Source organism: Coprococcus sp. AM11-30B, from assembly GCF_027674365.1.
In the GTDB taxonomy this organism is placed as follows: Bacteria; Bacillota; Clostridia; order Lachnospirales; family Lachnospiraceae; genus Allocoprococcus; species Allocoprococcus comes.
In genome coordinates, this window is sequence record NZ_JAQDVB010000029.1 from 1 (window position 1) to 44551 (window position 44551).

Here is a 44551-nt window from a genome sequence, read left to right on the forward strand (position 1 = left end):
AATATTAAATTTTCAAGGTTCTATTTTGGGGCTTTTGACCCTGGCATCATGACATTGGGTAAAATGGGGGCATTTTTTTGCAAAAAAACGGTAAAAAATAAAGTAGTTTTAAAATTGAAAATATTATAAATTGTAAAATTTACACACTTAAAATTATGTAAAAATAGCAAATAAATAAACTAAAAAAGGAGGAAAAATGAGAAAATTAGCTTTAGATGATGATGTTTTACTGAATATAGAGAAGCCTGCCCGCTACATCGGACACGAAGTCAACTCAGTCATGAAAGACAAGGATGCCGTGGAAATTCGATTTGCAATGTGTTTCCCGGAGGTGTATACTTTTTGATTTCTCTGATATATTACCAGATACCATATAATACCTTTAAATCCCATGTTTTCAAGGATTTTAGGACGTTATGGTATTACGTGGTATAAAATGGTATTGTTGTAAAACGGCAATTTTATGATTATTTTCTGTCAAATTTGTTGTAAAAAAATGGAACACCCTTTTTAAAATTCATAAACTATTCTCCGTGTATATTTATACATTTTAAATAAATTTCCGTTTTTATGATAAACAGGTTACTGACTAGATTTTATTTCGAAAAAAGCAATGTATACGCATCACCAGTTCTTTTTGGCATCCTATATTCTTTCAGGTACTTTTGTGCCACTTCTTCAAATCTACTTAATCATTTGGCTATTTCAGAAAATGCGATTCCACGTTTCGCTAGGAAAGATACTCCACTTTTTGGGGTATGGTTTCATCTTTTTCTCTACCTTCTACCATAATGCTTGATTTAAAACCAGTCATATGTTCAAATTTTTCAAAATTCAGAGCACTTAATCTTAATAAATTTTTTGTTTGAAAGAGAAAAAGATAAAAAGGTAATGTTTATGGGTGATTTAAACATTTATTAAAAAGAAATTAAGTGATCATCGAATGCTTGTTGTAGATATTGAGGAGAACGATATAAGAGAAAACGATTACAAGGATAGAGAAAGAAGAATGTTGTACAGTGTGAGGAGAAGTATGTTTCCTGATGGAGGAGAAACCTATACCATTGAAGAAGTTAAAAGATTATTTGAAGAGGAAGGTGTGTATCCGAAAAATTTTGAAGATGCATTGAGCAAATGTATAGAAAAAGGATGGATTATAGATTGTGGAAATGGTAATTATACTAGGTAGATTATAATGATATCAAATATATTTTCAGAGAGCCAAACGGCTCTCTTTTTTTCGAAAATCAAAAGTTGTAACGGTTTATACACAATCTAATTATGTATAAATATAACATAGCAGACGGGAATCGCCAAATTCAAGAGGTTGATATTCTTCCATTTGCCCCTCCGCTGAAAGCTTACAAGTAGAATATAATAGAATCAGGATCAAGAAAGAAAGGATAAGGAAATGGTAGTTTTTGACAGTTGGAAATTCAGAGAAATATTGAAAAGCATAGTAGAGAAAAAGGAACTTAATGGAGATAGGATATCTTCTAAACAACAGTTATATGTGCAGATAGGTGAAGAACTGCATGTATCACCGGAAACGGTTAAATATTGGCAGAGAGATAAATCCAGTGGACCGGATTCTAGAACACCAGAACTTTTGGATGAATTGGAGAGTTATTTGGGATATCCGAAAGGTGCTTTGCAAAAGGAGATAAAGATAGAGGAAGAAAAAACGGAGGATAAGAGAATGGATAAAGTAAGTGAATTTCAGAAAAATCAGATCATGGAGATTTACGAGGCTTTAAAAAGTTTTGTAAGCGAGATGGCTATAGAGAATGAAGATGAATACTACAGGATCCGAGCTGTCATAGAAAGAAAGCAACTGGTTCTTCCGGATACAATATTTAATACGATACTGCAGTTTATGGACAATATCGTTGAGGAATATGTTTTTAAAGCGGAGTATCCAGCTTTTACCGAGGAAGAAGCAGAATATAAGAATGGTGTGATGAACATAAAAACAGATGCAGCGTTTAATAAGCTGATGAGTCATTTCTTAGAAAGACTCCAGGAGTTGGATGAAAAAATAGACCAATTCGCGGAACAAGAACTGCGAGCGTATCTTTTAGGATAATATTTTTGAAAGGATCGATTTATGCGGATTAAAAGCAGAGCCATATTATACAATCTCACCATAAAAGGCAGAAAGAGTCATTGGTGATGTATTTCAGACATCGGATAATGGGCTTTAATCCGCAAGGGATAGGAGAGTAGTAAATCAGAATCAATAAGGAGACAACATGGGATTTAAACATTATAAATTTCAACCAAATGAGTATGTGTTTGTGATGAAGAACGGGAAAGTTATAAGGCAGGGAATTGAATTATCATTTTTTTGTAACACACTTAACACAGGAATGTCAGTGGTTCCTACAGTGTCATTTGACACATTCTTTGCTTTCAATGATGTGTTGACATCGGATTTTCAGAAAATCAATATACAGGGTGATATTTCTTACATTATTCATGATTACGAAAAGGTAGCTGGAATGATTGATTTTTCGTACACAAGTGAATCAGGGTATGAAGGGAAAAAAGTTGAAGCAAAGCAGGTGATGGGAAAGCGAATAACAAACTTAGCAAAGACATCTGTTTCTAAGTTTGTTAATGCAAGAGATGTGAAGGCGGTAATTCATGCACAGGAGAAATTAGCAGCATTTTTGTCTGAAGAAATGACCTCCAACGAAGCCATTAAAGAGTTAGGATTGGAAGTTGTAACCGTATCCATTTTGGCTGTATCTCCTTCATTGGAAACTCAAAAAGCTCTGGAGTCAGCTACAAGAGAACAAATCCTTCAACAACAGGATAATGCGATTTATAAGAGAAGAAATGCGGCGATAGAACAGGAACGAATTGTTAAGGAAAATGAGTTGAATACAGAAATAAAAGTTGCGGAGAAAGAGCATGAAAATCAAATGCTAAGGCAAAAAAATGCTTTGGAAGAGGTTGAGCTTGAAAGTAAGTTAAGAAAAGAGCAAGCGGACACTAAAGCATACGCCAATGAAGTTGTACTTAAAGCATTGGAATCAGTGGATAAGGAAGTTCTTCTTGCCATTCTTTTATCCGGTATGGACAGTAAAACACTGATTGCAAAGGCATTTAACAGTCTTGCGGAAAACACGGATAAAATCGGAAATTTGAATATTTCGCCGGATCTTCTGGAGACACTGACATCTTCGGGTGTTGCTACAAGTAAATAAGTATATAATCCGGGTGGTCCAATCTGGAAATTGCCCGGCAATGGAGAGCAGATGGATAGAAATGCAAATAAAATTGTGATTGTGACGCAGAAGAGCCACCTTCAAGAGCTTTTGTACAAGTATAATACAAAGGCTCAGGCAAAGTTTTATATAGAGCATATGGGAGCAGACTTTTCCGATTATATATTGGAAGATGAAACGTATCAAAAGGCACTCGCTAATGTGAAACAGATTGCTGATAAGCTTGTTGTGAATGATTTTTTTATCGGTCCCAAATCTCATACATCAGCACGATATGACTTAACCACACGCCATACTTTGGGGCGTGTCATAACAGAAACACAGTCTTCATCCGGTATAATAGTTTCTACAGGAATTGGGCAGACCGGATGGTACAAGTCAGTAATGGCACAGGCAAAGGCTGCATGTGGATTGTTTGGTTATGATGGTAGTGGTGATTATGAAAAGATTGGATGGGATGAGAAAAAGTTAAGTTTTGTTGTTAGAGAGCCATTTCCTTCAAATACAACAGATTCCACTGTTGTATTTGGAACGATTGGTGAAGGAGATCCGTTCCGGGTATTATCTAAAATGCCTGAAAATGGAGTAATCTTCTCTGACGGAATGGAGGAAGACGCGATTGAGTTTAATTCTGGAGTAGAAGTAAATATTGGAATGTCGGAATGGAAAGGGTGTCTGGTGAGATAGATGGCAGAAGTATATGATGTAACGAGGGATGTTTTAGTAGAAGATTTAGTTTTTATAGCCATAAATAAGGAAAACGGGATAACAATAGAAGTTCCTTTTTGCTATTTATATCTCTATGACGGGGAAGTCGTGGATATTTGTCTTGATTGTTTTGCATATCGTCGAGATGACAGGAACAATTTGCCTGTGGGAATTTATGATAATGATTTTATTTGGAGATTAAAAAGAATAGACGAAGAACCTTCGGACATAAAACCAATCAAGTTCATTTCGGCTTATCATACGAAGGAATACTGTTTGGTAATAGAAACGACAGCAGATACGAGAGAATATGATTTTCATAGATTACATAAGTATTACTCAGAGTGCAGTTTTGAAAGTTTTACGATTAAAGAATATTTTATTATATTCGAACATGGACCAGAGATCAGATATTCGGATTTGCATAGGTATACCTAGTTATATGGATGAAGATGTGTAATTGAACCGTTTATTAACTATTCAGGAAATCGGAGATTCTTAACATTGTCAGTGTAAAATTAAAAATAGGGTAGTGATTTTTGCGTAAAATGCAGATGGCCATGGATTCTAAAGGTTATCTGCATTTTTTTGTGTCATAGCTTATTGCGATCAAGATATCTTATCTGTAGATTGAAAATTTAATTAAGATGCTTTGTCTAATAAATTTTTGCAGTAAATTTACGGTTCTGAGATTAAAGAATGGATTACGACTGGAAAGTATAGTATAATTTGTATTAGAAATTTTGGCATATATACTGAGCTAGACAGAAAATGCAATATCATTATAGTATAGCACCATAATCCGAGAAATGTGAAATATATAAGAATATCAAAAAGAGAGAGGTTGATAAAATGACGTTAGAACAATATATGAGAGAACTATGGCTAATGGATAAACAGTATGGACAAGAGGAAGAATTATATCCACTAATTAATATGCTTTTGAGAGATGGTCCGAACACGGAAAAACTTTCGATACGTGATGTTCATAAGGGTCAAAGGATCAAGACGGAGAATAAGAATGTTGAGCAAAGAAAATATATAGATGGGTTTGGAAGTTTTCCAGATCTTGCGATTTTTGATGAAAGTTTTCCAGAGGGACAGGAACCTAAAAATGGTGAAGAGGGAGAAAATACAATTTTGAAAAATATATATGGTTGTGTGGAAGCAAAGTGCATTGGCTCAGACCTCATAGAATGCCTAGACTCAAACACAATTGATATAAGTTGTGATAAGAAGAAAAAATATTATGTAAATAAAAAAAATACAAGTTCTTTGAATGAATCGAATGGGAAAGCAAATGATGCAGGACAATTATTGGGAGAGTTATTATGGTATGGAAAAGTTCTATATACAAATGGAGTGATATGGAAATATTATAAACTTTCTCAAAAATCAGGGAAAGAGATTAATGCTTTACGGAAAACATGGTTTAATGCTGATAGAAATAATGGTGATATTTTCAAAAACGGAATGAACCCGCATGAAAATCGGAATGAAGATCGAAATGAAGATCGTAAAACATGGATTTTTGAACAGTGTGAAGAGAAAAAAATGGAGATTACAATTAAATCAGAGGAAATCGGTGATTTAACAGAAATATATGAAAAAATAAAGGATAATAAGATAAAAGATAAAACAAGTATACCAACATTTGATTCCCAAGATTACGATAAATGGAAAAAATTTAAAACAAACCTTGCATCAATTGATTGGACGGAAGTTATTTTTTAGTGTAACAAGAGCCAATAGACTTACTAACCAAAGAGGAGTAATATCATGCCAGACATTAAACAAAAAATTATAACGATTGATGTCCAGGCTTTTTTCAACTTTTGTCCAAAGAAGCCAGGTGAAGAAAAAGAACGGTTCAAGCTTTCTCTTGGGGATTATTCGTTGCGAAGATATGTCGTAAAACAGGAAGACGAACGAGAAGACTGTGCGCTATTTTATCAATTCTGCAAAGAAATAGAATCTGCATGGTATGATAAAGAGAAACAACCTTTTAAACTTACAGATAAAATATTATATGACAAGTTAGTGATTGTAGATTTTGGTAAAATATTTCAGCCACTTGATAAAGAGAATGCTGGAGCATGGAAGAGAGAGAACCAAAAAGCTTTGCTGAACGATTCAAAAGATCTTGTAGAAAATGGATTTGATATGTATTTTGAAGGTTTTGAAAATCCGGTCCATATGGTTGCTTTTGATAAGAGCGGAAGCATGAGTCGGAATAGTCGTATTTCGTTTATTGATGAGGATTTTTATGAGGGATTGAATACACGTCTTAACTTAGGAATGGATTTTTCAAAGATATCGGTAATTGAAAGTAAATATTACGCATACAGAGGTTTATATCTTTCTTCTTCTAAAAGAGTCAAACATCCAAAGTTTGTGATAAATCCGGATACTATTATAATAATAAAGGATGTACGAACAAAGAAAGACAAACCGGAAAAGCCGGTTACAAGTTATAATTATGAAAAAGAAGTTCCATTGGCAACTACAGAAATTAAAGTGGTAAAAGATGCAGATTTTAGAGAAGTGTTGCAATGTAATTTTCAGAAACCTCAAATAAAAGAGTTTGAGTATGTGAATATTCCGTTCGATGGCTCTGGTTTTATTACGCCGGAATATGCTTCTTACATTAATAAAGCATTGAACATAAAAGGAGCCACTTCCTTTCAGATTAGGTTACCGTTCATGAAGGGAATGCTTCATGAAGTGGATGTGCATGAGTTTTTAGAGACTTATAACGGAAAAAAAGGTGAACAGTTGTATGAAGATGCTTTTGGTATAAAGAGAGATTTGAGCAAGGCTCATATTTTTATCACAGAAAGTATGTTTAAAGGTATGAAATGGATTCAACAGTATTTGGATAGTGCACCTGATAAAACTGCTAATATGGATCCGATGGTATTCTATTGTGATGCAATGGAAAAATATGATCATGCATTGTATATTTCAGGGACAAATTTACCTTACGGGAACTCCAAATATACACATCTGAGCTATCAGATGATCAATACACTGCATTTTACGGAAGAGCAATTTAAAAGGATTGTAGAAAGACATTGTTTTTTTATAGAAAATCCTATCGAGTATCTGAAAGATTGCGAAGAAATGACAGTGGATGATGATAACAATATCCAAGAGGAGGATAGTGATACACAGGAGAATGATGAGGAAACGATAGTTGTAAGACAGATACCTAACTGGAAACGGGCGTTATTTAAGAATTCTGCTTTAAAAAGCAACGGATATATAAAATCACAATTAAAAAATGTACAGAAAGGACTTTTAACAAAGCTGGCAACAGGAAAATTAGTTGTGGAAGGACAGAATCGATATCTGTGCAGAGATTTATTGCCATTGCTTGCGAGTTTACTGGAGGATGAGAACGTTATATCTAAATTCTGGCAAAAATATGTATATTTGCGTTTTTACCTGCCTGTAGGTACACAGAGTGATTGTTGGGAAGATTTGAAGTTAAATTATGATTCTTATTATGCATTCTTTCGGAGTCCGCATTTGTCAAGAAATGAACAAGTAATAATGAAGCGTTTTGAAATGACTACAGAGGATTTATATGCAGGTAGGGTCAACTATAACTCTTTCAAAGGACATGTTGAATTATATGATAAGTATTTTAAAAAGCTGACTGGTATTGTCATGGTTCCGAGGGGATCATCGGCTCCGCAATGTCTGGGAGGTGCCGATTTTGACGGGGATCTGGTCAATGTGGTGGCGAATCAGGATGTAGTAGAAGCGGTTGCATCTGGAGCATATGAGGCTGGAAATTATCTGGATGATACAACGAATAGATTAGTACCGTATTTTAAGCGAACACTTCCGGTTATTAAAATACCTACTTCTAAAGGAAATCCAGTCAAAATTCAGAATCCTGTTCCGTTTTCTCATATCCAAAATACATTTTCTAATCGGATTGGACAAATATCCGATGCTGCAATTACTATCGGGCAGATAGAATATGAGAGGAATCAGAAATTACCAAGCAAAGACGAATCTGGTTTGGTATTTACTTCAAATAGTCCCACATGTGCAAAATGTACGATATTAACAGGATTGGAGATTGATGCGGCTAAAAACGGTCAACATCCTGATTTAGACATTGTACTTAAAGCAGGGATCGACAAGAGTGCTTATATTTTATTTTTGAGAGACTTAGAAAAGTTGCGGGGAGAAGAAGGGTATAATCTTGATAATCTGTCAACAACTCGGAAAAATATTGAGGGAAAAAGATGTCTTTGTGTGTCTGCAAAAAGTTGTAAAACAAAAGCTACGTTTGAAATTCAGGATGGTGGTACATATATCAACGAATTACCATTATATTTTGAAGAAGGACTAAAACAATATAAAAAGAAGAAAGAAACGAAAAGTGCACAGTTTTTTGAATATTCCAAAGAAATCTCAGACAGAGACAAGGAAAATAATGAAAGATTTAAACTAAAATGTCAAGGGATTTTAAATTCGTATGTGTTCTATGTAAACACGTTTTTGCGAGTCTTAAAGAATGAAAAGAAAGGTACTTTTTATGCACTGAAAAATCTGCAAACAAACTTATTTGAAATATATGATGAAGAAAATGTTATAGATATTCAAAGGAAAGTGCTTCCACGTATACAGGAAAAAATAGAAGCATGTTTAAATCAAGATAATACGATTAAAAAAATGAAAGATCGCTTGAATCAGATGCAATGGTTATTACAACCAATGCAAAATAGAGGAAAAGCATTAGAACAGATTATAGGTAATGGATTTGATGCTCAAAGTTTGGAAAAAGAAGAACAGGAAGTTCTGTTTCATTTTGAACAACAGGGATATAAAACTTTATGGAATGTACTTACTTTAATAGAAGGTCCAAAAGTAACCCCGTTTGAGATTTTAAAAAAGAGAGTTGTAAAAGAGACAACCGAAATGGCAGAGTTGGATAAATCATTAGAAAAAGATCTGGAAAGTATTGTTCAAGGATTTTATGAAAAAAATGAGACAGATCCGAAAAACAAATTATATGGAGTATGTCTTCAGAAACTTAAACAAATAGTGACGGAAACCAAGGAGTTACCTTTGGAATTAAAGATTGAAACATTATATGAAATCACAAAGAAGTCAGAAGATTATGGCAGATTCTTTTGGGAAGTATTTGAATGGAAAGAGCTGGAACCATATATAGAAGAGGAAAAAGAAGATGTTAAATGAAATTTTAGAATTTGAAGCATATGTGAAGGCTCCAGAATCTGCTGACCCCAGAATTCAGCCTAAAATGTTAACTGAAAATTATGAAAGTGATGATTTGAATGGAATTGGAGGAATTCTTGTAATTCTTGCAAGAGGTTTTATTTTTGGATTTGAAACAGAAAAAAAGATTTATAACGAAGATGGACTTGTTAATGAGAACATCTTAAATGATACGAAGTATATTTTACTTCAATGGTGTGGATTTGATCTTAATGCTTCAGAATCCAAAGAAAAAGCAATCAATGATGATTTGGAAAATCATAGACAGTGTATTTTAGAATGGCAAGAAACATATCCGGAAGCGAATGGATGGTTAAAAAAATATTGGCTGTACCATTGTCCGGAAAATAAGAAAGAACAGTGGAAAAAAGTCGAAAGCAAGTTAAACGATAAGTTATGCGGTGAGAATGAGGAATATAGCCAAAATCGAATCACGTTAGCTTCAGTAATAGCAGTTGCGTTGGCGCATGGCCCATTGCGGAAAAGATATATGACATTAAGAAAGGATACATCAAAAAAGCCGGAAAAAGATCCAAAGAAGCGTTTTGCGTATTTATATAGTAGGGTAAAGCCACATAAAGATGGATCAGGAAAAACTGTGCATGAACAAACACGGGAAAAGATATTAAAGAATATTGCAGCATATCTTATAAGTAAAGAATATCATCCGAAAAATCAAAAGTTTATTCGATTAGACAGAGGACGACTTATGGGGTGGTATGGGCTTGATGATTATAGATATGCCCGTGAAGCATGGTATAGGCCAAGGTTTATCTGGGAAGAAAAACAGATTATGGAGGCTCATAGTGGGGATAGAGGATGGAGCTTCATCAAATTATCTATAAACCAGGAGTTTCTGGAATATTTTGAATTTCAATTAATCAGCGAAGAACAGATTGATGATATAGACAAATCTAGATACTGGATTTTGGAAGATACAGGACATGGAACCAAGAGCTTAGAGTGTCTGGAATAGTATTAAATAATACCCCAAAGAAAATAATTACAGAGAAAGATCAGATATACTTAACAGCTATCTGGTCTTTTTTATTGTCCTACATTCAGTGAAAGTTACTGATAATGGAGTAGGTTCTGTAGGTGGGAGCATTATTTTTAAACATAAAAGAAAAGAGGTGGCAAGAGATGTATAATGAAAATGAAGAAATTGAGAAAGAGTTGACATTATCGCAGTATATCGATGAACTTGATATTCCAGAAGAAGTCTTAGAAGATAATGTATTTGGATTGTAAAGAAAAAAACCAAAAGGACGATTTATGCATTTTTATAAATAGATTGCGGTGGATATTCTGGAGAATATAGAGATGTGCTTCTGATATCAGATAACGGAGCTTTGAATCGTCGGGTATAGGAAAGTAGTAAGTTAGAAGAAATAAGATGCAGCCACCTTTATGGTGGCTGTATTTTATTGGTTGCAAATGGAGAAAAAAGATGGAGGGACGTTTTTATGGCACGAGTAGAAAAAAGATTTGGTGAACGTAATAATGATGATATTATCAGAGACATATTGAGAGAGTATTCAAGCAGGGAGAATCCGATAAGTGCAAAGAGCATCATTGATAAAGCAAAAAAAAGGGGAACCGAGATAGGTAGGACAGTAATAAAAGGTTTTGCAAATAGAATGGAAGCAGAAGAGTATCAGACAGAGGAAGAATGCGACGAAATTATAAAGAAGTGTCGGGGAGATGAACGAGAAATTATTTTTATTAAGAAAGGTCAAAATGGTAGGACGATAGGATACTGGATGATGGAAATGCTATCTGAAAGCGAATGGATGTTTTTGATGGATTCAGTGATTAATAGTAAGATTTTGACTCAGAAAGAAGCAGATAATCTCGCGAAAAGGATTACATTTCTGGCAGGTAAGAGATTTTCTGAATTAACTCAATATCGCCATCGCATGGAAAATCAGCCATACTTTGTTGGAGATGATGACATAGATGGAAAGGCTGGCTATATAGAAAGTCGTGTCTTAAAGCAGGTTTATTTGATAAGACAGGCAATCAAACAGGGGAAGAAGATAAAATTTAATCTCTGCGTGTATGATTATGGAAAGCAAACTATCAGGTTGGTCCCATGCGGGCGCCATGGAAAGGTACTTCCAGAAACGCCAGAGAAATATAAAGAAGATGTCCATAGAATTTGTTCACCATTTGATATCATATTCTCGAATGGGCGGTACTATATGGTGGGTGCAGATTTGGAAACGGAAAGACGCACAGATTTGCAATACAAATTATATAGAGTAGATTTAATGTCTGACGTTACTATTAATCGAGCAAAAGCTGTTACAAAAGAGGAGGCAGGTCTTTCGCAATTAAATGACCTCTTTGGATATAGAATGGAAACCCCCTATATGTTCGCGGGAAAAGTGGAGAGAGTAAGAATACGTGTGGATGCGGATCAGCTTACACAGATTGTGGATTGGTTCTCTGATTGCTTTAAGGTAGTGGGATATGATGCGGATGAAAGCAAGTATTATGATATAGAAATCAAAGTAAATCTTAACAGTTTCACTTTTTGGGTGTTGCAATATAGCGGATGCGTAGAGGTCCTTGACATTGGTAGGAAGGGCAAGAATTCCTATAGAAATAGAATCAAAGAAACACTGAGGAAAGCATTGGAAAAGTATGAGGAGAATTAGAGTCAAGCACATGTTGGCCCTCCATTGCTCCTCTTGGTGGGAATCTGCAAATAGAGTATACTGGAATCAGGATAAGTCCAAAAGGGAGGAATAATTATGATTTATGCAGCTTATGCAGGAACAGGAAAAAGCTATTTTTGTCAAGAGAATCCAGAAGCAATTGACTTGATCTGTATGCTTTTCAAAATTATTATTGGGCGATAAAATATTTGCTTTATTATTGCCCGGAAATACCTCTTGTAATACCGACTATCGATTTGATATTGGATTTTCTGGAAGCAGATCAAATACCATATACGCTTATATATCCGGATAAAAATTTAAAAGATGAGTATGAAAAGAGATATAAAAATCGTGGGAACACGGAGGAATTTCTGGACATATTTATTGGTCAATGGGAATTTAGAATAGAGGAATTAGAACAGAGAAATAGTCCTTTGACAAAGCATATAGTACTACAGGAAGGACAATACTTGTCGGATGTGATAAGTTGTGTGGATGGATGCGATGTATACAAGAATCAACAGATTGAAAAATTCAAGCAAAAGTTATATCAATTGCAAAATAACACATTAAAAGGAATCATAATAAAAGAGGAAGAAGTAAATCCTTTGAGTGATGATATGATTAGCGCAGTGCTTTATTTGAAGCCCATCTGTGATGATGATATCGTTACAGATTTCGTTTGGATTTCTTCGAAAAGACAAATGCATAAATTATTAGAACAATATAAGCATGATGATTTTCGTACAGTTCCAGAATTGATATTGTTAAAAATGTGTTATACAGAATCGGGTATCAGATGTAAAACAAGAATTGAAAGAAACGATTTGTGTAGATTTATAAACCAATCGATATAGTAAAATTTCAACATAAAAAGTAGAAAGGGGCACATGTTATGGAAAGCAGCATTATGGGATGCAAAAAGAAAAAGAAAACCAGTATCAGGATGATGTCAGAAATCACTTCGTATTTAAAACAGCATAATTTGTATTTCAAAACAGATCAGTTGGAAGGGACGCCAAGGATAACGATGGTTTTTCAAAATTGTGACAGATGTCCAGATAATATTACAGAGGGATGTATCTGGTTCTATGAAGATTCAATGGAGGTTCGAGTTTACTATTCAAAATCAGGTGCAGAAATTTGTAAAAAATCAACGAAGATATACGAAGTGTGCAGACTATTAAATTTTATGAATGCAAGGATATGGATAGCTGTTTCGGACGGCATGGAAGGTGCACTATATAAATCGCAATGTTTAATATTACCAAGATTTTATATTACTGAAGATGAAATGCAAGATATTACATCGACAATGCTTATTCCATATACATATTTTGAGTTGGACATGTTGCAGATAGAAGATTTTATTACGGGAGCACTTCCAAGCCTGCTAGATTGTTTAAGCACACCGGTGTTCCTTTTGCTTGAAGGTAAGATAACCATAGATGAAGCTATTGATATGGTAAAATTAGAAGTCGTTGGAAAAGAGGTAGAATGTGGAATATATTAAAAATAAAAATATACAAATAACATTTACAATAAAAGAGGATTTGTATTTCCAGTTTAAGACATTTTGTAAGGCAGAAAAGAAAAATCCAGCAGCTGTTTTAAAAGAATTTATAAAAAAATATGTAGAGGAAAGAGAGAATGAAAATAATGAACAAGAAGAAAAGAATTATGTCGATTAATATGAATGATTTTGGCGGTAAGAACGAACATTTGATGAATCACCGGTATTTTAATAATCGAGATAGAAAATATCAGATTGATTGGAAGTATTGGGCGAAGCAAGTGAAGAAAGATGAGACATGGAACAGCCTGAAAGAATATATCTTGGATAAGCAACCGGATTTATTGGTTATTGAAGAAATGTTAATTAGCTGTTATGAAAGTATAGATTTTATAGGAGAATTGGAAGAAATAGGATATTCATATATTGAAGATTGTTTACCAGAGAGAGGAAACTATTCGTTAACTATGATTTTCTTTCGAGATGGAAACCCTAAATATATTCATTCACCTGGGAAATATCGGGAGAATAGGAGTGTGGTTTGTAAAGAGGATGATTTGCTGATATGTGGAAGCCACTTTCCATGTGAATCCGATGAGATATTTTTGAATCATATGGAAAATTTTGTGGTAGACAATCTGAATGATGATTTTTTACTTGTGGGAGATTTAAACGCAAATGATCAAACCCGGGGAAATAAGAAAATGATAAATAGATTACTTGATAAAGGAGCAGTGGATCTATGGATGATGTTCGGGAATGATGAAAATACACCAACAGAGGCACAATATCAGGGGAGATTGGATTATGCCATTGCATCTCCGTCTCTTGCAAAAAAGGTAAAGAATATTGAGATTGATCCGTTTTTGATGAATGCGGGTGTTACTGATCATGCAGCGATTATTGTAGATATAAATGAATAGTCTGGTGTCAGATAACTTGCGAACATTTATAATAGGGAGATGCATGAAGATATGGATAAAAAACAGATTATTGCGGTAGATTTTGATGGAACATTGTGTTTTTCTACTTGGCCAGATACAGGAGAACCAAATCAGCCTCTCATTGATTATTTGAAAATACATAAAAAGGCGGGGGATAAACTTATTCTTTGGACGTGTCGATCGGGAGTGATTTTGGATAAGGCACTTTCATGGTGTAGAGAAGTAGCAAAGCTTGAATTTGATGCAGTGAATGATAATGTGCCGGAAGTGATTGATTATTATGGAAATAATTCACGTAAGATTTTCTGTGATATTTATATTGACGATAAAGCCTGTGTACCGGATGAATTTTGTGGAAAGTGTAGAAAAATCCAATAATAAACTCTGGTAGGAGCATAAAATAAATTTGAAAAGCATTAGATGTGCTGATTTATAGAATGTTCAAAACGGTATAATCAGTCACAGATAAAAAGCTGATGCTATTTATAAAATCATGAAGGGAGCATTAGGTTGGAGAGATAACAAAAAAATGATTGAACTTTCAAATATGCCACGCCCATCACAACTCTATCGCCAGTAGAGATTGGGCGCATGGTCGTAAGAGGAATGAATGAGCAAATACAGAGGTTATTTCAAGAGGAGAACCTGTTAGAGTTCATCCGAACGGAGACGCAAGGATGGTGTTAGTTGACACCAAGAGTTTTTTATTCGGTCATGGCACTTTGAAAATATCGTTGCAGACTGAAAATCATCTTAACGGATGGTTGAGTGTAGTCATACATTTGTGAACGATTTGTTGATGTTTCGATAGGCAGCCTCGATGCAGAGGAAGAACGGTTGATGCCTCACCCGAAAGGTGATGATTTTACACAGCCGAAACCGATAACACATCAAGCCGCATGGGCGCTGCTGCATGAACGCCCGGATATATGTGAAAAGCATATATGGAATCAAATCACAAGTGAGTAGCTAAAGGCAAGATATCGCAACGGCGACCAGGCTTGTGGCTGGTGAAAGCTAGACAGGTCTACATCAGTAAGGATTCTGCCTGCAGTAGAGAAATCTATATGCAGGGTCCACAGAGTATAAGGCTTATCGACGGATAAGACAAGAGGGATACCTCGACAAGATATTCTGTGCTGACATTTGTAGCTGCAAAGGTATTTTTGAGGTCCTCGGGTAAGCGAGGGTATATTTGAGAGTTCAATTTTAAAAGACGTTTCTGTTTTTTATTTTAGTTGGATTGGTGGCAGAGGAAGGTGAAAAGAATTGGAGCGAAAATTTAGTTCAGACTTAGAAATACCCAAATATCTCAAATGGAAAGAAAATGATATATCTAAAGCTAATAAGAAGTCAAAACACAAGCATCAATATGAAGAATGTCTAATTAGATATAAATGGAATTGGGAAGAAAACAAAATTCATACATCACTTAACAGCTATTGTACTATCTGTGGGAAGATCAATAATAAAATGAAAAATTCTATTGTAATAGATTATATGCAAAAAGTAGATACACCAGTAGGAAAACGTTATTTACAGATTTCAGAGGATATATTATATGACACATATCATGACAGATTACCGGTATTCTTTGTAGAAGATATATGCAAAGATAAATATGTGAATTTAGGATAAGCGGGGATTATTTATGAATACAGGAAGAAAAATTGAAACAAAAAGATTAAACTTATTGCCAGGTGGAGCAGGTAATAAATGAAACGTATCAATCCTAAGATACTCTATTTTGACTGTGCATTTGATCTGATGGAGGAATGTCCTGAAAGTTATAAAGAAATCAGCAGAGGACTGACAGATATGAAATTCGCTTGTTATCCGGACAAGGAGATTATAGAAAACAGGAAAAAATATTTTGCGGAGATTAACCAGAAAAATGAAGAGAGCAACTTGAAATATAGTGAAACAAGAATTTTTTAAAATGAACTTTTGAATACGCTGACACTAGTTTTTCAAAATGATTTTAAAAAGTATCTTTAAGTGAAATATGTTTACTAATATTTGGAGGACAAAATGGTAAATAATTTTATTGATGAATTTATTCCATCAAAAGACACAAGAACTTATTTGCATAGCATTCATCATGAATTTACGGACTTGGAGAAAGCTACGATTGTAGCAAATCACATTATGATTTCTTACGAGAAAAAAGTAAAGTGGTTAAATAGTTTTAAGGAAGAAATATCTGATGACACATTGAAAGACAGAATATCAAAGGCGTTAGTTCAGATAAAAAAAGATAAGAAGTATTATAGAAAGTGTAATACTTCATTAGGAGCGTTGCCTTATAATGAATCGCTTTTTGATTTTGTATTTATTCCGCATGATTTCAGGCATGGTGACATTGTAAGAAGTCTCTATGGTGGCTGGAATACAACCGTGTTTTTCGAGAAAGTAGGAATCATCCTCAGTTATTTTGATAAGGATTATGAGTTTTATAAAAATCTACGAGGAGATTATTCAGATGTTCAGGTTTGTGTAGATATAAAATTTGACGTGATAGCTTATCAGGGAGAGTTTGAACATGAACACATCAACCCAATATATATTGAGCGTATGACATTGAATGAAAAAGATGAAAGAATGGCGTATCTTAACTATCTAACAAATCTTTACAGTAAAAAGAATATTAGGATTGATGCTGAAAATAAGCCTGAATATGCAGGTGGTTCAGATGGCTTATTAGAACAGAAATATCTTGGCGAATATGTTCCGGTTCAAGATGATACTTCCGGTATTTGGTGTGTGCAGACAGGACACGGATTTGAAAGTGGAGATATTAATTATATTGCATCCGAGTTCTCAGGAACAGGTTTAATCTATCACTTTATGCATAATGGTGAGATGGATCATGTTCATGGATTCGAAAGTGTGTTGTATGAGATTTTGAAAGACCCGGAACACGTAGACATCGTGACAGATTATGGTGAATACTCAGATCAGGAAGCTCAAATGGTGAAAGGGATAAAACGAGCAGCGAAATTTGTACAAGCACATCACAGACCTATGACCAATGATGCCTACGGTAAATAAGGTTATATGACCGCTTTTAGAAGTTCCAGAAGAAAAGGTGATTCGGATTGTGTATGCCGAAACAGTACTTTGTATAGACGTAATGAAAATGGAAGTATCACAGGATCTATTTGGAGTATATTATATCAGCAGGACGGACAGTTATCTTTTGATGAAGAATCCGGAAAGCGGGGAACAGGAATAGAAGTATATAATATTTTCTATAACCAGTATAGTAATCTAAGTGAACCTCTATCGTATCCACCTCCGGATGGAGGCGATGAGCCAGTAACATTTTTTGATCCGGGTAGATTTTTCTGTTCATGCCAGGCTCTGGAAGAGGCAAAGAAACGTATAGCCGATAGGAATAATTTTAATTTAAAATTGGAGAAATATATGACTTTTGAATTATTAGAAGCAATTATTGTGAAGAATAAGATCCCGAAGAACGTTTGTTTAGTAAATGACAGCGAAAACGATCTTTGTACAACAGATATGAATGGTATTCAATATTGTGAAAAGAGAAATGAAATCTGTTTTATGGAAGGAGAATGCATACATAAACCAGATCATGCGGAAAATGAGAATTGGAAAGTATTGTGGCCTATTTGTGATGAATGAAAGACAAAAGACTGTTAGAGGATTTGAAAAATGTATTTTTATGAAGTGTTTGGGAAATGTAATTTGGAAGTGGTTGTTCATGAGTTCTTGAAATGGGCTGTTGACTCACCGGATATAAATGTTACAGAAGAAGTGTGGATGAAGATAAGGAAATTAATATATGTCCCGTTATTAAGATGATCTATGAAGAAATATAAAATTTGTTTTTGAGATAATTCGTTGAATCTGATTTGAACTATATTAAATGATGGAGAAATAATTATGGGTACAAATGAAGTATTTGCTATATCAAATAAGCCGAGAGAAGTAACGTTGAAAGGATTTAATTATATAAAAGACAGGCTTCCTAATAATTTTGAGGTCTGCTTGATTGTTGAAAAAGATGGTCATCTAAGTGCTGGTTGTTGGGATGCAGGGTTAAGGAGTACTGATTACGGGAAAATACCTGGAAGTTTCAGACAAAGTCGAGGAGGAGTTTTAGAATTTGATAGTGTGTTGGCATGGTTACCGATAGAGAAAACTGAGATAGATATAAAAGAATTATGGTGGAATCCGGAATATCGTCTCATATCTATTATTTATGACAGTATTATGGTATTTGCAAAGGATACAGATGACTATTTAACAATGGAGTATTATGGTGGAAATGAAGGAAAAATCATTTTTTACATGGATGTACAAACTGGCAATATTTTAGAAAACGATAAAAATAGAAAAGAAGAAATATATTATCTCCAATCAACGTTGAGAGCCTGGTACAGCGATATGAGAGAAAAACTGTTGGAAGGCTATCAAAATGGTAGATTCACAATTTTGCCGGAATGGGATGAGTAGGGATAAAAAGGAAGAAAAGCAAAGATATTTTGCAAAAAACTGCCGTGACTAGTATCGGTGAATTGATGATTAAATGAAAGAAGGTTGAATTAGATGAAATATTATATCAGTGATTTGCATTTGTTTCATGAAAATGCAATTAAATTTGATCATCGTCCATTTGAATCTGTACAGGAAATGCATGAAGTGGTCCTGAAAAATTGGAATGATCGGGTGACGAATGGTGATTTTGTATATCTATTAGGTGATATGAGTTTGCGAGGAAAAAACGAAGATCTGATTGCTTTTGTGGCGCGTCTAAAAGGAAGAAAGGTGCTGATTAGAGGTAACCATGATGATGTGTCTGATTACAGGTATCAACAGCTATTTACAGAAATTTGTGATTATAAAGAAATTTATGATTCGGTTGGAAAAGAAAAATATGGATTGGTATTATCTCATTATCCGATTTTTTCTTGGAAAAACATGGGACGTGGAAAAATTTTGCTGTATGGACATACACATGAAAGTGCAGAAGACCAGTTTTATCAAAGCTGTCTGAAGCAGATGCGGGAGAATGATTGCAGACACGTGTATGACAAAAAGTTATTGGCATGTAATGTGGGATGTATGCTTCCATATATGAATTATACACCGCGAACTTTAGAAGAAATTTTGGAAGGAGTAGAAGTGGAAACGAAATAGAAAATATTTGGCAGCTAATCGGATTTACTTCTTTGGGAGTTTGTTGTCGTGGGTTCGAATCCCACCAGAACTTTAAAAGTTCTGTAGCTCAGTTGGTAGAGCACAGATTTAATCCGATAATATCGCCAAAAGGATGCCGACAGCTATTGTTACTTACTTCAAACTAGGTGTATTTGAGTGGCAAGATCAGTCGGCATTGTTTAAAGTATAGTAGAAAGAGGTGCGGGCATGAAAGAAATATACAAGGACTATTTGTTCGAAAAGCATATTCTTATCAGTGAAGGAATGACAGAAGAAAAACATGTATTTGAAACATTGTTTGCAATAGCACATTTCTTTGGTGTAAAAATCACAAAAGGCAGGGAGCTTGTGCGTTGCGAGATGGTAAAAGAACTTTCAAAAAGGTTTGGAGAAAATGTTCCAGAACCATTTTATAGGGGATTCCCACAAAGTGTCCGAGATCTTTCTGCAGAAGAACTATTGTTTGATCAGCTTATACATTATTTTAATACATACGGACTTGGAAATTTCGATGAGCCGGGACATTCTGTATTTGAAAAAGATTTTGAACGTGCGGCTTTTCAGGAAGATACAGAAGTACAGGAATTTGTGATACAAACGGAAGAAGAAGCAAAAGATGCAGTACGAACGATTGTGAATGATTTATTGTCAGGTTCACGACCACTTAATGAGAGGCAGTATACGCTTGTACTTACATTTATTCGTGACCATATTGAAAGTATTCCGGATATTGTCTCAAAGAACACCTGTGTAAGACTTCTAATTGACACGAAAAATCTTTCGCTGGCAGACAGTTTGAATCTGTCAGATGTTATGAAAATAGTAGATGAATTAAACTACCGGTATTATCACAATGAAAATCCGAAAAAATTAAACTTTAAAAATCAGGACAGAAAATTCTTAACAGCACTTTTAGACAGAATATTCAGAAGTGAAAAGTGTGATATCCGTACTTGTTATGAAAAGAAGCAGCTATGGAATGGATTTTTACATCACATTCATTATCAACCAAAAAATGAAGAGGCGGAAATATTTGTACATGCCATGAGAACGAAAGGTAATGAGTCTGTATACAGTGAGTTTGAAAAGTTGATGCAGGAAAGCAGATGTCAGCAAGCAGCAGAATTATTGCGGGAAAAGAAAGGAACATCTGCATTGCTTCGAAATATGGACTATATTATCAGTCGTATGAACAAAGAAGAAGGGCAAAGATTCTGTATGGAATTTCCAGAGGATTGCAGTACGCTGATATTGTTACAACTATTGTTCAGATATGAAGGAAAGCAGAGAAAGGACGGACGTATTTTCAAATTTACACAGCACAATCTCATGAAAGTTCATTATGAAACACCAGAGGAGAGTGAGAAAGGTCAAAGCAGGCTTACAGAAAAGCAGGTAAAAGAAGTTGGGAAAATGATTCGTTCAAAACTTTCTGAGAAACTTAGAAATCGACTTGGAAAGGTATATATTGAACCTTCGATGAAAAATTATGCACTTCCATTAGCAGAAAATACTTCGCAAGGTGGATTCGGCGTTCTTTCCAAAGGATCCAGAATTCCGATAGAGGAAGGGAAAAAGCTTCGAGCGTTTACTTATTGGGAGAAAGTGAACGATATTGATCTCTCGGTATTTGCACTTACAGAATATGGTAATCGAAGGGAATTTTCCTGGAGAACTATGTCAAGACATCAGTCAGGGGCAATTACTTATTCCGGTGATGAAACAAGCGGTTATCTGGGAGGTTCTGAGTACTTTGATATCAATCTTCCGGAATTCAAGGCACGGTATTCTGAATATCGATATTTGATTTTTTGCGATAACGTTTATTCTGGGAAAAACTTTAATGAATGCTTTTGCAAGGCGGGATATATGCTGAGAGATTGGGAAGATAGTGGACAAGTGTATGAACCTAAGACAGTAAAGTCAGCATATCGTATAAATTGTGAGAGCACATTTGCATATTTATTCGGAATTGATCTTTTGACAAATGAATTTATCTGGTTGAATATAGCAAAGGACGGCAATTCACGGGTGGCTGGTGATACTACACTTTCCTTTTTGACTGATTATTTTCATCTTACTGAGATTATGAATATGTATGATTTCTTTTCCATGATGGCAGAAAAAATCGTTGACGATCCTATGGAAGCAGATGTAATTGTGACAGATCATGAAATTGAGGGTGCAGTTGAAGCTGAAATAATCAGAGAGTATGATTTTGAAAAAATCAGAGCACTCATGGAAACTGTAAAATAATTGTGGAGAGCAAGTATGAAATTTGAGGATAGAATACAACTGAAATTATCAGATCTGACAGAAGAATTATTTGAAAATATTGTTGCCTATGGATTTTGTGCACCATCCGGAATGGGTGGTTCGGGGTGTGTGATTATGATCGATGAAGATGGCAAAGCCTATCAGTTTTACGGACCTGAACTAAATAAATTTAACTATCATACAGAATGGTCTTCATTATTCCCGGTGTTGAATCAGAGCGATACAAACCGGTGGAAATTAGAGAAGAATACGTTTTGCACAAAGTTATTCGTGCGAAATGATATATATGATTTGTATATGAATAATTTATCAACTCCTGATATGGGTAGATATTATCGGTGGGATGATTCCTGTATAAAAGCTACGTTGCTTTTACATGCCAAAACGGAGCATGAAGTAGAAGAAATCAACTGGAAATATGAACTGCGCACACCTCTTTTTGAAAAAGATGATTTGGTGGAGTTTGATTTTAATAACGGAACTGAGAAAATTAGATGCAAAGGGATTATTGCAGGAACAGATATTTACAGGGCACATGGAAAAATTGAAGAAATTGAATATGATATTTATGGGAAAGATTATAAAACCTTTAAAGAAAAATGCTTATATAAGCACATTGCTGAGAAACACATAAAAGAAACGCCGGAAAAACTAATAATTATTTCTGGCGTTTCGGGAGTTGGCAAAGGAACGGTTATACATCAACTATTAATAGAACATCCTGAAAAGTATGTCGTGTCGGTATCGGCGACAACAAGAAAACCACGAAAAGGTGAGGTGGATGGAAAATCCTATCACTTTACAACGCGAAAAGAATTTGAAGAAATGGTAAGTAACGATGAATTTCTGGAATTTGCAGAGTATGCGGGAGAATATTATGGTACTCTCAAAAAGGAAGTTTATAAGAATTATTTTAAAGGAAAGAATGTGATTATCGAAATCGATTCACAAGGAGCAAGACAGATCAGAAAGCAGCAAAAAATTCAGTCGGTATTTCTGATTCCACCATCGTTTGATGAATTATTACACCGATTAAAAAATAGTGGTACTGAGACAGAAGAATCCATTCGTAGGAGGCTGAAGCGGGCGTTGGTTGAAATAGAACATGTTGAAGAATATGGAGTTATCCTTGTAAATGATAGCGTGGAAGGTACAGCTTTTGTGGTCGATGCTCTTTTTCATCCAGTTTTAAAAAATGCCAGTGGAATGAATGAACGAGAGCTGAAGATAGCAAGAGAGATTCGGGAAGGGATTATAAAATATTTGTCTGACGAGGAAGGCGAATAATTGAAAGAGGATAGCTTCAGGGAAGTAAAATGTGAAGAATTTGAGAGTTGATAAAGAAATATATTTGCGACTTTTCCAGGTTCGGTAGAACGGGAATTGTGTATGGAGGAAGCAAGATGTTTGAGATAGTCCCATCCCAATGGATGAAAAAATGTTTTGAAGAAATTGATTTTGCATTTACAGATTTTCAGAAGGCAACCTTAATCTGGAATGCACCAGGCAGACTCAGGCAGGAAATTTTAGATGCCTTGGAGGAGCTGTCGGAAGAAACGAGAGATGAAACTCTAAGAAGACAAATCAACGAACGTCTGGACTATGAAAAAAAGGCATTTGAGATATTTATCCATAATCAAACGGGAAAATATATCTATGTTGTTGAAAACATGGAATATGAAAGCTGTGGCTTTTTCATTGATTATAACAGAGCTTTAAAATATGCAAAAAAATATATGCAGACATATGAGCTGAAATGTCGGATATGTAAGCAGATGATTGTAAATACAGATGCAGATGAAATTGTACGTAATCCGTGGCGAGAAAATCCAAATCTAGGTTTTGAAACGGAAGAATACTGTGCATATGACGGCACTGCGGTAGCATCCGTTACTTTAAATATGAGTGGAGAAATAGAACGATTCAATTCTTACGAGCTTCCAGAAGAGGAAAAAATTGTAGATAGCTATCAAATAGAACGATTCGAATATCATTTTATAAAAATGCCTTGTCCATTACAAGCTGGTACACCAGTAAAAGATATAAGGAATGGTTCCTATTATGTTCTGGAAGAGGGAGAAGCGGATTGGAATCGGTATCTGGATCGTATAGAAGAGAAAAATTGGTATGTTGATTTTTCAGATATACAGATGATTTGTTATAAACTAACAGAATCAGGAATCTGGTCACATGAGCATATTAACCCATTGTATCTTGAAGTAGAATTTCCAACATATATAGAAGATGATCCAAAAAGACAGGCTTTGAGATATGCAACAGAAGCGTTGGGAGATTATTTGAGTCATAAAAGCAACGGAAAAGAATTTTGCCCGGATTTGGTCCTGAAATATGCTAGAAAATATGCTGAAGTATGTAGGGAAAAAAACTTATCAGAAAAGATGCTGGAAGAGGCCAAAAAGCCAGAAGATATTATGCTGTAGACATCGGGATAAAAAGAAAATTTATTGAATATGGAGACTGTATATTATGAGTCGAAGCTATAAACATACACCAGTTTATAAAGGTGATAAAGACCGATTTGCTAAAAAGCTGGCAAATAGAAGAATTCGGCGAAGAACAAAAAGGAATCCTTATGATAGTCTGGCAGGAAAATCGAACCATTACCGGAAAGAAAATGAATCGTGGGATATATGCGATTATCGTCATTGGGGAGAGCCTATTTGGAGAGAAGAATCTTGTCTTAATCTTAGAGATTATCCGAATCTGTGGCAAAAATGTTATAGGAGAAAATAAGAAAATGCATTATGTCGTTAGTGATATTCATAATGATTATCAAAAGTTTTGTGAATTATTAAAGATGATTGAATTTTCCAAAGAGGACAAGCTGTTTATCTTAGGAGATTTGTTTGACCGTTCTGATTACAATCCAAATCCGGTAGATTTGTATTTTAAAGTTATGGAACTGGGAGACAATTGCTCTATGATTAGAGGTAATCATGACGAATGGCTGGCGGCATACATTTTTAAATTTTATCAAATACCGGAGTGGAAAAGAAGAAAAACAGAACCATATCAGTACAATACATTTCGATGTCTTACTCGCCGATTAGTGCCGGTGGATGTTCAGAATCTTGCAAAGAAAATTTTAACCTGACCACTTCAGCTGAGCGTTCAGGTGAATAATGAAAAATATCTGCTTGCGCATGCGATGACATCAAAGCCTGAATGCACAGAGAATAAGTATTATTATTTAATGGGAAATGAGATGAACACAGAGTACCTTCATAATGGGATAGAAGGTTATATTTCTGTCTGTGGACATAGAAATACTGCAAATCATAAGATTTGGAAAAATGAAAAAGGGAATCTTATCATGTGTGACTGCGGATGTGGATTTAGAAATGGAAAATTAGGATGTTTATGTTTGGAAACAAAAGAAGAGTTTTATGTATGAAGTAAAGGAGAACGTATGAGGTATTATGGTTTTGCGTTGAGTGCAAATTCAGAAGAGATTAAGGAAAATGCAAAAATCGAACTCAGACACTATGGATACGACAATGTACTCGAATCTATCAACTCGTATATGTATCAGAATATGAAAAATAACAGGACGTTTTTAGTGTATCGGGAAGAGGACAATCTGATTTCTGCAATCTTTTCTTTCGATGAACAGAAGCTGAGTTTTCAAAATGTATATGAAGGTATTCTTGAAATGTTGCGAGATATATTTGGAATAAAAAGGATTCAAGTAGATCCATATGAAATAACGATGCATCAGTTCATGGAATGTTTTCTTGAATGTAAAAGAAGAAGATGTTTTGACTATTCTAATCGGATCATAGAATCGTCGAATCTATGGATCTATTATTATTCTTGTATGAATGATACAAGACCATTTCCTTATGATTTTAAAGAGCGTATTATTTCTGAACAGGAGTGTGAGATCTGCAGTATCTACCATCGGGATTTTGTAGAGGAACTGAGAAATATAAAGGTGCATGCAAATCTATCTGAATACAGTGGAAATATGGTTCATTATGTGATATCCAGTCGTAGTGTTGAAGCAGCAGGTGAAATGACAGAAGTACTTGTTCAGAACTTACGCAAAGCGAATCGAATCAACAGCAGAAGAATGGAAATCGTCAGTGAAATAGAACCTAATCTGTTTAGGAAAAATAACCATCTTGAAGAAATTATCGAGAACAGTTATGGCGGAGTGATTGTTTTAGATTTATCTGAAAAGTTTGGGTATGATCCGGTTGATTATGTAATGGCAAGTCAATACCTGGAGAAACTTATAAAGAAGTACAGGAACCAATGTCTGTTTGTATTTACATATGATATGGATCATCCGGGATTTGCCTATTATCTCTTGCCACAGTTAAAAAGATATATGATGACGATTATGTTAAGAGAAGGAACAGGGGATAGAAAAGCAGCGGTCGATTATATGCAGCGGTTGATTGAAAAATCCGAATATTCAAAATATGCAGGACAGGCACAGGAGTTCATGGCATTGTTCCCAGGACATAAGTTTTCGCAGACAGATGTATTGAGGGCTTACGAGCAGTTTGAAGCATGGTGTCTGAATAAAAATATATTGAAAGCATATGACTACAATTTTTCAGAAGATTTCTTGTTGGACAGGGAAGAAAATGAAATATCTGCTTATGAAAAGTTAAAAAACTTGATTGGACTGAAAATTGTCAAAGAGCAGATTGACAATATTATTGCGGCAGATATTGTTGAAAAAGAACGAAAGAAACGAAACGGAAACGACTATCAGAGCAGTGCGATGCATATGATTTTTGGCGGTAATCCGGGAAGTGCAAAAACTACAGTTGCAAAACTATTTGCAGGAATTACAAAAGAAAAAGGCATTTTAAAAAGTGGTGCATTTGTCGAGCGTGGAGGAATGGATCTGGATGGACTAGGATGCGTAAGTGCTATCAGAGAAGCATTTCTGGCAGCAAGAGGAGGCGTTCTGTTTATAGATGAAGCGTATGCTATGAAGAGTGACACAGCTATTACGGTGTTGCTTCAGGAAATGGAAAATCACAGGGAAGATGTGATTGTCATTCTTGCAGGATACAATGAAAGAATGAAAGCATTTATGAAGAGAAATGAAGGATTGAAAAGCAGGATACCATATTGGATTGATTTTCCAGATTACACAACAGAGGAACTTACAGATATTTTTAAGCTGATGATTCATGAAAAAGGATTCTGCGTGACAGATGACGCAATCAAAGAGGCGCATTATATCTTTGAAAAAGTAAGAAATATCGATGATTTTGGGAATGGAAGATATGTCCGTAATCTGATGGAACGTGCGGTTAGACAACAGTCGGTAAGGCTGCTTTCAACAAGCGAAAGCGCAAGTGACATTCAAAAGGAAGAACTTTTTCAGATTACGAAGGCAGATATCCAGATGCTAGGAGAGGGAGAAAAGAAGGAAAGAGAATCAGGAACAGCCAGAAAAGAATTAGACGAAATGGTAGGATTAGCTTCTGTTAAAACAATAATCCATAAAGCGATTGCCAAACATAAGATAAACAAGCTTTGTATGGAGAAAGGTCTTCAAAGGGATAAAGCTTCTTTACACATGGTCTTTACAGGAAATCCGGGAACAGCAAAGACTACGGTTGCCAGATTGTTTGCAGAGATTATGAAAGATGATAAAATATTGTCAACAGGCGTGTTTGTAGAGGCAGGGCGTGCAGATCTTGTAGGTGAACATGTAGGAGCTACGGCACCGTTAGTTAAGAAAAAGTTTAAAGAAGCACAAGGAGGAGTCCTTTTTATTGATGAGGCTTATTCATTGTGTGACGGCTATGACAATGGATTTGGCGATGAGGCAATCAATACGATTGTTCAGGAGATGGAAAATCATAGGGATATTGTGATTGTAATCTTTGCCGGTTATCCGGAACCAATGAAGGCGTTTATTGATAGGAATCCAGGGATGCGTTCCAGAATTGCGTTTTGTGTAGAATTTGCTGATTACTCTGTCGAGGAACTTTGTGAGATTACAAAATTGATGCTTTCAAGAAAACAAATGACAATCACAGAGGCAGGAATGAAAAAGTTAAAAAAGAATTTCGAGAGCATAAAAGACAGCAGAGATTATGGAAATGGAAGATTTGCAAGAAAAATGTTGGAAGAAGCAGAGATGAATCTGGCAGAAAGAATATGTCAGATGGACGAAACAGAAATCACAACAGAAGTGCTGACTACCATTAAAGAAAGCGATATTCCAGATGTTCCATTGGAAGAAAGAAGACAGATAAAGAAGATTGGATTCGCATATTAAAGGACGCCGGGAACAGGAAAAATGCAAGTGTTAGAAATGATTTTTAGAAACGAAGGGGGATGACCGACATAGCTAGTTTTGTTGTTTCAGATATTCATGGAGAATATGAACTGTTTATCAGATTGTTAGAAGAAATCCACTTGAAAGAGACGGATACGTTGTATGTTCTCGGAGATATTCTGGACAGAGGTCCGCATCCGATTCAGATTATTCTGAAGCTTATGGAAATGCCAAATGTGGTATGTCTGACAGGAAATCATGAGCTTATGGCGTTAGAGTGTCTGGAATTCTTAATGCAGGAAATTACAGAGATTTCTATCGAAAAAGTTGATGAAAAAATGTTAGAGAATCTTGTGACCTGGCAATACAACGGAAGCAAGTCAACCATCGATGAGTTTCGGACATTGAGCCGGGAAATGCAATATGAAGTAATTGATTTTATAAAAGACTTTATGATTTATGAAGAACTGACAGTTAATGGGAAAAACTATTTATTAGTTCACGGAGGATTGGGAAATTATTATCCGGGAAAAGATATGGAAGAATATTCCATAAAAGAACTGATCTGGGACAGGGCTGAGTATGATATCCAATATTTTGAAGATACATATGTGGTGACAGGACATACACCGACACAAGGAATTATGGGGAATCCAAGACCGGGTTATGTATATAGGGAGAATCATCATATTGCGATTGATTGTGGTTGTAATCGAAGAAATGGACGTTTGGCTGCAGTTTGTCTGGATACAGGACGGGAATATTATGTTGAGAGAAATTGAAAATAAGGTGGAAAAACGAAATGATTGACTTACAATATGCGAAGAAAGCTTTTGAAAACTATTTAAATGATTATGATCGGAAAAACGAAAAGATAAAGCTGAAGATTGTGCACACTTATGGAGTAATGGAATGCAGTAAAAAAATTGCAGAAGATATGAAACTGTCCGCAGAAGATTGTGAGCTTGCTCAGCTTATAGGATTGTTGCATGATATTGGAAGATTTGAACAATTAAAATGTTACAACAGTTTTGAACCGGGAACGATGGATCATGCAGCATTCGGTGTGAGAATTTTATTTGAGGAGAGACTGATTCGGCGTTTTGTCGAAGAAGATAAGTGGGATGAAATTATTAAAACAGCAATTGGACATCATAGTGATTACTGCTTAAAAGGAATTAAACAAATAAGAAACGAAATGAATCTATATATTCAAAACGCTATAAATGAGAATGGAAATTACAGATAAATATAATTGAGATTTTGAAGGCGGTTTACAATTTTAAGCATAGCGAACAGAAGATGAAATAATATATGTAAGGTGGTAGGAAATGGATTATTACATAACAGGAGATTGTCATGCAAATTTTGAAAAGTTAATTTGGTTGGCAAGATTCAATAAAAAACTTGGAAAAGAGGATGTGATCATTTTATTGGGGGATGTCGGATTAAACTATTTTGGAGCTGACAAAGATCGGGAGAACAAAAAAATACTTGCGGATTTTCCAAATTATTTCCTGTGTATTCATGGAAATCATGAGGAAAGACCTTATCATATACAAACTTACAGAACACAAATCTGGCGTGGAGGAGAGGTATATTATGAGCCGGAATTTCCGAATATAGTATTTGCAAAAGATGGAGAAATTTATGATTTTGATGGGAAAAAGGCGATTGCAATCGGTGGGGCATACAGTCAGGATAAAGAATACCGACTTTTAACGGGTCTTCGGTGGTTCCCGGACGAACAACCAAACGACGAAGTAAAAAGTCGAGTAGAAAATAAATTGAATGAAGTAGATTGGAAAGTGGATTATGTGTTTTCTCATACTTGTCCGTTAGTATATAGACCGAATCGGCGGAATGAAGAATGTCAAGAGAAGATAGATCTGTCGACAGAGGAATGGATGGATAAAATTGCAAAGAAACTAGATTATTCGCAATGGTATTTTGGACATTATCATGATAATATTCAATATATGGATGCTCAACTACTGTATGAAGAAATCAAAGAGTTAGGGAAACCAGATACTATCCAGAAAATAGGAAGACCAAGGTACAGAGTAGGAGAAACGATGTATTTTACATTTGGAAAAGAGGATGAAAAGGAAGGCTACGGAACTGTTGAATGGGTTGATGATTATGGAACATTGGGACAAGAGAAAGAAGTTTCTTATGATATTGTGGGAATTCAATGTGATTTACCGGGAGAGAAAACGTTGTTTAAGCATATAAGAGAATCGAAAATACAGAGTATTGATGAGATGAAAATTGTTAGAATTGAGAGGGAGGAAGGATAGGTGCATTTTTATATTACAGGTGATACACATCGTAGCTTTGATCGTATTGAAGATTTTTGCTATGGATATGAAACTACAACAGAGGATGTGATGATTATCTTAGGGGATGCAGGGATTAATTATTGGCTGGATCTGTCTGACAAAGAATTAAAGGGACGATTATCAGAAATGGATATTACATTTTTCTGTGTTCATGGGAACCACGAAGCACGACCATGGGAGGCGGCAGATTACGAAGAAAAAATGTGGAATGAAGGAATTGTATATGTAGAAGAACAGTATCCGAATATTTTGTTCGCAAAAGATGGAGAAATATATAATTTTCACGGAAAGAAAGTGATGCCAATCGGCGGTGCATACAGCGTTGACAAATATTATAGGATACGAAATGGATTACCATGGTTTGAATCAGAACAGCCGGATGAAATGATAAAAGAATATGTGGAACAGCAGTTGGATAAAGCTAAGTGGAATGTGGATATCGTGCTCTCACATACAGTACCGATTAAAGCGGAACCCGTGTGGGCGTTTATTCCGGGGCTTGATCAATCAGCAGTGGATAAGTCAACGGAAAAATGGCTACAGAAGATTTATGACAGGTTAGATTTCACTGAGTGGTATGCGGGACATTATCATGTAGAAAGTGAGGAGAGTGGAATACGAATTATGTATGAAGATTATGATGAAATTTGTGCTGAAGAGTAAAAGAAAAATATAAGTTCATAGATGAAGGGGGATTTTTTTAATGACATATCTCAGCAGTTTTAAACTAAGTGACAGGAATGTTAAAAATCCCAATATATATTCATATAACGTATTTCGTAGAAAAGATATGGATCCGTTCATATTTGCACCAATTACCGTGTTATATGGAAATAATGGTTCTGGAAAATCTACTATTTTGAACACCATAGCAAATAAACTCATGCTAACAGGAAAAGAGTATGCGGCCAGTAATTTTTTTGGAATTATAACGTTCAAGAGTTATTCAGTAAAAGAGTGATAATCACTGAGGTTTTACATTTGAATAAAGGGGAGAGAAAAATATGGGCGAGAAACGAATGGAAAATTGTTTTGATGTAAATGATTCTTATGGAGACAAAATTTTAGGAAATTGTAATAAAGAAAAGAGAGCACAGCTTCATTACTGGTATGTCGATAAGATAATACAGAATGGTAAAGAATATGTATTAGCTCATGGGAATGTATCAGGACATAAAAGATTGATTGATACGATGCATATCCATACTTCTGAAATTCAATCTATTACAATAAACAAAAATACAGAAGAACTTATTATTGCAACAAGGAATACAGAATATTATTGTCCTTTAGAATATTGCAAGTGGGAACAGCAAGACAAGAATGCCGATTTGATTCCGGAATATAACTGGATTAAGAAACATTACAGGAAAAAGTTGGATATACCAGAAATTGATGAAGATAAAGTACTTTTAACCTTATCTAATTTTGATAAATACTATTATCATAGTGCATATTGCAAGCTGTCTTCTAAACAGGAGCCAGTAAGTTTTCGTGCTTATCCGCATATTGGAATGCTTCAAGATAGCTTTACAATATCTGGTGATGGCTCTTTGATAAAGCTCAGTTATTTTCCGCATCCCAAGAATATTCAATTTTACTGTGAATCGACTGCTAAAATGCCATTATTTGTAGAAAATATTGGAAGCGATATTTTATATGTTGATACTCACAGTGGATTAATTAAATTAGTGCCGGGAGAAAGAAAAGAAGTAAAAGTTGAAAATGTAGAACAAGAGGAACAATTATTGCCTTCATGTGATTTATATCCAGTAGAAATCATAGAATAGTAAATTTTAAAACAGATTGACAAATCAATGATTTAAGGATTGACATTGTGGGAGGATAAGATAAGAAGAATGAAAGCAATAGAGATTAAGGGGAAAGTAAATACAGCTCTCTGCTATGCAAAGGTAGTAGAAGAGGAAGCAATCGAGCAGATCAGACGTATGTGTGATTATGCAATAGCAGAAGATTCTAAAATCCGTATTATGCCTGATGTACATGCCGGAAAGGGATGTACGATAGGAACAACAATGACCATAACAGATAAAGTGGTTCCAAATGTGGTTGGAGTAGATATCGGATGTGGGATGTATACGGTAAATCTTGGAAAAGATGATGTTGATTTTGAAAAGCTGGATGAGGCAGCACACTTTATTCCATCGGGTCGTGAAGTATGGGAAGGACGTCAGGAGAGATTTGATTTGACAGATCTGCACTGCTACAGAGAACTGAAAGATGCAAAGAGGCTTGCAAGATCTCTTGGAACACTTGGCGGAGGGAACCATTTTATTGAGATTGATGAAGCAACAGATGGTACAAAGTATTTGATTATTCATTCTGGAAGCAGAAATCTGGGAAAACAAGTGGCTGAACTTTATCAGAAACTTGCCATTAACCTGAACCGTGGTTATGGTGAATATTTGAAAAAGATGGACGAGATCATAAGCAGTTATAAGGAACAAGGCAGAAGAAGTGAGATACAAAGTGCTTTAAAGCAACTTCAATGGCAGGTGTATGAGAGTCCTGTAAGCATACCAGAAGATTTGTGTTATCTGGAAGGAAAGTACCTGGAAGATTATCTTCATGATGTGGATATATGTCAGGTATTTGCCCGAAGAAGCAGGGAGAAAATGGCAGAGATTATTCTGGAGAGAACCAGAATGAACGGATGTGATGCTTTTCACACAATTCATAATTATATTGATACAGATGAAATGATACTGAGGAAAGGGGCAATTGCAGCGCATAAGGGAAAAAGAGTGCTGATACCGATTAATATGAAAGACGGAAGCATACTGGCTATAGGCAAAGGAAATCCTGAGTGGAATTATTCTGCTCCACATGGTGCAGGCAGGATTATGTCCAGAACAAAGGCGAAAAACGAGCTTAATCTGGACGAGTATAAACAGGCTATGAAGGGAATATATACAACCTCTGCAAATGAAAATACATTGGATGAGGCACCAATGGCATATAAATCTCAGGAAAGCATTATAGATGTGATCCGGGAGTCAGTAGATATTATTGATGTAATGAAACCAATATACAATTTTAAAGCATCAGAATAGCATTAAACAGAGATTAAAGGATGGCGAAAGCCATCCTTTTTTGAAAACGATAAATATGTTTTATTTTGAAAAATCATGCATACAGAGTACTAAAGTTTATGATATTTCGAACATTAGGTTGATTTTAGATTGAAAAGAAGATATTATTAATTCTTAAGGTGTAAAATGAATATTTCTAAAAGAAAATGCAAAAATATACCACAAATACCATCTGTCAACATAGTGTACCATCAAGTACCTTGGGGTATGGGAAAAGTTGGATTTGTTGTAAACGTCAAGAAATAGCAAAAAAGATCACAAAAAACATACAATTGTTAACGGATTTTAACATTTTCTTACAGAAAAAAATCATAAATTTAATTTTACAAGAACCAGATAATTTTTGTGCATTGCGCACAAATAATCAAGGAGAAACAATGAGAAAACTAGCATTAACTGATGATATTTTACTAAAAATCGAGAAACCTGCCCGCTACATCGGTCATGAGGTCAATTCGGTAATGAAGGACAAAAATGCGGTGGAAATCCGCTTTGCAATGTGTTTCCCGGAGGTATATGAGGTTGGTATGTCCCATCTGGGAATCCAGATTCTGTACGATATGTTCAACCGCCGGGAGGATACCTGGTGCGAGAGAGTCTACTCTCCATGGATTGATCTGGACAAGATCATGCGTGAAAAACATATCCCGCTCTTTGCCCTGGAATCTCAGGATCCGGTGAAGGAGTTTGATTTTCTTGGCATCACATTACAGTTTGAGATGTGTTACACCAATGTACTGCAGGTGCTGGATTTATCCGGTATTCCACTTCACAGTGAAGACAGAACTTTAGAAGATCCATTTGTCATTGGTGGTGGACCATGTGTTTACAATACAGAGCCACTGGCTGAATTTTTCGATATGTTCTATATCGGAGAGGGCGAAGTGGTTTATGATGAACTTCTGGAAGCATACAAAAAGTGGAAGAGAGCCGGAAAAAGCCGGAAAGAATTTCTGGAAATGGCAGCAGAGATTGAGGGAATTTACGTTCCTTCTTTTTATGATGTCACTTACAAAAAAGACGGCACAATCGAATCTTTCCTGCCAAACAATCCGCATGCAAAGGAAAAAATCAAACGAGTAGTTGCGGCGGATATGAGCCAGACAACCTATCCGTTAAAGCCGGTTGTTCCGTTTATCAAAGTAACTCAGGACAGAGCGGTTCTGGAGATTCAGCGCGGCTGTATCCGTGGATGTCGTTTCTGTCAGGCGGGAATGGTTTACCGTCCGACACGTCCGCGTGATATCAACATGCTCAAAGAGACAGCACGTGCAATGCTGAAAAATACGGGACATGAAGAGATCACCTTAAGTTCTTTAAGTTCCAGTGATTACAACGAACTGGAAGAGATCGTCACCTTCCTGATCGATGAGTTCCACACACAGGGCGTCAACATTTCCCTGCCGTCCCTTCGTATCGATGCATTTTCTTTGGATGTTATGAGCAAGGTGCAGGATGTGCGTAAGAGCAGTCTGACCTTCGCCCCGGAAGCCGGAACACAGAGGATGCGTAATGTAATCAATAAAGGTCTGACGGAAGACGACATTTTAAATGGTGCAGGACAGGCTTTTGAAGGTGGATGGACGAAGGTCAAGCTCTATTTCATGCTTGGACTTCCGACCGAAACCCAGGAAGATATGGAAGGAATTGCTGTTCTTGCAGATAAAGTAGCACGCCGGTATTATGAAATTCCGAAGGATCAGAGAAATGGAAAATGTCAGATCACGGCAAGTAGTTCCTTCTTTGTACCGAAACCATTTTCACCGCTTCAGTGGGCGACCATGCAGCCGATGGAAGAATATATCCGCCGTGCAGGAATTGTACAGGAAGCATTCCGCAACCAGCTGAACCGCAAGAGTCTGCGCTACAACTGGCATACCGCCGAAGTAACCGTTCTGGAAGGCGTCTTTGCCCGCGGTGACCGGAAGGTCGGAAAGGTTCTGGAAGAGGCTTACCGTCTTGGCTGTATTTACGATGCGTGGGATGAGTATTTTGATTATGATAAATGGCTGCAGGCCTTTGAAAATACAGGTGTAGACATGGATTTCTATAATCTCAGAAAGCGTGAATTAGATGAAATCTTCCCATGGGATTTCATCAATTGTGGCGTGACAAAATCTTTCCTTATAAGAGAATGGAAGAATGCAATGGAAGGGAATGTAACCCCGAACTGCCGTGCAAAATGTTCCGGCTGTGGGGCAGCAAGTTACGGAGGAGGTGTCTGCTTTGAAGGCAAGAATTAAATTTCGGAAAAATGGAGTGATGAAGTTCATCGGACACCTGGATATCATGCGGTATTTCCAGAAAGCGATTCGCCGTGCCGAGATTCCGATCGCATTTACCAGTGGTTACAGCCCGCATATGATCATGTCTTTCGCTAATCCACTTGGCGTAGGGCTTACCAGTGACGGGGAATATTTTGATATCGAATTGACCGAGTCAATCGCCAGCAAAGAAGCGGTCAGACGGCTGAATGAACAGATGGTAGACGGCATGGAGATCGTCAGCTTTGTGCAGATCCCGGATGATAAGAAAAGCAAAGGAATGTCAATCGTAGCAGGTGCCGACTATTTATCTTCGGTAAAAAATGGCAGCCTGCCGGAAGATCTTGCTGAAAAGCTGGAAGCTTTTTATGCGCAGAATGAAATCTGTGTGGTCAAAAAGACGAAAAAGAGTGAAAAAGAAGTGGACATTCGTCCGATGATCTACAAGCTGGAATGCCGGGACGGAAAGATTTATATGCGTGTGGCAGCAGGAAGTGTCCAGAACTTAAAGCCGGAGCTGGTCACAGAAGCGTTTGTCCGCTATCTTGGTATGGATGCGGAGGAAGTGACCTTTACCCACCACAGACTGGAAACTTTTGCGGAATCCGAAGACACGGAGGGCAAGATGATTCTGGTTCCACTGGATGCGCTTGGAACGGAGATTGTATAGATGGAACGAAAAGTACTCCTTACGGAATGCATGAACCGCCGGGTGCTTGCACTTTTAGAGGACGAGAAAGTAACGGAATTTCACTTTGGCAGTAGCGGAGAAAAAAAGAGCTGCCGCCTGGGTGAAATTTATGTCGGAAGAGTACGGAAAATCCTTCCGAATATCGGTGGCGCATTTGTTGAAATTGCAAATGGTGAGCAATGCTATTTTGCGCTGGATGGAAAATATACCCCGGTTTTCACCAATAAGATCGGAAAGAAGCCACTTGTGATCGGTGATGAGCTTCTGGTTCAGGTGGAGAAAGAAGCAGTGAAAACCAAGCAGCCTGTCGTGACCGGGAACTTAAATTTCACCGGGCAGTATGTAGTACTGACTTCCGGCAATCGTACCATTGGTGTGTCCGGTAAAATTCACGGTGCCCGGAAAGAAGAGCTGCAAAAGCTGGGACAGGACTATATAGACTGTGATTTCGGACTGATTTTCCGGACAAATTGTGTGGAAGCAGAAGAAACACAGATCCGTGCCGAAATTGACAAACTGGCAGAGAACTATCACAGAATCGTAGAATATGGCAAGATGCGGACCTGCTTCAGCTGTCTGCAGAGTGCACCGGATCCGTGCGTACAGGCACTCCGGGATATTTACAAAAAAGATTTGACGGAAATTATTGTAGAGGAAACGGTAGAAGAAGGAGCGTTGTATAAAGAAGTTCAGACTTATCTGGAAACGGAAATGCCAGATGAACTTCCGCTTCTCCGTGCGTATACGGATCCGTCTTATCCACTTGTAAAATGCTATAACCTGGAAGGGGCGATCCGAGAAGCCAGACAAGAACGGGTATGGATGAAATCCGGGGCTTATCTGGTGATCCAGCCAACCGAGGCGCTGACTGTAATCGATGTCAATTCCGGGAAATGTCTGAAAAAGAATTCTCATTTTCCGGAGATCAACCGGGAGGCAGCAAGAGAAGCAGTCCGCCAGATCCGGCTCCGCAATATTTCCGGTATCATTATTATTGATTTTATCAACATGAAATCAGCAGAAGAGAAGAAAGAACTTCTTGCGTATCTGCAGCTGGAATTAAAGAAGGACCCAAATCCGGGAAATGTGATTGGAATGACGAAACTGCAGCTGGTGGAAATTACACGAAAGAAAATCCGAAAAACACTGGAGGAAAGTTTACATGGGTAAAAAAGAAGTCAAAACAAATGCAATGCGAATTTTAGACAGAAAGAAAATTTCTTACGAATATCAGACCTATGAATGCGATGAATTCACGGACGGAATTGAAACCGCCGACAAGCTGAATCTGCCTCACGAACAGGTTTACAAGACCATTGTCACAACTGGGAAAAGTGGCGAACATTATGTTTTCGTTCTTCCGATCGAAGCAGAAATTGATTTTAAGAAGGCTGCAAAAGCGGTTGGTGAAAAATCTATTGAAATGCTTCATTTAAAGGAGTTAACACCGCTTACCGGCTATGTGCGTGGTGGATGCACTTCGATCGGAATGAAAAAGCATTTTCCGACGATCATTGATGCAAGTGCACAGCAGTTTGAGAAAGTCTATGTAAGTGCCGGAAGAATCGGTGCACAACTGACACTTGCACCGGAGGATTTGAGAAAAGCAGCGGATGCTACATTTGCAGATGTAATTCATGCATAGAAAGTTTTCAAAAAAAGAAATTCTATTAGACAAAATGCAAGATTTTCAATAGATTCCAAAAGAAAATCTTGCATTTTTCACGTCAGCGTAATAAAGTAATAACTACATAAGTGTAGAAACATCTGCCCGGTGTTTCTACAGAAAATGCAGGTTTGCCATGTGCAGATCAGAATACATGAATTGAGAGATGGAGGAATACCAACAGATGATTAAGGTAGTGAAATTCGGCGGAAGCTCTCTTGCCGATGCAGTACAGATTAAAAAGGCAGGAAAGATCGTTCTTTCAGAGGAATCAAGACGTTACGTTGTACCGTCTGCTCCGGGAAAGCGTTTTTCCGACGACACCAAGGTAACAGATATGCTGTATCGTTGTTACGGCGCAGCTGTAAAAGAGAAGAAATTTACAGAATTACTCGCTGACATTCAGAAGAGATATCAGGAAATCATTGAAGGGCTTGGGATCACTCTTTCTCTTGACGAAGAATTTGCCACCATCCGTGATAATTTTGCAAAGAAGATCGGAAGAGATTATGCTGCTTCCCGTGGAGAATATTTAAACGGACGTGTAATCGCAGCTTATCTTGGATATGAGTTTATCGATGCGGCAGAAGTGATCAAGTTTGATGAAAATGGGAACTTCCTTTCAGAAGAAACTAACCAGGTACTTGCAGACAGACTTTCAAAAGTAGAGCGTGCCGTGATTCCTGGATTCTACGGAGCACGTCCAGACGGAACGATCCAGACATTTTCCCGCGGCGGATCTGATGTAACAGGATCGATCGTTGCAAGAGCCACACATGCTGATATGTATGAGAACTGGACAGACGTATCCGGATTCCTCATTGCAGATCCCCGTATCATCAAGAATCCAAAAGGAATCGAAGCAATTACTTACAAAGAGTTACGTGAACTTTCTTATATGGGTGCCAGCGTATTGCATGAAGATGCAATCTTCCCGGTTCGTAAAGAAGGAATCCCGATCAACATCCGTAATACAAACGCACCGGAAGAAAAGGGTACTCTGATCGTAGAAGGAACCTGCAGAAAGCCGAAGTATACAATTACCGGTATTGCAGGAAAGCGTGGATTTGCTTCTATTACAATTGAAAAAGCAATGATGAACTCAGAAGTCGGATTTGGTCGCAAGGTTCTTGGTGTATTTGAAGATGAAGGGATCTCTTTTGAACATATGCCGTCAGGAATTGATACTATGACTATCTTCGTTCATCAGGATGAATTTGAAGAACATGAGCAGAAAGTGCTTGCGGGCATCCACCGTGCCGTGAATCCGGATGACATCGAACTGGAATCCGATCTTGCACTGATCGCTGTTGTTGGACGTGGAATGCGTCAGACACGCGGTACAGCCGGAAGAATTTTCTCCGCACTGGCACATGCACATGTCAATGTAAAAATGATCGACCAGGGATCCAGCGAGTTAAATATTATCATCGGTGTGAGAGAGCACGACTTTGAAGCAGCAATCAAAGCAATTTATGATATTTTTGTTAACACTCAGCTGTAAATCTTCAATTCGATCCTCAAATATGGTATAGTACAGGTGTTGGGGAAAACTCCCCTGTACAGAACATTCATACAAGAGAGGATACGAAAATGAACATATTATTTTTCCTGAAGCCAAAAGCAGAAGTGGCATTTGTATATGACTACCACACGCTCAGACAGGCAATGGAAATCATGGAGTACCACAAATACTCATCCATTCCGATGATCAACCGGGAAGGTAAATACGTCGGTACAATCACCGAAGGAGACCTGCTCTGGGGACTTAAGAAGCTGAACATCCTGAATCTGAAAGGAGCAGAAGACATTGCAATCACGAAGATTGCAAGAAGAGCAGATTACCGGCCGGTAAGCGCTGATTCTAATATGGAAGATCTGATGGAAAAAGCGATGGATCAGAACTTTGTTCCGGTCATAGATGACCAGGAGAATTTCATAGGAATTATAACACGTAAAGACATTATCGGATATTGTTACGAAAAAATTAAAAAAATCGCAAATTAGGGGTTGACTTTGTGCGGTATGCCACTGTATAATACAGAGGTATGCCGCACAACGAGGTTATAAGTCCTGATTTGATCAGACACCGTAGTTGGCGAGTAATGATAATAGGAGGTGCCATATGTACGCAATTATAGCAACAGGTGGTAAACAGTACAAAGTAGCCGAAGGCGATATCATTAAAGTAGAAAAGCTTGGTGTGGAAGCCGGACAGTCTTATACTTTTGACCAGGTTCTCGCAGTAAGTGGTGACGAGCTTAAAGTTGGAACACCAGTAGTAGAAGGTGCAACAGTTGAAGCATCTGTAATTGGTGACGGAAAAGCTAAAAAAGTTATCGTTTACAAGTATAAGAGAAAAACAGGTTACCACAAGAAAAACGGACACAGACAGCAGTATACAGCAGTTAAGATCGAAAAGATCAACGCGTAAGAAGCTGGTGGTTATATGATACGAGTAACCATTTATAAAAATGAAAAACATCAATGTGTAGGTTTCAAAGCACATGGTCATGCAGGATTCAGTGAAGAAGGACAGGATATTGTCTGCGCAGCTGTTTCCGTACTTACGATTAATACTTTGAATGCCATTGAGAAATTTGCGGATGACCGTACAAGCCTTGTATCCGATGAATCCAAAGGACTCATTGACTATCGACTTAAAGGTAATCCGACTCGCGAGGCAAAGCTTTTGCTTGACGCGATGGTTCTTGGTCTGGAAGAAATTGCAGAAGATGAGAACTACAGAGAATATATGGATTTGACATACGAGGAGGTGTAACAACCATGATGAAATTAAACCTTCAGTTTTTCGCTCATAAAAAAGGAGTTGGTTCTACAAAGAACGGTCGTGACTCTGAATCTAAGAGACTTGGAGCAAAAAGAGCAGACGGACAGTTTGTAAAAGCTGGTAACATCCTTTACAGACAGCGCGGAACAAAGATTCATCCAGGAATCAATGTAGGTCGCGGTGGTGACGATACATTATTTGCACTGGTTGACGGTGTTGTTCGTTTTGAAAGAAAAGGAAGAGATAAGAAACAGGTTTCTATCTATCCAGTAGCTGAATAAGCAGATTTAACAGAGGCTTCAAACTTTTTTGGTTTGAAGCCTTGTTTTTAGTCATAAATAAGGAGGACATATTATGTTTGCAGACAGAGCAAAAATATATATCCGATCCGGAAAGGGCGGCGACGGTCACGTCAGCTTTCGCAGGGAATTATATGTTCCGAATGGCGGTCCGGACGGAGGCGACGGCGGTCGCGGCGGTGATGTAATCTTTGAAGTGGACAAAGGTCTTAACACACTGGTAGATTTCCGTCACAAAACAAAATATAAAGCACAGGACGGAGAGGAAGGCGGCAAAAAGCGCTGTCATGGTAAGGATGCAAAGGATCTGATCCTGAAAGTTCCTGAAGGGACAGTTATTCGTGAAGCAGAGACCAATAAAGTCATTGCCGATATGTCGGGCGAGAATCAGCGCCAGATTATCTTAAAAGGTGGTAAGGGCGGTCTTGGAAATATGCATTTTGCAACCTCTACCATGCAGGTTCCGAAGTATGCACAGCCGGGAAAGCCTGCACAGGAACTCTGGGTGAATCTGGAACTTAAGGTGATCGCAGACGTTGGGCTTGTAGGTTTCCCGAATGTTGGTAAATCCACATTCCTTTCCCGTGTAACCAATGCGCAGCCAAAGATTGCAAATTATCATTTCACAACACTCAGTCCAAACCTTGGAGTTGTAGATCTGGAAGGTGCAAAGGGATTTGTTATTGCAGATATTCCAGGACTAATTGAAGGAGCATCAGAAGGTGTCGGACTTGGACATGAATTTTTGCGTCATGTTGAACGTACCAAGATGATGATCCATGTTGTGGATGCGGCAGGTATCGAAGGACGTGATCCGGTTGAAGACATTTACAAGATCAACGCTGAACTGGAAGCCTATAACAAAGAAATTTCCATGCGTCCACAGGTCATTGCAGCGAATAAGGTTGACCTGATCTATTCCGAAGATGAAGATCCGATCCAGAGACTGAGAGATGAGTTCGAGCCAAAAGGAATCAAGGTATTCCCGATTTCCGGTGTGACCGGAGAAGGGCTTTCTGATCTTCTTTACTATGTAAATAATGAACTTCAGAAGTTGGATGACAAGCCGATCGTATTTGAACAGGAATATTTCCCGGAAGAAGAGATCATCCACATGGATCTTCCATATACCGTGGAAAAAGAAGACGATGTATTTGTAGTAGAGGGACCGAAGATCGAAAAGATGCTTGGTTACACCAATCTGGATTCCGAGAAGGGATTTGCTTTCTTCCAGAAATTCCTGAAAGAAACCGGTATCCTTGAACAGCTTGAAAATGCAGGTGTTCAGGAAGGCGATACTATCCGTATGTACGGTCTTCAGTTTGAATATTACCGTTAGAAAAGAACATAATTTCAGAAAGGAGAAGTTTTATGACTTCCAAACAGAGAGCTTATTTAAAGAGCCTTGCGATGACAATGGATCCGATCCTTCAGATCGGTAAATCCAGCGTAACACCGGAACTTACCGCAGCTGTTGCAGAAGCGCTTGAAGCAAGAGAACTGATCAAGCTTCACGTTCTTCAGAACTGTGGAGATGATCTGCGTGGAATGGCAGAGATCCTTGCAGAGCGTACACGTTCCCAGGTGGTACAGGTTATCGGAAGAAAAATCGTTCTTTATAAAGAGGGAAAAGACGATAAGAAGAAAATCGTTCTTCCTTAATGAGTGGAGTATAGATTATGAGAATCGGTATTATGGGCGGAACATTTGATCCCATCCACAACGGGCATCTGATGCTTGGTGAATATGCATACCAGCAGTTCCATCTGGATGAAGTGTGGTATATGCCAAACGGCAATCCGCCCCATAAATCAAATCCGGAAATACGAAAAGATTTACAGGACCGTGCCGAAATGACACGCCTTGCAATTGAAGAGATCCCGTATTTCCGGCTTTGTACCTATGAAATGGATCGAAAGGAAACTTCGTACTCCTATCAGACAATGGAGTATTTTAAAGAGACTTATCCGCAGGATGAATTTTATTTTATCATCGGTGCGGATTCTCTTTTCAATCTGGAAACCTGGAAATGTCCGGAAAGACTTCTGAAAACAGCGGTCATCCTGGCAGCATATCGGGATGATGCAGGAGCGCCGAAAGAAATGCGCCGTCAGATCACATATTTGAAAGAAAAGTATGCATGTGATATCCGGCTTCTCCGTACCCCTGTGATGCCGGTTTCTTCCAGTGAGATCCGGCAGATGATCCGAGGAGGAGAGACAGAAGATCTTCCGATTCCGAAAAAGGTTGCAGATTATATAGATTTGAACAGATTATATCAGGTGAGTGAACATGACGGAAACAATACTTAAGATGCAGAAAAAAGTAAAACGGTACCTGGATAAAGACCGTTATGATCATACGATCGGTGTGATGCATACGGCAGGCTGCCTTGCCATGCGTTATGGTGCCAATCTGGAGCAGGCTTTGACGGCAGGACTTTTACATGACTGTGCAAAATGTGTGCCGGCAGATGAAAAGATTAAGCTCTGCGAGAAAAATCATATCGAAATTTCCGATGCAGAGAACAAAAATCCGGGACTTCTGCACGCAAAGCTGGGCGCATTTTTTGCCTGGAAAAAATATGGAATAGAAAATGAAGAGATTCTACGATCGATCGAGTCTCATACAACCGGTCGTCCGAATATGTCTCTGCTTGATAAGATCATTTATATCGCAGATTATATTGAGCCTGGAAGAGATGTTGCACCAAATCTTCCGGAAGTACGTGCGCTTGCATTTGTAGATATCGATGCATGTCTTTACCGTATTCTGGAAGATACACTTGCATATCTTGCCGAAAAAGGTGCAACGTTAGATCCTGCGACAGAAGAGACATTTTTATATTATAAAAACCTGAAAAACAGTGATTCCGAAAAGGAGGACAAAAACTGATGCAGACAATCGAGCAGTCAAGAGAGATGGCAAAACTTGCCTGCGAAGCACTCGCTGACAAAAAAGGCGAAGATATCCGTGTAATTGACATTGCAGGAATCTCTGTGCTTGCAGATTATTTTATTATTGCAAACGGAACCAATGAGAGCCAGGTAAGAGCTCTTGTCGATAATGTCGAAGAAGAACTTGCAAAAGCAGGATATGAAGTCAAACAGCGTGAAGGCTATGGCCTTGGAAGCTGGGTGCTTCTTGACTTTGGCGACATTATCGTTCATGTATTTGACAGAGAAAACCGTGTTTTCTATGATCTGGAAAGAATCTGGAGAGACGGAAAACAGGTTGATCCGGAAGAATTATAAAAGATTTTTGTACAGAAGTAACTAGCATTTTTCTATAATTTGTAAAAACAATTATTCTGTAGCAAAC

49 protein-coding genes are annotated in these 44551 nt (G+C 37.2%); all 49 read left to right on the plus strand.

Features of this window, described 5'->3' with window-relative positions:
* The first annotated feature begins 196 nt into the window (after positions 1–196).
* Positions 197–346, plus strand: a complete 150-nt coding sequence (locus PGU50_RS15855) for a hypothetical protein (protein WP_270203766.1) — start codon at positions 197–199, stop codon at positions 344–346.
* Between the two features lie 597 nt (positions 347–943).
* The gene (locus PGU50_RS15860) at positions 944–1189 is read left to right on the plus strand and encodes a hypothetical protein (protein WP_270247397.1); all 246 of its coding nucleotides are present in this window, start codon (positions 944–946) and stop codon (positions 1187–1189) included.
* A gap of 222 nt (positions 1190–1411) precedes the next feature.
* Positions 1412–2086: a hypothetical protein gene (locus PGU50_RS15865; protein ID WP_270247399.1), complete on the plus strand. Its 675-nt coding sequence runs from the start codon at positions 1412–1414 to the stop codon at positions 2084–2086.
* A gap of 166 nt (positions 2087–2252) precedes the next feature.
* Complete coding sequence (locus tag PGU50_RS15870; RefSeq protein WP_270247402.1) at positions 2253–3212, plus strand: SPFH domain-containing protein; 960 nt, start codon at positions 2253–2255, stop codon at positions 3210–3212.
* A gap of 51 nt (positions 3213–3263) precedes the next feature.
* Positions 3264–3920 (plus strand): hypothetical protein, encoded by a 657-nt coding sequence (locus PGU50_RS15875; RefSeq protein WP_270247403.1) that lies wholly within the window; start codon positions 3264–3266, stop codon positions 3918–3920.
* Positions 3921–4379 (plus strand): hypothetical protein, encoded by a 459-nt coding sequence (locus tag PGU50_RS15880; RefSeq protein WP_270247404.1) that lies wholly within the window; start codon positions 3921–3923, stop codon positions 4377–4379.
* Positions 4380–4793: 414 nt separating this feature from the next.
* A complete protein-coding gene (locus PGU50_RS15885) occupies positions 4794–5675 on the plus strand; it encodes a hypothetical protein (RefSeq protein WP_270247405.1) in 882 nt (293 codons plus the stop codon).
* 45 nt (positions 5676–5720) lie between these two features.
* Positions 5721–9161, plus strand: coding sequence for an RNA dependent RNA polymerase (locus PGU50_RS15890; RefSeq protein ID WP_270247407.1), 3441 nt, complete (start codon positions 5721–5723; stop codon positions 9159–9161).
* The gene (locus tag PGU50_RS15895; RefSeq protein ID WP_270247408.1) at positions 9151–10176 is read left to right on the plus strand and encodes a hypothetical protein; all 1026 of its coding nucleotides are present in this window, start codon (positions 9151–9153) and stop codon (positions 10174–10176) included. The genes PGU50_RS15890 and PGU50_RS15895 overlap by 11 nt, the downstream gene beginning before the upstream one ends.
* A 122-nt stretch (positions 10177–10298) precedes the next feature.
* A complete protein-coding gene (locus tag PGU50_RS15900) occupies positions 10299–10451 on the plus strand; it encodes a hypothetical protein (RefSeq protein ID WP_270203758.1) in 153 nt (50 codons plus the stop codon).
* A gap of 215 nt (positions 10452–10666) precedes the next feature.
* On the plus strand, positions 10667–11863 hold the full coding sequence (locus PGU50_RS15905; RefSeq protein WP_270247409.1) for a WYL domain-containing protein: 1197 nt from the start codon (positions 10667–10669) through the stop codon (positions 11861–11863).
* Between the two features lie 209 nt (positions 11864–12072).
* Complete coding sequence (locus PGU50_RS15910) at positions 12073–12723, plus strand: hypothetical protein (protein ID WP_270247411.1); 651 nt, start codon at positions 12073–12075, stop codon at positions 12721–12723.
* Positions 12724–12761: 38 nt separating this feature from the next.
* Positions 12762–13379 carry a hypothetical protein gene (locus PGU50_RS15915; RefSeq protein WP_270247413.1) on the plus strand — a complete coding sequence of 206 codons (618 nt, stop codon included), beginning with the start codon at positions 12762–12764 and terminating at the stop codon, positions 13377–13379.
* A complete protein-coding gene (locus PGU50_RS15920; protein ID WP_270203754.1) occupies positions 13366–13557 on the plus strand; it encodes a hypothetical protein in 192 nt (63 codons plus the stop codon). Before PGU50_RS15915 ends, PGU50_RS15920 begins: the two co-directional genes overlap by 14 nt.
* Complete coding sequence (locus tag PGU50_RS15925) at positions 13526–14302, plus strand: endonuclease/exonuclease/phosphatase family protein (protein WP_270203753.1); 777 nt, start codon at positions 13526–13528, stop codon at positions 14300–14302. Before PGU50_RS15920 ends, PGU50_RS15925 begins: the two co-directional genes overlap by 32 nt.
* A gap of 51 nt (positions 14303–14353) precedes the next feature.
* Complete coding sequence (locus PGU50_RS15930; protein WP_270203752.1) at positions 14354–14701, plus strand: hypothetical protein; 348 nt, start codon at positions 14354–14356, stop codon at positions 14699–14701.
* A gap of 891 nt (positions 14702–15592) precedes the next feature.
* On the plus strand, positions 15593–15961 hold the full coding sequence (locus PGU50_RS15935; RefSeq protein WP_270203751.1) for a hypothetical protein: 369 nt from the start codon (positions 15593–15595) through the stop codon (positions 15959–15961).
* Positions 15962–16039: 78 nt separating this feature from the next.
* A complete protein-coding gene (locus PGU50_RS15940) occupies positions 16040–16261 on the plus strand; it encodes a hypothetical protein (protein ID WP_270203750.1) in 222 nt (73 codons plus the stop codon).
* 93 nt (positions 16262–16354) lie between these two features.
* The gene (locus PGU50_RS15945; RefSeq protein WP_270247415.1) at positions 16355–17374 is read left to right on the plus strand and encodes a hypothetical protein; all 1020 of its coding nucleotides are present in this window, start codon (positions 16355–16357) and stop codon (positions 17372–17374) included.
* Between the two features lie 6 nt (positions 17375–17380).
* Positions 17381–17974: a hypothetical protein gene (locus PGU50_RS15950; RefSeq protein WP_270247417.1), complete on the plus strand. Its 594-nt coding sequence runs from the start codon at positions 17381–17383 to the stop codon at positions 17972–17974.
* Between the two features lie 261 nt (positions 17975–18235).
* A complete protein-coding gene (locus PGU50_RS15955) occupies positions 18236–18808 on the plus strand; it encodes a hypothetical protein (RefSeq protein WP_270247418.1) in 573 nt (190 codons plus the stop codon).
* 93 nt (positions 18809–18901) lie between these two features.
* Complete coding sequence (locus tag PGU50_RS15960; protein ID WP_270247420.1) at positions 18902–19492, plus strand: metallophosphoesterase; 591 nt, start codon at positions 18902–18904, stop codon at positions 19490–19492.
* Between the two features lie 228 nt (positions 19493–19720).
* Positions 19721–21769, plus strand: coding sequence for a hypothetical protein (locus tag PGU50_RS15965; protein ID WP_270247423.1), 2049 nt, complete (start codon positions 19721–19723; stop codon positions 21767–21769).
* 135 nt (positions 21770–21904) lie between these two features.
* Positions 21905–23077: a guanylate kinase gene (gene gmk / locus PGU50_RS15970; protein WP_270203742.1), complete on the plus strand. Its 1173-nt coding sequence runs from the start codon at positions 21905–21907 to the stop codon at positions 23075–23077.
* Between the two features lie 116 nt (positions 23078–23193).
* Positions 23194–24231, plus strand: a complete 1038-nt coding sequence (locus tag PGU50_RS15975; protein ID WP_270247424.1) for a hypothetical protein — start codon at positions 23194–23196, stop codon at positions 24229–24231.
* Positions 24232–24329: 98 nt separating this feature from the next.
* Positions 24330–24905 (plus strand): metallophosphoesterase, encoded by a 576-nt coding sequence (locus PGU50_RS15980; protein ID WP_270247426.1) that lies wholly within the window; start codon positions 24330–24332, stop codon positions 24903–24905.
* A 21-nt stretch (positions 24906–24926) separates the two neighbouring features.
* Positions 24927–25205 carry a hypothetical protein gene (locus PGU50_RS15985; protein WP_270203739.1) on the plus strand — a complete coding sequence of 93 codons (279 nt, stop codon included), beginning with the start codon at positions 24927–24929 and terminating at the stop codon, positions 25203–25205.
* A 15-nt stretch (positions 25206–25220) separates the two neighbouring features.
* Positions 25221–28064, plus strand: a complete 2844-nt coding sequence (locus PGU50_RS15990) for an AAA family ATPase (protein WP_270247427.1) — start codon at positions 25221–25223, stop codon at positions 28062–28064.
* A gap of 59 nt (positions 28065–28123) precedes the next feature.
* A complete protein-coding gene (locus tag PGU50_RS15995; protein ID WP_270247428.1) occupies positions 28124–28846 on the plus strand; it encodes a metallophosphoesterase in 723 nt (240 codons plus the stop codon).
* A gap of 20 nt (positions 28847–28866) precedes the next feature.
* Positions 28867–29313 (plus strand): HD domain-containing protein, encoded by a 447-nt coding sequence (locus PGU50_RS16000; RefSeq protein ID WP_330672584.1) that lies wholly within the window; start codon positions 28867–28869, stop codon positions 29311–29313.
* 82 nt (positions 29314–29395) lie between these two features.
* Positions 29396–30364 (plus strand): metallophosphoesterase, encoded by a 969-nt coding sequence (locus tag PGU50_RS16005; protein WP_270247430.1) that lies wholly within the window; start codon positions 29396–29398, stop codon positions 30362–30364.
* Positions 30365–31069: a metallophosphoesterase gene (locus tag PGU50_RS16010; RefSeq protein ID WP_270203734.1), complete on the plus strand. Its 705-nt coding sequence runs from the start codon at positions 30365–30367 to the stop codon at positions 31067–31069.
* Positions 31070–31109: 40 nt separating this feature from the next.
* On the plus strand, positions 31110–31367 hold the full coding sequence (locus tag PGU50_RS16015; protein WP_270247432.1) for an AAA family ATPase: 258 nt from the start codon (positions 31110–31112) through the stop codon (positions 31365–31367).
* A gap of 43 nt (positions 31368–31410) precedes the next feature.
* Positions 31411–32196, plus strand: coding sequence for a hypothetical protein (locus PGU50_RS16020; protein ID WP_270247434.1), 786 nt, complete (start codon positions 31411–31413; stop codon positions 32194–32196).
* 69 nt (positions 32197–32265) lie between these two features.
* On the plus strand, positions 32266–33480 hold the full coding sequence (locus PGU50_RS16025; RefSeq protein ID WP_270203731.1) for an RtcB family protein: 1215 nt from the start codon (positions 32266–32268) through the stop codon (positions 33478–33480).
* A 416-nt stretch (positions 33481–33896) separates the two neighbouring features.
* Entirely contained in the window at positions 33897–35762 is a 1866-nt protein-coding gene (locus tag PGU50_RS16030; protein ID WP_270247435.1) for a TIGR03960 family B12-binding radical SAM protein, read from the plus strand.
* Complete coding sequence (locus PGU50_RS16035; RefSeq protein ID WP_055157215.1) at positions 35746–36453, plus strand: TIGR03936 family radical SAM-associated protein; 708 nt, start codon at positions 35746–35748, stop codon at positions 36451–36453. Before PGU50_RS16030 ends, PGU50_RS16035 begins: the two co-directional genes overlap by 17 nt.
* Positions 36454–37644 carry a ribonuclease E/G gene (locus PGU50_RS16040; RefSeq protein ID WP_270247437.1) on the plus strand — a complete coding sequence of 397 codons (1191 nt, stop codon included), beginning with the start codon at positions 36454–36456 and terminating at the stop codon, positions 37642–37644.
* Positions 37637–38119 (plus strand): Cys-tRNA(Pro) deacylase, encoded by a 483-nt coding sequence (gene ybaK, locus PGU50_RS16045; RefSeq protein WP_117834750.1) that lies wholly within the window; start codon positions 37637–37639, stop codon positions 38117–38119. Before PGU50_RS16040 ends, ybaK begins: the two co-directional genes overlap by 8 nt.
* A gap of 205 nt (positions 38120–38324) precedes the next feature.
* Complete coding sequence (locus PGU50_RS16050) at positions 38325–39644, plus strand: aspartate kinase (RefSeq protein ID WP_055157219.1); 1320 nt, start codon at positions 38325–38327, stop codon at positions 39642–39644.
* Positions 39645–39733: 89 nt separating this feature from the next.
* Positions 39734–40147: a CBS domain-containing protein gene (locus PGU50_RS16055; RefSeq protein ID WP_055248622.1), complete on the plus strand. Its 414-nt coding sequence runs from the start codon at positions 39734–39736 to the stop codon at positions 40145–40147.
* 118 nt (positions 40148–40265) lie between these two features.
* Positions 40266–40574 (plus strand): 50S ribosomal protein L21, encoded by a 309-nt coding sequence (rplU, locus tag PGU50_RS16060; protein WP_008370484.1) that lies wholly within the window; start codon positions 40266–40268, stop codon positions 40572–40574.
* 15 nt (positions 40575–40589) lie between these two features.
* Positions 40590–40922 carry a ribosomal-processing cysteine protease Prp gene (locus tag PGU50_RS16065; protein WP_008370483.1) on the plus strand — a complete coding sequence of 111 codons (333 nt, stop codon included), beginning with the start codon at positions 40590–40592 and terminating at the stop codon, positions 40920–40922.
* 5 nt (positions 40923–40927) lie between these two features.
* On the plus strand, positions 40928–41212 hold the full coding sequence (gene rpmA, locus PGU50_RS16070) for a 50S ribosomal protein L27 (RefSeq protein ID WP_008370482.1): 285 nt from the start codon (positions 40928–40930) through the stop codon (positions 41210–41212).
* A 73-nt stretch (positions 41213–41285) separates the two neighbouring features.
* The gene (obgE, locus tag PGU50_RS16075) at positions 41286–42569 is read left to right on the plus strand and encodes a GTPase ObgE (protein WP_055248620.1); all 1284 of its coding nucleotides are present in this window, start codon (positions 41286–41288) and stop codon (positions 42567–42569) included.
* A 32-nt stretch (positions 42570–42601) separates the two neighbouring features.
* Entirely contained in the window at positions 42602–42892 is a 291-nt protein-coding gene (yhbY, locus tag PGU50_RS16080) for a ribosome assembly RNA-binding protein YhbY (RefSeq protein ID WP_008370480.1), read from the plus strand.
* Positions 42893–42909: 17 nt separating this feature from the next.
* Positions 42910–43542 (plus strand): nicotinate-nucleotide adenylyltransferase, encoded by a 633-nt coding sequence (gene nadD, locus PGU50_RS16085; RefSeq protein WP_022221033.1) that lies wholly within the window; start codon positions 42910–42912, stop codon positions 43540–43542.
* Positions 43523–44125 carry a bis(5'-nucleosyl)-tetraphosphatase (symmetrical) YqeK gene (gene yqeK, locus PGU50_RS16090; protein WP_117559509.1) on the plus strand — a complete coding sequence of 201 codons (603 nt, stop codon included), beginning with the start codon at positions 43523–43525 and terminating at the stop codon, positions 44123–44125. The genes nadD and yqeK overlap by 20 nt, the downstream gene beginning before the upstream one ends.
* 8 nt (positions 44126–44133) lie before the next feature.
* A complete protein-coding gene (gene rsfS, locus PGU50_RS16095) occupies positions 44134–44484 on the plus strand; it encodes a ribosome silencing factor (protein WP_117559511.1) in 351 nt (116 codons plus the stop codon).
* Positions 44485–44551 lie beyond the last annotated feature (67 nt).

Excerpts from the sequence above, each read along its gene's own strand:
- PGU50_RS15855 (WP_270203766.1), top strand. The coding sequence starts at position 197 with ATGAGAAAATTAGCTTTAGATGATGATGTTTTACTGAATATAGAGAAG.
- PGU50_RS15860 (WP_270247397.1), top strand. The coding sequence starts at position 944 with ATGCTTGTTGTAGATATTGAGGAGAACGATATAAGAGAAAACGATTAC.
- PGU50_RS15865 (WP_270247399.1), top strand. The coding sequence starts at position 1,412 with ATGGTAGTTTTTGACAGTTGGAAATTCAGAGAAATATTGAAAAGCATA.
- PGU50_RS15870 (WP_270247402.1), top strand. The coding sequence starts at position 2,253 with ATGGGATTTAAACATTATAAATTTCAACCAAATGAGTATGTGTTTGTG.
- PGU50_RS15875 (WP_270247403.1), top strand. The coding sequence starts at position 3,264 with ATGGATAGAAATGCAAATAAAATTGTGATTGTGACGCAGAAGAGCCAC.
- PGU50_RS15880 (WP_270247404.1), top strand. The coding sequence starts at position 3,921 with ATGGCAGAAGTATATGATGTAACGAGGGATGTTTTAGTAGAAGATTTA.
- PGU50_RS15885 (WP_270247405.1), top strand. The coding sequence starts at position 4,794 with ATGACGTTAGAACAATATATGAGAGAACTATGGCTAATGGATAAACAG.
- PGU50_RS15890 (WP_270247407.1), top strand. The coding sequence starts at position 5,721 with ATGCCAGACATTAAACAAAAAATTATAACGATTGATGTCCAGGCTTTT.
- PGU50_RS15895 (WP_270247408.1), top strand. The coding sequence starts at position 9,151 with ATGTTAAATGAAATTTTAGAATTTGAAGCATATGTGAAGGCTCCAGAA.
- PGU50_RS15905 (WP_270247409.1), top strand. The coding sequence starts at position 10,667 with ATGGCACGAGTAGAAAAAAGATTTGGTGAACGTAATAATGATGATATT.
- PGU50_RS15915 (WP_270247413.1), top strand. The coding sequence starts at position 12,762 with ATGGAAAGCAGCATTATGGGATGCAAAAAGAAAAAGAAAACCAGTATC.
- PGU50_RS15925 (WP_270203753.1), top strand. The coding sequence starts at position 13,526 with ATGAACAAGAAGAAAAGAATTATGTCGATTAATATGAATGATTTTGGC.
- PGU50_RS15930 (WP_270203752.1), top strand. The coding sequence starts at position 14,354 with ATGGATAAAAAACAGATTATTGCGGTAGATTTTGATGGAACATTGTGT.
- PGU50_RS15940 (WP_270203750.1), top strand. The coding sequence starts at position 16,040 with ATGAAACGTATCAATCCTAAGATACTCTATTTTGACTGTGCATTTGAT.
- PGU50_RS15945 (WP_270247415.1), top strand. The coding sequence starts at position 16,355 with ATGGTAAATAATTTTATTGATGAATTTATTCCATCAAAAGACACAAGA.
- PGU50_RS15950 (WP_270247417.1), top strand. The coding sequence starts at position 17,381 with ATGACCGCTTTTAGAAGTTCCAGAAGAAAAGGTGATTCGGATTGTGTA.
- PGU50_RS15955 (WP_270247418.1), top strand. The coding sequence starts at position 18,236 with ATGGGTACAAATGAAGTATTTGCTATATCAAATAAGCCGAGAGAAGTA.
- PGU50_RS15960 (WP_270247420.1), top strand. The coding sequence starts at position 18,902 with ATGAAATATTATATCAGTGATTTGCATTTGTTTCATGAAAATGCAATT.
- PGU50_RS15965 (WP_270247423.1), top strand. The coding sequence starts at position 19,721 with ATGAAAGAAATATACAAGGACTATTTGTTCGAAAAGCATATTCTTATC.
- gmk (WP_270203742.1), top strand. The coding sequence starts at position 21,905 with ATGATCGATGAAGATGGCAAAGCCTATCAGTTTTACGGACCTGAACTA.
- PGU50_RS15975 (WP_270247424.1), top strand. The coding sequence starts at position 23,194 with ATGTTTGAGATAGTCCCATCCCAATGGATGAAAAAATGTTTTGAAGAA.
- PGU50_RS15990 (WP_270247427.1), top strand. The coding sequence starts at position 25,221 with ATGAGGTATTATGGTTTTGCGTTGAGTGCAAATTCAGAAGAGATTAAG.
- PGU50_RS15995 (WP_270247428.1), top strand. The coding sequence starts at position 28,124 with ATGACCGACATAGCTAGTTTTGTTGTTTCAGATATTCATGGAGAATAT.
- PGU50_RS16000 (WP_330672584.1), top strand. The coding sequence starts at position 28,867 with ATGATTGACTTACAATATGCGAAGAAAGCTTTTGAAAACTATTTAAAT.
- PGU50_RS16005 (WP_270247430.1), top strand. The coding sequence starts at position 29,396 with ATGGATTATTACATAACAGGAGATTGTCATGCAAATTTTGAAAAGTTA.
- PGU50_RS16015 (WP_270247432.1), top strand. The coding sequence starts at position 31,110 with ATGACATATCTCAGCAGTTTTAAACTAAGTGACAGGAATGTTAAAAAT.
- PGU50_RS16020 (WP_270247434.1), top strand. The coding sequence starts at position 31,411 with ATGGGCGAGAAACGAATGGAAAATTGTTTTGATGTAAATGATTCTTAT.
- PGU50_RS16025 (WP_270203731.1), top strand. The coding sequence starts at position 32,266 with ATGAAAGCAATAGAGATTAAGGGGAAAGTAAATACAGCTCTCTGCTAT.
- PGU50_RS16030 (WP_270247435.1), top strand. The coding sequence starts at position 33,897 with ATGAGAAAACTAGCATTAACTGATGATATTTTACTAAAAATCGAGAAA.
- PGU50_RS16040 (WP_270247437.1), top strand. The coding sequence starts at position 36,454 with ATGGAACGAAAAGTACTCCTTACGGAATGCATGAACCGCCGGGTGCTT.
- ybaK (WP_117834750.1), top strand. The coding sequence starts at position 37,637 with ATGGGTAAAAAAGAAGTCAAAACAAATGCAATGCGAATTTTAGACAGA.
- PGU50_RS16050 (WP_055157219.1), top strand. The coding sequence starts at position 38,325 with ATGATTAAGGTAGTGAAATTCGGCGGAAGCTCTCTTGCCGATGCAGTA.
- PGU50_RS16055 (WP_055248622.1), top strand. The coding sequence starts at position 39,734 with ATGAACATATTATTTTTCCTGAAGCCAAAAGCAGAAGTGGCATTTGTA.
- rplU (WP_008370484.1), top strand. The coding sequence starts at position 40,266 with ATGTACGCAATTATAGCAACAGGTGGTAAACAGTACAAAGTAGCCGAA.
- PGU50_RS16065 (WP_008370483.1), top strand. The coding sequence starts at position 40,590 with ATGATACGAGTAACCATTTATAAAAATGAAAAACATCAATGTGTAGGT.
- rpmA (WP_008370482.1), top strand. The coding sequence starts at position 40,928 with ATGATGAAATTAAACCTTCAGTTTTTCGCTCATAAAAAAGGAGTTGGT.
- obgE (WP_055248620.1), top strand. The coding sequence starts at position 41,286 with ATGTTTGCAGACAGAGCAAAAATATATATCCGATCCGGAAAGGGCGGC.
- yhbY (WP_008370480.1), top strand. The coding sequence starts at position 42,602 with ATGACTTCCAAACAGAGAGCTTATTTAAAGAGCCTTGCGATGACAATG.
- nadD (WP_022221033.1), top strand. The coding sequence starts at position 42,910 with ATGAGAATCGGTATTATGGGCGGAACATTTGATCCCATCCACAACGGG.
- yqeK (WP_117559509.1), top strand. The coding sequence starts at position 43,523 with ATGACGGAAACAATACTTAAGATGCAGAAAAAAGTAAAACGGTACCTG.